This is a genomic window from Pseudoclavibacter sp. RFBB5, assembly GCF_002931555.1.
Classification (GTDB): Bacteria; Actinomycetota; Actinomycetes; order Actinomycetales; family Microbacteriaceae; genus Pseudoclavibacter.
In genome coordinates, this window is the sequence record NZ_PSTZ01000007.1 from 1,194,223 (window position 1) to 1,235,086 (window position 40,864).

Genomic DNA, 40,864 nt, shown 5'->3' on the forward strand with positions numbered 1-40,864 from the left:
CTGATCCTGCGGATCTCCGGTGTCGCGGTGATCTCGGCCAAGATCCTCCAGGCCTACGCCGCCCTCGCGACGCTCGGCATCCTGTTCCTGTTCGTCTTCGCGACGCTGCGTGTGGATGCGGCGAACGGCCAGTACCCGATCGCCTACGGAGCGTGGCTGGCGCTGGTGCCGAGTATCGCGACGCTGGTGCTCGCGACGCTGTGGTGGCGGCGTGAGAAGCTCCACTACCCGACTCGCAAGTGGCTCGGTTTCGGCCCGCAGCGTGCGAAGAAGCACGACGAGGCCGTGAGTGCCGCGATGTTCGATGACCTCGTCGAGCCGGATGACGACGAGGAGATCTCGCTCGGCTCGGAGACTGCGATCGACGAGTACACGAGCCCAGGCAAGCGACCTCGCGCATGAGTACCGGTGACTTCTTCGAGCACCTCGCGATCGGGGGTGACTCGTCGAAGGCGCCGGGCAGGCAGCTTCGTGATGCGATCATCCTTGCCGTCGAGCGCGGTGACCTCCAACCCGGCGAGCGGCTGCCCCCTGTGCGCTCCCTCGCCGAGACCCTCGGTGTTGCACCGGGCACCGTCGCGAAGTGCTACACGGCCCTCGAGGAACAGGGCGTCGTCGAGGGCCGTGGGCGCGCCGGCACCTTCGTGACGGCGAACAGCCGGAACGGGGATGTGCGGCTCACGGCAGCGGCGCGGGCGTTTGCCGTCGAGGCACGCGAGCTGGGGGTGGGCGACGACGAGGCCGTTGCTGCCGTCTTCGAGGCGCTGTCCGGGCAGACCGAACGCCACCAGGGGGCTTGAGGCGCCCGCGGGACCGCACCCCGATCCGTGGAGCGTCCGGGTCATGCGTCGCCACAGGCGGCGCTCAAGTTGGCCTGAGAGCATCCCCACATGGGAATCGACGATCGAATTGAGAACAAGTCAGAAGACCTCGGCGGACGCGCGAAGGAAGCCGCTGGAGCGGTCTCCGGCAACGAGGAGCTGAAGGCCGAAGGCCGGTCCGACCAGGCGAAGGCCGGGTTCAAGGACAAGGTCGAGGACGTCAAGGACGGCGCCAAGGAAGGCCTGGACAACCTCAAGCGCAAGATCGACTAAGCACAGCGCCGCAGTCAGCAGCACGCAGGATCAGGGCCCCGTTCGCGGGGCCCTTTCTGGTAGTTGACTGCGGTCAACCATCTATGTATGGTTGACCGTCGTCAACTATCAGGAGGCCCCGCGTCGATGTCGTCTAGCAAGAACCCCAGACCCAGCACCAAGCCAGCAGCAGCGCTCACCGAATCCGGCATGAGCCGCCGCCAGGTGCTCCAGGCCCTCTCCGGCCTGATGCTCGGCATGTTCGTGTCGATGCTCGCGTCGACCGTCGTGAGCACGTCCCTGCCGCTCATCATCAGCGACCTCAAGGGCGACCAGAGCGCGTTCACCTGGGTGGTGACCGCGACCCTCCTCGCGACGACCGTCTCAACCCCCATCTGGGGCAAGCTCGCCGACCTCACGAACCGCAAGCTGCTCCTGCAGATCTCGCTGGTCATCTTCGTCGTCAGCTCGGCGATCGCCGGCTTCGCGCAGGACACGTCCATGCTCATCACGATGCGCGTGTTCCAGGGCCTCGGCGCCGGTGGCCTCGGCGCGCTCAGCCAGATCGTCATGGCCGACATCCTCAGCCCCCGCGAGCGCGGCCGCTACGCCGGCTTCTTCGGTGCCGTCATGGCGCTCGCCACGGTCGGCGGCCCCCTGCTCGGCGGCGTCATCACCGACGCGTTCGGATGGCGCTGGAACTTCTTCGTGGGGCTCCCCTTCGCGGTCGTGGCGCTCATCCTGCTGCAGGTCACACTGCACCTGCCGAAGCCCAAGAAGCGCAAGGTCAGCATCGACTACTTCGGCATCGTGCTCATCTCGAGCGGCGTCTCGCTGCTGCTCATCTGGGTGACCCTCGCGGGTTCGCAGTTCGAGTGGAACTCGCTCCCCTCCTGGCTCATGGCCGGCGGCGGCGTGCTGCTGCTCGTCATCGCGGTCCTCGTCGAGCTGCGCGTCAAGGAGCCGCTCATCCCGCTCACGCTCTTCCGCGACCGCACCTTCACCCTCGCGGTGATCGCGAGCGTCTCGGTTGGCGTCGCCATGTTCGGCACCAGCGTCTTCCTCAGCCAGTACATGCAGCTCGCGCGAGGGGCGACCCCGACCGAGTCGGGCATCCTCACGATCCCGATGATGGCGGGCCTCCTCGTCGCCTCGACCATCGTGGGAAACCTCATCAGCCGTCGCGGGAAGTGGAAGGCGTTCGTCGTCACGGGCAGCGCGCTCATGGTCGTCGGCCTCTTCCTGCTGAGCCGCCTTCACTACGACACGCCGTACCTCTACGTTGGCCTCTCGATGTTCGCGCTCGGCGCCGGCGTCGGCATGGTCATGCAGAACCTCGTGCTCGTCGTGCAGAACAAGGCCGAGGTCAAGAACATGGGCGTCGCGACGAGCGCGGTCACGTTCTTCCGCAGCCTCGGCGGCACGATCGGCGTCTCCGTCATGGGGTCGATCCTCGGAACGGTCGTGGCGGACACGATCTCCACGAGCGTGCGGGCGCTGCCACCTGAGCAGCAGGCGGTTGCGGCGCAGTCGCTCGCGGGCGGCAGCATCCCGCAGCTCGCGACGCTCCCCGAGTGGCTGCGGATCCTCGTCGAGGACGCCTACGGCACCTCGGTCGGTGCGATCTTCCTCGCAGCACTGCCGCTCGCGATCGTGACCCTCGTCGCGGTCTCGTTCCTCCCGAACGCGCAGCTCGGCACGCAGAACGCGGTGCAGCGCGCGAAGGGTGAGGAGAACCCCAGCGGACACGCGGGTGCAGAGTCGGCATCGGAGGACCTCGTGGAGGTCGCCGAGGCCGTGGTCGGCATCCCCCGCACCGGCGCCATCCCGATCCTCGGCGACTCGGGGCGGCGGGCGGACCGCACCTAAGATGGCGACCATGCCAGAGTCCCCAGACGACGCCGACTTCGCGGAGGCGATCGCCTCGGTGGAGACGGAGCTCGGCACCTTCTACCGCCGTGTCCGCACCACGTGGAGCGAGTCGGCCGTCGCAGTGCACCCGTCACTGCAGCCGATCGGCTACAAGATCCTCTCCGCACTGGTGCAGCACGGAACGGCGCACGCCGGCATGCTCGGCGAGCAGCTCGCCGTCGACAAGAGCGTCATGAGTCGACAGGTGCGGATGCTCGAGGAGTTCGAGCTGCTGACGGTCGGGTCGGACCCGAACGACGGGCGGGCGCGCATTCTGACGCCGACGCCGTTCGCCGTCGAACGGGTCACGGAGGTGCGTGCCCGCAACCGCCACCGCCTGCACGCTGTGCTGCGGGACTGGACGCCAGAGGAGCTGCGTGTCTTCTCGGGTCTCCTCGGCCGCTTCGGTGCGGTCGCCGAGGCCGTCACCCCGGAGTCGTGACGCTCACGAACCGAGCCCGCTGACCGACGCAACCGCCACCCTCGATCGAGGGTGGCGGTTCGGTCGTTCGGCGGCCAGTGCTACTGGCGGTCGAAGCGGGCGCCCTCGGGGCGCGAGTCGCTGATCACGAACACGAGGATGACGATCGCGCCGATGAGCGGGATGAAGAGGAGCAGCCACCACCAGCCGGAGCGGTTCGTGTCGTGCAGGCGGCGGAAGAGCAGCGCGAGCCCCGGGATGAGCGTCGCGAGGCCCCAGAGCGACTGCACGACCGACACGGCCGTGTAGCCACCGCTGGCACCGGTGAACTGGCCGGAGGAATCCATGGTGCCCGGCCCGCCGGCGAGAGAGCCGATGAGGAAGAACACGGCGTTGACGATGACGCCGAAGAGAATCCACCACCAGTACTCGCTGCGGCTGGCCCGACCGGAGAAGACGGCGTACTTCTTGAAGAACCGCTTCACCGCCTGACCGAAGCTGGCTCCGTAGAGCGGTGGGTAGAGCGGGGCGTCGAGCTGAGGGGTAGACATCAGGGACTCCAATCAGGCACTGCCAAGGCGTGGGATTTGCACTGAGCGTAGCGTTACGGAGCCTCATTTCGCGTTTCCATTCGGGAAACAGATGCCGCCGCTTCATACAACGGTTCAGAAGGCAATACTCCAAACGCACCCAACTGGGCCTGCGAGACTCGGGGAATTCTGCACGCACGCGATCGTCTGGGGAAACGATGGACCAACTTCACTACGCAGGTGGCGTCTACTTCACGAGCACGAGGATCGCGAAAGAGCTGGTCGAGTATGCGGCGGCGCTTGCCGCTGTCCATCAGGCCGGAATCGTCGAGATCCCGGTACGCCACGCCGACGGCTCGGACAACATGCTCTCCGTGCTGGTCGGGCCGTCGAGCCAGATCGCGACCGAGACGGTCACTTCCGAGGTCCCGGAGTTCGACGACGGCGAGGCGCTCGCGACCTTCCAGAGACTCCGTGCCGAGCTCGCCGAAGAGCACGGGGCACCGGAGGCGCTCGTCGAAGAGGGGTCGTCGAACGACCCGCGCGTGCCGCATCCCGACTGGCTCGACGAGCTCTAGACGCCGAGCTGGCGAAACGTCAGCTCCGAGACAGTGATAATGGACGGCGCACACAATGCGCGACAGACCAGAAAGCAGGGTTCAGCGTGGGGAAGTTCATCTACAACTCCGAGGTCACAGTCGACTTCGAGGATCGCCTGCTTGCGCACCTCCAGCTCGCAATCGGCACGAAGCTGCGCCGCGGCGAGTCGTTCTTCTTCAGCTGGAAGGACAACAACGCAGGTGGCGACGGTCGCAGTACCGTCTGGATGCACCCGGCTGTCCCCATCCGCTTCAAATTCCTCGGCAGTCGGCAGGTGCACATCAACCGATCGTGGGTTGAGGCGCTGGTGCAGGGCGCCAATTCGCAGGCCGGCCTGGCCGTGATCGCTGAACCCGCAGAGAGGGCGTCATGAACGGACAGACCAGGATCGAGCTCCTCTACCAGGGGGAGACGTTCTCGAAGCTCGTGGACGACATCGGGACGTTCCAGGCCGAGATCCTTGCCCGCGTCGCGAGCGGAGAGTGGTTCTGGGTGCGCGGGGACCGCGGTGAAGGACGCCTCGAGCCGGCGAACCTGCTGGTCGGCCCTGGCATCGGCCTCGTCGTCGTGGAGCCGAACCCGGGCGACTGACCCGCCTCGCGCCTGGTTCCAGGGCCGGGCGGACGCATGCACGATGGTCGAGGACTGTCAAGAGCGCGACGCTCCTCTGTTGAAGCTGTTTAGGTGGAGGGGTGTCATCCCCCAGCAGCTCAGACGTCGTCGACGACCTCAGTCGAACCATTCGGATTGCGAGCGTTCCCGCGGGACACGTCTACGTCAGGCACCTCTCGGCCGTCACGCCAGATACCTCGCGCGCAGCGATCCTCCGACTCCCGGACCCTCACCCCGACGGCTCCGCTCGGGTTGCAGCCGAGCGCTGGTGGCCCCCCGTCATGCTCGAGCCGTCCTGGATCGAACAGCACGCCGACGAGTTCGACGTCTTCCATGTGCACTTCGGATTCGACGCACTCTCGCCGGACGTCCTCACGGAGCTCGTGGATGCGCTCCGCCGCGAGGGCAAGCCGCTCGTGTACACCGTGCACGACCTCACGAACCCACACCACGCGACGCCTGAGGCCCACCTCGCTCACCTCGACATCCTGATCCCCGCGGCGGATGAGCTCATCACCCTCACGGAGGGGGCCGCGGACGAGGTCGAACGACGGTGGGGCAGACGACCGGCCGTGATCCCGCACCCGCACATCGTCGAGCCTGCTGAAGTCGAGACCGCTCTGGCTGGGCGGGTGGACACACGTGGCGAGTTCCATGTGGGCGTGCACGCGAAGAGCCTGCGCGCGAGCATGGAGCCGCTGCCCGTGATCGAGGCGCTCGTCGAGCTGGCGCGTGTCGAGCCGTCGATCGTCGTCCACGTCAACGGGCACCGTGAGATCCTCGAGCCGGGTGGGGCCAAGTACGAAGAGGCGCTCGCCTCGCGCCTGCGGGAGCTCGCGGACGCGGGCCACATCGAGCTGCGCATCCACGATTACCTGAGCGACGAAGAGCTGTGGCGCTACCTGGCCTCGCTCGACGCGTCGGTGCTCCCCTATCGCTTCGGCACGCACTCGGGCTGGCTGGAGGCGTGCCTGGACCTCGGCACGGCCGTCGTCGCCCCCGATGTGGGCTTCTACGCCGATCAGGGGCCGGTGTTCACCTACCGGCGCGCGGCTGACGCACTCGACGCAGATTCTCTGCGTGATACGGTGCTCGCCGCATCACGCGCCGTCGCGCCCCGCCACGCCCCCGAGTTCCGGGCGTCGCAGCGAGATGAGATCGCCGCAGCGCACGCGGACATCTACGCGGCAGCACTGACCCGAGTGCGGGTGACCCAGTGAGGATCTGCGTCATCGGTCCCTCGCGCTTCCCCATCAGCGAGCCCTTCGCCGGCGGGCTCGAGGCACATACGCACGCGTTGATCACGGCGCTCAAGCGCCGCGGGCACCAGGTGACGCTGTTCGCGGCACCCGGTTCGGACCCCAGTCTCGGCGTGGAGTTCCTCGACGTCGCGGATTTCTCCATGAGCGAGACTGCGAGGCGCGACGTCGGAGCGATGCCGGCCGAGTGGATGCGCGAGCATCACGCGTACCTCTCGCTCATGGTCGGTCTCGCACGGAACTCGAGCGACCGATTTGACGCGGTCCTCAACGTGAGCATCCATCACCTCCCGGTTGCCATGTCGGGACTGCTCGATGTTCCCGTCGTCACCACGCTGCACACTCCCCCCGTCGGGTGGATCGAATCGGCGGTTCGGGTCGACGGGTCTGCCGGCACGTTCGTCGCGGTCAGCTCCCACATGCGGGAGGCGTGGTCGGACAGCATCGACTGCTCGGTGATCCTCAATGGCGTGGACACCGAGCGCCTTCGTCCGGGCGACGGAGGCGGGCCCGCATTCTGGTCGGGGCGCATCGTGCCGGAGAAGGGGCTCGAGTTCGCGATCGACGCCGCGAACCTCGCGGGCGTCCCGCTGGACATCGCGGGGCCCGCCTACGACAGCGACTACTTCGAGTCTGCGATCCGCCCACGTCTCGGCGAGAGCGTCCGCTACCTCGGGCACCTCGACCACGATGTTCTCTTCGAGCATCTCCGTCGGGCGAGCGTCACGCTCGTAACGCCACGCTGGGACGAACCGTACGGGCTCGTGGCCGCGGAGTCGCTGGCGGCGGGCACCCCCGTCGCCGCGTTCGATCGCGGCGCGCTGCGCGAGATCCTCGACGACCGCAGCGGACGGCTCGCCCCCGGCGACGACATCCACGCGCTCGCAGCTGCACTGCTGCAGGCGGCGAACCTGCCCCGAGCAGGCGCGCGGGAACGCGCGGAGACCTTCTGCTCGCTCGAGCGGATGGTGGACGAGTACGAAGCGCTGCTGCGCTCGGTGACAGAAGGGCGGGTAGCCGCATGACCATGTCGGGAGCGAACGGTCCGAACGCCGGTGATTCGGCGGTCACGGGCACCATCGGCTACTACGTCCACCATCAGGGCGGCGGGCACGCGCGCCGTGCGCTTGCCATCGCCCGCGAATGCTCGATGCCCGTCACCGGGCTCTCGACGCTCGCCAAGCCCGACGCCTGGCTCGGACCCTGGATTCGCCTCGAGCGCGACGACATGGCGCTCTCGCCCCTCGAGCCGACGGCGAACGGCGCGCTGCACTGGGCGCCCGTCGACGACGAGGGCATGCGGCGCCGCATGGCCCGCATCTCCACCTGGATCGCTGAGACCGCCCCCACCGTCTTCGTCTCCGACGTCTCCGTCGAAGTTGCCGCGCTGGCCAGACTCCACGGGGTTCCCGTCGTCTCGGTGGCACTCCCCGGAGTGCGCACCGACGCGCCGCACACGCTGGGCTTCGGCCTGTCCGACGCGATCCTCGCGGCCTGGCCCGTCGGCATCACCGGAATGCTGCCAGGCGTTCCCTCCCACATCGAAGCGCGCATCCATCAGGTCGGTGCGATCTCGGCTGCGGAGCGAGGCCACAGCGCCGGCCCTGGCCCCATCAGACGAGTGCTCGTGCTCGCCGGTTCTGGCGGCGGCGGCATGACGTCGGCGCAGATCCGCGAAGCGAAACGGCAGACGCCCGGGGTCGAGTGGGACGAGATCGGGACGACGCCCGGCAACCGCGTCGCCGACCCCGGCCCCCGCATCCGCGAGGCGTCGCTCGTCATCACGCACGCGGGCCAGGGCGCGATCGCGGACGTCGCCGCGGCGCAGGTCCCCGCGATCGTCGTACCCCAGCCCCGGCCCCACGACGAGCAGATCACCTCCGCGCGCGTGCTCGCGGCGACGCCGAACCTGCCGGTCATCGTGGCCGAGACGTTCGACCGCGACGACTGGGCGGGGCTCCTCGACGCCGCGTCCGAGCTCGACGGCAGGCAGTGGGCGACGTGGAACGACGGCGGTGGCGCGTTGCGAGCTGCCGCGCTGCTCGACCGGATGGCGAGCCGATGAAGACCGCGACGATCACGCTGGCGCACGGGCGCCATCGCCACCTGCTCGAGCAGCGACGGGGGCTCCTCCGGCAGTCGGTGCCCGCGGACGACGCCATCGTCGTCGCGATGGGCGACCTGCAGATCGCGGAGCTCATCTCCGACGGACTGCTGCCGGGAACAACCGTCGAGATGCCCGCGGACGCGAGCGGGCTCCCCCTCGCCGCCGCCCGCAACGAAGGGGCGCGGATCGCACTGGAGCGTGGTGCCGAGCTGCTCGTGTTCCTCGACGTCGACTGCATCCCCGGCCGTGGGCTCGTCGAGGCCTACCAGGACGCGGCGCAGGATCCGCGCTGGGCGTCGAGCCTGCTCAGCGGCCCGGTCACCTACCTCGAGCCCCCTGGGCCGAACGGCTACGACGCGGAACGCGTGGAGCTGAAGGACGCCCCGCATCCCGCTCGCCCCGCCCCGGCGGCTGGCGAGGTGCAGCTCGGTGAGGACCGCAACCTCTTCTGGTCGCTCTCCTTCGCCGTGACCGCCGACAACTGGCGTCGCATCGGCGGCTTCCACGAGGGCTACCGCGGGTACGGCGCCGAGGACACCGACTTCGCGCGAGTCGCGGGGAACCTGGGCGTGGGGCTCGCCTGGGTCGGTGGTGCCCGCGCCTACCACCAGTGGCACCCCACCTCGAATCCGCCGGTGCAGCACCTCCACGACATCGCGCGCAACGCGAACCTGTTCCGCGAGCGCTGGCGGGTGTGGCCGATGGTCGGCTGGCTGCAGGCGTTTCGCGAGCTCGGCCTCCTCGAGGGCGGCCTCGGCGACGAGCCATGCGTCGTCGTCCAGGAACCCGGCCAGCCGCGGAGTGCTGAGCTCGAGCACAGCGACAACTCCTAACCTGATGGCATGGCTCTGCGCTTCTGGGAGTTGACGAGCGTGCGGCGGACGATCGCCGTGGCGATGGCGGTCGCGACCGTCGTGCTGATGCTGTGCGGGTGCGGGATGAGGGTCCCGACCGACCCGGACGGGACCCTCGATCGGGTTCGTGGCGGTGAGCTCCGAGTCGGCGTCTCCCACAACCCGCCGTTCACGGGGATCGCTGAGGGCGCGGACCCGACGGGCGTCGAGGTCGAGCTCGTCGAGGGATTCGCCGACGAGCTCGGCGCCTCGATCACCTGGGTGGACGGTTCCGAGGCCGCCCTCGTCCAGGGCCTCGAGGACGGCACGCTCGACCTCGCGATCGCCGGCTTCCGCGACGACTCGCCCTACGTCGACGAGGCCGGTTCGACGCAGCCGTTCCTGGAGACCGAGGACGCCGCGGGCGGCAAGGTATCCCACGTGATGCTCACGCCCATGGGCGAGAACGCCTACCTCGTCGAGCTCGAGACGTACCTTGCGGAGGCCACCTCATGAGCGACTCCCACGACGAGGTCCGCAGGAAGGCGATCCGGCTCGAGTGGACCACCATCGGCTTCCTGGCCGTCACGGTCACCCTTGTCTACCTGGTGCTCGGCAACTCGCAGGCCATGAAGGCCGCCTGGCTCGAGGACCTGCTGTCGTTCATCCCGCCGTTCGCGTTCCTCATCGCCGCTCGCATCAGCCGGAGGGCTGCGACCGTCGAGCATCCCTACGGCTACCACCGGGCCGTCGGCATCGGGCACCTGGTGTCCGGCATCGCACTGACCTCGATGGCCGTGTTCCTGATCGTCGACTCGAGTTCCGGGCTGCTCGCACAGGAGCACCCCACGATCGGTTCAGTCGAGCTGTTCGGGCGGCAGATCTGGCTCGGCTGGCTGATGATCGGCGTCATGATCTTCATCGCGTGGCCGCCGGTCATCATCGGGCACCACAAGATGAAGCTCGCCGCGAAGCTGCACGACAAGGTGCTGTATGCGGACGCCGACATGAACAAGGCCGACTGGCAGACCGCGGTCGGGTCGGCCGTCGGGGTCGCGGGGATCGGCATCGGCCTCTGGTGGCTCGACTCCGTCGCGGCGCTCTTCATCTCGGCGAGCATCCTGTACGACGGTGTTCGGAACCTGCGCATCGCGGTGCTCGACCTCATGGATGAGCAGGCGCGCACCTACGACGGCGAGCGCCCGCACCCGCTGGCGGGGCAGCTCAACACGTTCGTGGAGGCACGAGACTGGGTGGCGCAGGTCGGGTGCCGGGTGCGAGACCAGGGGCATGAGCTGCAGGCGGAGGTCTTCATCGTGCCGCGCGACGGCGCCGCGCTCGAGTTGGCGGATCTGCATCGACTCACGGAGGATTGTCGTGGGCTCGACTGGAAGCTGCGGGATGTTGTCCTCGTTCCGGTCGCCGAGATCCCGCCGTTCGCGTACCGGGAGCTGAAGCCCGTCGATTCGTCCCCAGAACCTCAGGAGCACGCGTGAGCTACTTCGCCTTCCTCGCCATCGGCCTACTCGCGGGGGTGGTCGCGAAGCGCTTCCTCCCGACTCGCCGTCGGGACGACTGGATCGCGCCGCTCTTCGTGGGCGCGCTCGGCGCGCTCTTCGGGGGCTGGCTCGGCAGCGTGCTCTTCTGGAGCAGCACGAGCGACCCCTTCTCGTTGCCGAACTGGACGTCCGCGATCGTGGGTGCGATCGCCGCGCTCGCCGTCTTCCTCGTGGTCGTGAGGCTCACCGCGCCGCGCAACGACTGAGCCACGCTCAGCGGTTATGCCGGCGGCCCGCGGCGGACTTCTGGTCGTCATTCCGCGGTCTTAGGGACCGCAACTCAGCCCTGGGCGGGCGGGCGGCGCGGGCGCACGACGACGCGGACGATGAGGCCCGCGACCAGCGCCCAGAACGCAGCGCTGACCCCGCCGATGGCGATGCCGGATGCGGCGGTCGCGAACGTCACGACGGCGGGGACGAGCTCCCCGGTCTCTGCCAACGCTGCTTTGAGCGAGCTCGCGAGCGTGCCGACGAGCGCGAGCCCGGCGACGGCGGCGATGACACCAGCAGGGGCGAGCAGCACGAGCGCCCCGAACGCGGCGGAGGCGACGCCGAGCACGATGACGACGACCCCGTTGGTGACGCTCGCGATCCAGCGCCTCGAACGATCCTCCCCGGCCTCCGGACCGGCCGCGAGGGCGGCGCTGATGGCGGCCAGGTTGACGGCGTGCCCACCTGCCGGGGCTCCCGCGACCGTGCCGATGCCCGTCACGATGAGGGAGCGACGCCACGGGACGTCGTAGCCGAGCCCCTTCATGACGGCGACGCCTGGCACGTTCTGGGAGGCCATCGTCACGAGGTACAGGGGAAGCGCGATGCCGATCATCCCGGTGACGGAGAACTCGGGTGCCGTGAACTGGATGCGCGGCGCCAGGTCGGCGGCGTCGAGAGAAGCCCCGGAGGCCACGATGTGGACGCCGATGACGATCGCGGCGACGAGGAACGCGATGGGCGCGGCCCAGCGCGGCAGGAAGCGCAGCGCGAGCAGCCACGCGACGACGACCGGCGCGACGGCCAGCGGGTTCTCGGCCATGCCGGTGATCGGTCCGAGGCAGAGCTGGAACAGCACCCCTGCGAGCATCGCCTGGGCGACGGAGACGGGGATCCGCGCCACGAGTGCACCGAGCTGTGGGATGAGGCCGGTGACGATGATGAGGATGCCGGTGACGAGGAACGCGCCGACGGCCACTGGCCACCCGCCCTCGAGCGTGCCCGTCGCCGCGAGCAGCGCCGCTCCGGGCGTGGACCAGGCGACCGTGATGGGCAGGCGGGTCCAGCTCGCGAGGAGGATGCAGCCGAGGCCCATGGTGACGCTGACGGCGAGGAGCCCGCTCGACGCCTGGTCTGCACTGGCACCGACGGCGGTCAGCCCGGTCAGCACGACGATGAACGAGCTCGTGAACGCGACGAGCGCGGAGACGACGCCGGCCGGGATGGGGCGCAGGATGCCCGCGCGCGGCTCGACGGTGCTGCTCATCGTGGGGTCCTCGTCTCGTCCGCTCGCGCATCCCGCGATCTGCAGTTCAGCGTAGAGGCAGGGCGCGGGCGGACGAAACCGCGGGAAGCCGCGGTCGACGGGACCGGTTACGCCTGTGTGGCCAGCCAGTCGGTGAACCCCGGGCCGGCGATGATGGCGTTCTGGCCCGGCAAGCAGACCCCGTCGGCCATTCCCTCGCTGGCGCGGACCCCGATGACCTCGACTTCGACGCCGCGTGCCTCGGCGACGCGGCGCACGAAGTCGGTCAGCTCGCCGGACTCGGGGCCGGCAAGCTCGACCATGGCCTCTGGGACCCTGTCGTCGGCGAGACGGACGAGGAGGCGTGCGATCTCCGAGATCGCGACCGGCTGGGTCTTGAGCTCTGGGATGACCACCTTGTCACCGTCACGGTTCCAGTCGAGCATCTGACCTGGGAACTCGAGGAACTGGGCGGCTCGCAGGATGCGGGCGGCGGGTCCACGTTCGATGGCGGTCCGCTCTTGGGCGAGCTTCGCGACGTAGTAGCCGTAGTCGGGGACGTGGTCGATGCCGATGATCGAGAGCGTCACGCTGCGGGTGACCCCGGCTTCCCGAGCCGCGTCGCCCAGATTTCCGGCGACGGTCGTGAAGAACTGCGTTGATTCCGTCTCATCGAGGGTCGGGCTCTGGGTGACGTCGACGACGGCGTCGACGCCCTCGAGACGGCCCGGCAGACCGTCAGGGGACGTGAGGTCAACCCCGTTCTGACGTGACAGCTCGAGGACGTCGTGCCCTGCGGCGAGAGCTTCTCGGACGACGTGCCGCCCGACGAGACCTGTGGATCCGGCGATTGCGATGCGCATGGTGCTTCCTCCCATCTAACTCGGACAAATCTTGTCCGTGGTCACGAGCATACACAGACATTTCATATCCGAGTACCATGAGCTGCGTGAAGATGTCCGCGGGGGTCGAGTGGGGACTGCACTGCTGCGCCGTCCTCAGCGCCAGCGAGTCCCCGGTGCCCGTCGCGCAGCTCGCCGAGCTCCACGGCGTCTCGAAGAGCTACCTCGCCAAGCACATGCAGGCGCTGTCGAAGGCTGACATCATCGCGGCCGTCGAGGGGCGCGATGGCGGTTACCGACTCTCCCGAAGCCCCGAGGACATCTCCGTCTACGACGTCGTGCGAGCCATCGATGGACCGGAGCGGGCATTCCGATGCACGGAGATACGCCAACAGGGCCCCCTCGCCTCGCCACCCGAGGCGTGCACCACCCCCTGCGGCATCGCGAAGGTCATGGCGAAGGCCGAGATCGCCTGGCGTGACTCGCTTCGCGGCGTCTCGATCGCAGACCTCGCAGCAACGGTCGACGATGCCACACCCGGTGCGTGGGACGGCGTTCGCACCTGGCTGTCCGCGGGCTGAGACTCGCGAACCGAGGAGAACGAGCCCCGCCCGGGTCAGAAGAGCGTCGGCTGCACCAGCTCGACGGGCAGGAGCCCCGTGAGGGTCACGCTGGCCGACTCGATCTCGGTCGCCTTCGAGGCGACGAGCAGCCGCTCAGCCACGGGCATCCACACGTCGAACGAAGCGCTCGAGTCGATCCCCTGATACCTCTCGCGGATCGGGGCGAGACCGGTCGGGCGCAGCTCCAGCTTGATGCCGGTCGCGCTGAGGCCGGCGCGGGTGGCTCGATGGCAGACGCGTTCGACGCACCCCTCGACGACCTCGACGGGCGTGCGATCCGCGCGCGCATACCCGGACGTCGACGACTCGGAGGTGAGCGACGTGCGATGCCGGATGGGCGAGATCATGGCCTCGTCCGTGCCGGCGCGGATGCGCCACAGCCGCCTCGCCATCGCCGTGCCGCACACGCGGAGGAGCTCGTCGCGCGGGATGACGTCGACGTCGCCGATGCGCGCGACGCCCAGCTTGATGAGCCTCGCTTCGGTGCGGGCTCCGATGCCCCAGACGTCGCCGATGGGCAGCTCCGTGCGCAGCTCGAGTTCGCGCGCCGGGTCGATGACGTGCACACCGTCGGGCTTCGCGTTGCGTGACGCGAGCTTCGCCATGAGCTTTGTGCGGCCGATGCCGACGCTGACCGGGATGCGCAGTTCGGTGGCGGCACGCCGTCGCAGCTCGTGCGCGACCTCGAGCGCCCCCTCCGGCGTGGTGGCTCCGACGTCGAGGAACGCCTCCTCGATAGAACCGGGCTCGATACCCCTGGCGATCGAGTCGAAGAGCGCGAAGAGCGCATCCCCCACCGCTTCGACCTCCTGCCGGTAGGACTCGACGAGGAGGATGCGGGGGCACAGCTCTCGGGCTTCGGTCACGAGCATGCCCGCGTGGATGCCGTACTCGCGGGCCGGGTAGTTGGCGCTCGCGATGAAGAGGTGCGCCACTGCGGCGACGGGCTTGGCCGCGAGCTCCGGCCGATCCCGCAGCGCGACCGACGCGAAGAACGCATCGGCGTCGGCATGGAGCAGGTACGAGTTCATGACCACGCCATCGTACCTATGTTCTAGGCCACATTCGAGGGATGCGCGCGTCGCGTGTCACCATCCTCGCTCGTGGGCCAGACGAGGCGTAGTGTTATTGCAATTGCAATCGACGGGGAGGCATCATGCGCGAACGGTTCGCGACGATCGACTACCACACAGCCGGCGAGCCGTTCCGGATCGTCCCGGATCTCGGCATCGCGATCGACGGCGATGACGTCGCCAGCAAGCGCGTCTTCGCCGCAGCGTCCCCCGAGGTCGACCGCGCCCGTCGCCTCCTCTGCTTCGAGCCGCGAGGGCACGCCGATATGTACGGCGGCTTCATCGTCGAGCCGGACGACGCCGGCGCTCACCTCGGGGTGCTCTTCTGGCACAAGGACGGCTTCTCGACGGCCTGCGGGCACGGCACGATCGCGCTCGGCGTGTGGGCGATCGAGAGCGGGCTCGTGACTGCCGACGAGAGCGGGACGACGGACGTCGTCATCGACGTCCCCTCGGGAAGAGTGACGGCCCGGGTCCGCACGGACCAGGCTGGAACGGTCACCGGAGCCGACTTCATCAACGTGCCGGGGTACGTGCTTGCTCGACGTGTGCCCGTGCAGACATCCCGCGGTGAAGTGCTCGCCGACATCACCTTCGCCGGGGCCATCTACGCCCAGGTCGACGCGACCGCGGTCGGGCTGTCCATCGAGCCGGAGGACGTGAGCGAGGTCATCGCGTTCGGCCGCGAGGTGAAGTGGCTCCTGAACGACTCGGCGCACGCCGAGCATCCGAGCGACCGACGCCTGAACGGCATCTACGGCACGATCCTGTACTCGGACCACAGCGCGGACGGCGTCGTGCACCAGCGCAACGCGACGGTCTTCGCAGACGGAGAGCTCGACCGCTCTCCCTGCGGGTCCGGCACATGCGCGCGGGTCGCCACGCTGACCGAGGAAGGCATCCTGCCCGTCGGCGGAGAACTGGTGCACGACTCGATCGTCGGCTCGAGATTCCTGGCGCGGGTCGTGGCGGAAGGCGTCGAAGCCGGGCACCGGGCGACGACGACGCAGGTCTCCGGCATTGCCCACAAGACCGGGGAGCATGTGTTCGAGGTCGACCCTCGCGACGAGATGACCCCCGGGTTCGTGCTGCGATGAGCGCCGGCATCCCCTTCCTCGACGCGAGCGATGTCGAGGCCCTGCTCACGCCCACGGCGGCCGTGGATGCGCTGCGCCGCGCCCTCGCGGGCGGCTTCCGTCCCGAGACCGACCACGCGCGCATCTTCGAGCAGCTCGATGGCGGCGAGTTCCTGCTCATGCCCGCGGAGACGGCGACAAGCACCGGCATCAAGGTGCTCACGATCGCGCCGGACAATCCCGCGCGGGGCCTCGCGCGCATCCAGGGCCTCTACGTGCTGTTCGACTCGGCGACGCTCAGCCCTCGCGCGCTCATCGACGGTCCCGCGCTCACCGACATCCGCACCTCGGCCGTCTCGGTCGCGGCGATCAGGGATGCGCTCGAGCGCGACGCCGGAACGCTGAACATCGTCGTGTTCGGAGCGGGCCCGCAAGCCCGAGCCCACGTGCGGACGGTCCGCGCGGTGCTCGAGGGCACTCGACTCGTGGGCAGCGTCACCTCGGTGGTCCGCTCCCCCGCCCGCGTGACGACGGGTGCCGACTTCGATGCGGTCGTGGCGGCGGGCAGCGAGGAGGCCGTGGCCGCGACCCGTGCCGCGGGGCTCATCCTCTGCACGACTACCGCCTCGTCTCCGCTGTTCGAGGACGATGTCGTGCGCGACGACGCGGTCGTCGTCGCCGTGGGCTCGCACTCGCCGGATGCGCGCGAGCTGCCGGGGGCCCTGCTCGGCCGGTCGGACGTGATCGTGGAGGACATCGGCGCGGCGCTCCGCGAATGCGGCGACGTGGTGCTGGCGATCGACGAGGGGCACCTCGCTGCCGACGATCTCATCCCGATGGGCGACCTCGTGCGAGGCAGCCGCGGCCTTCGCGGCGGGCGGCCCGTCGTGTTCAAGAGCGCCGGCATGTCGTGGGAGGACCTCGTGCTCGCGCAGGCGATCGCCGACGCCGATGGGCGCCGAGGATGAGCCCGGCTCCAGCACGGCCGTCAGGCGCCGAGCCTCCCCCGGGGGCGGGGCGCCGGGATTCCGTTCGCCAGCGGGTGGCGGCCGAGCTGCGGGCGGCGCTCATCGGCGGCGACCTCGCGCCAGGCCAGGTCTACTCGGCGCCCACCCTCGCCGCGCGCTTTGACTCGTCGGCGACCCCCGTGCGCGAGGCGATGCTCGACCTGGCGCGCGACGGAATGGTCGAGGTCGTTCCGAACACAGGCTTCCGGGTGACGGAGGTCACGCGCGCGGAACTCGACAACCTCGCGGAGGTGCGCCTGCTGCTCGAGGTGCCTGTCATGGGCGACATCGCCGAGGTCCGCAGCGACGACGACGCCGCGCGCATCCGATCGCTTCGCCCTCTCGTGGAGGCGATGAAGCGGGCGGAGGAGGCCAACGACATGGTGGCGTACCTCACGGCCGACACCGAGTTCCACACCGCGTTCCTCGCCGTGCACGGCAACCCCGAGCTCGTGCAGATCGTGCGCCGCGCCCGCGAGCGCAGCCGCCTCCACAACCTGGTGCCCCTCGCCGAGGCTGGCCAGCTCACCGCATCCACCCTCGAGCACGAGCAGATGATCGAGGCGGCCCTCGACGGCGACCGCGAGCGGATGCAGGAGATCGTCGCGCGGCACATCGGGCACGTGCGGGGCGAGTGGGCGCAGGAGTGACGAGGCCGGCAGCATGCGCTGCCGGCCTCGCCTCGGACGTCAGTCGCGGCGCTTCTTGCCTGACACCTCGAAGTTCGTCTCGCGCGTGGTCTGGAACTCGACGTTCTTCGGCCGGTACGAGCGCACCCGTCCGACGATCGTGAAGGCGATGACGCCTGCCAGCACGATGTAGAGCGCGACGGCGATGGGACTCGAGAAGAAGACCGAGTAGTCGCCGCCTGAGCTGAGGAGCGCGTCCCGCACGTTCGTCTCCATGAGCGGCCCGAGCACCATCCCGATCATGAGTGGTGCGAGCGGGATGCCGAAGCGGCGCATGGCGAAGCCGAGCAGGGCCAGCAGCAGGAGCATCCAGAGGTCGAAGATCGAAGCGGACGTCGCGAAGATGCCCATCGCGCAGAACACCGCGATGCCCGGGTACAGGTACTGCTTCGGGATGTCGGCGAGCTTCGCCCAGAGCGGCGCGAGCGGCAGGTTGAGCAGCAGCAGCACGATCATGGCGATGAAGAAGCTCGCGAGCAGGCCCCAGACCAGGTCGGGTGCCCGCTCGAAGAGCAGTGGCCCAGGCTGGATGCCGTACTGCTGGAAGGCCGCGAGCATGATCGCCGCGGTCGAGGAGACCGGGAGGCCGAGGGCGAGCAGCGAGGCCATGGCGGTGCCCGTCGTCGCGTTGCCTGCCGCTTCCGGCGCGGCGAGACCGCGGATGGCGCCCTTGCCGAACTCGGGATCCTTCCGGCGGCTGTCGATCTTCTTCTCCAGGCTGTAGGCCATGAACGTCGGCACCTCAGAGCCGCCAACGGGGATGACGCCGAAGGGCAGGCCGATACCCGTCCCTCGGATCCACGCTGGGAGCGCATTGAAGAACTCGACGCGTGAGAGGCGCGGCGTGCGGCTCGACATCATCGAGACGTTCGCCGGCTCGCGGCGGGCTCGGGAGGCGACACGGAAGACCTCGCCGAGCGCGAGCACGGCGACCGTCACCGTGACCAGTGAGATGCCGTCGAACAGCTCGGGCACGCCAGCCGTGAAGCGCTCCGTGCCCGTGACCGAGTCGATGCCGATGACGGAGATGCCGAGCCCGAGCGTGAGGCTCGCCAGTCCTGCCACCACCGACTCGGCGACGATCGAGGACGTGGCGATGAACGCGAAGAGGGCGAGGGCGACGTACTCGGCTGGCCCGAAGTTCGACGAGAGCTCCGCGAGCGCCGGTGCGAGGAAGACGACCGCGATCGAGGAGACGAAGCCACCGATGAATGCCCCGATGGCCGCCGTGGCGAGTGCCTGTGGCGCCCGCCCGGCCTTCGCCATCGCGTGCCCCTCGAACGTCGAGGCGATCGCCGACGACGAGCCTGGCGTGTTCATGAGGATGGCCATCGTGGAGTCGCCGAAGAGGCCGCCGAAGTAGACGCCGGCGAAGAGAATGAACGCCCCGGTCGGGTCGAGCGCGAACGTCATCGGCAGCAGAAGCGCGACCGCCATGGATGAACCCAGGCCGGGGAGGACGCCGACGGCGGTGCCGAGGAGGCAGCCGATGAGCACCCACATGAGGTTGATCGGGGTCAGCGCCCCTTCGAAGCCGCCGAGGAGGCTGTTGATGATGTCCATGTCAGATCCCTCCGCCGAAGATCGATCCGGCTGGCAGGTTCACCGAGAGGAGTCCGGCGAACAGCAGATACAGCACTGATGAGAAGGTGAGCGAGACGAGGATGTCCCGCACGGGACTCGGCGACGCGAACGCTCGCGCCATGGTCCAGAACAGTAGGCCGGCCGCGATGATCCAGCCGAGCGGCTGCAGCAGCAGGATGAAGGCCACGAACCCGCCCACCGCCCACGCGACGCGGGACCAGTCGCTGTACCAGCGCGGACCGCCCTGGCCGAGCACGCTGATCTCCGCGGTGCGGAGGTCGCTGTGCACGTCCTCCGGCAGCTGCGGCTTGCGGATGATGCCGATGGCCAGCAGCACCGCGAACAGGTAGAGGAGCGCGATGATCGCGCCGGGGAAGAACCCGGGGCCGGGTGGGTCCGTGTCCGGTGCGACGTCCATGGTCACCTGGCCGTAGAGGAGGTAGCTCGCGAAGGCGGCCAGGATGCCGGGGAAGATGAGCCCGGATCGGCCGGTCCACCATCTCTGCTGGGCTCCCCCGGTGTCGAAGTCGTCGAGATGCGTCTCGGTGTGTGCGGTCACAGTCCCAGCTCCTCAAGCAGTGCCTCGGTTCGGGCCATGTCTTCGACAAGGAACGCGTCAAGCTCCGGTCCCGTCAGCCAGGAGTCCTCCCAGCTCAGACGAGTCAGCACTTCCTGCCACTCGTCGCTCTCCCTGAGCTCGCTGAAGATCTCGAGCTGCTGTTGGAAGGCCTCGTCGCTCACCCCCGGGGCCGCGAGGAGCCCGCGCCAGTTTGCGACCTCGACGTCGTACCCCTGCGACATGATCGTCGGGATGTCGACACCCTCCAGCTCCTCCGCCCCGCTGACCGCGAGCGCGCGCACTCGACCGGCCTCGATCTGGTCGGAGACATCGTTGTAGCCGGTGGCGACCGCGTCCACCGTTCCATTGAGCAGCGCCTGGATGGCCTCGCCACCGCCCGACTTCGGGATGTACGTCAGCTCCGCAGGCTGGATGCCAGCGGCCTGCGCGAGCTCGGCGATGAGGAGGTGGTCGATGGTGCCGGCGGAGCCGCCCGACCACGGGATGGACTTCGGGTCGGCAGCCCACGCACCCACGAGCTCCTCGAGGGTCGTGTACGGGGAGTCGGCCGGCACGATGATCACGTCGTAGTCCTCGGCGAACTTCGCGACCGGCCGGACGTCGTCGAAGCCGACCGGTGAGTCGTTGAGCGCGATGCCGCCGGTCATTCCCGACCCGGTCACGAGGAGGGTGTCGCTGCGGCCCGTCATCGTCGTGAACGTGCCGAGCCCGATCGTTCCGGCGGCACCCGGGATGTTGACGACCTGCACGTTGCCGACGAGGCCAGTCGCACGCAGCGCCTGCTGCTGCTCGCGGGCGAAGCCGTCCCAGCCGCCTCCAGGACCGGCTGGAGCGATGAGCGTGAGGTTCGCGCTGACGTCCTCCGCTGCCGATGAACGGCTGATGGAGAGCGCCGTGGCCGAGGCGACGATCGCGACGGCACAGACTCCGACGACGACGTTCACGACGCGTCGGAGCGGTGTTCTGGGTGTCTTTGACATGAAACTCCGTTGTTTCCTGTGGGGAGGGTGGCGTGGGCGGTTCAGCCCGTTGGTGTGGTGAGGACGACGACGCCGTCCTCATCGGCGGCGAGGAACTCCCCCGGTCGGAACACGACCGAGCCGAACTCGACCTCGACGTCCCGCTCACCGAGGCCGTTCTTCGTCGAGCGCCGCGGGTTCGTGCCGATCGCCTTGACGCCGATGGGTAGCGCGGCGAGTTCCTCGGTGTCCCGGACGACGCCGTTCACGACGAGCCCCGCCCAGCCGTTGGCCGCGGCCCTCGCGACCATGTTCCCGCCCGCCATCGCGGCGTGCAGCGACCCTCCGGCGTCGACGACCAGCACGCGGGCGTCGCCAGGCTCCTCGACGATGGCCTTCAGCTGGAGGTTGTCGACGGGAGAGCGGAACGTCGCGATGCGTCCGGAGAACCGAATAAGTCCACCGAGGTCGCGGAGCGGCACGTCGCACGACTGGATGCTGTCCTCGTGCTCGTCGACGAGATCGGTTGTGCTCACGTGGGTACTGTCTGCCATCTTCATTCGCCCTTCTCGGAGGTTGCCAGGTTCTGCTCGTGGCGCGAGGCCGCCCGCTCGAGCGCGTACGGCAGCACGCCGCCCGAACGGAGGTAGCGCTGCTCGAGCGACGTGTCGACGCGTGCGCGCACGGCAAACGAGGTGACCGCACTGGTCTCGGGATGCACCGCCACCACCTCGAGACGGTCGGGCACGTCGGCGTCGGCCGCGAGGCCGTGGATGCTGAAGCACTCGCTGCCGTCGAGCCCGAGCGTGTCGGCGTTCGTCCCGTCCTCGAACTGCAGCGGGAGCACGCCCATGCCGACCAGGTTGGAGCGGTGGATGCGCTCGAAGGACTGCGCGATCACGGCCCGGACCCCGAGCAGGCGGGTGACCTTCGCGGCCCAGTCGCGGGACGACCCGGTTCCGTACTCACGCCCGGCGAGCACGATGAGCGGCACCCCCGCGTCGGCCGCGGCGTCTGCGACCGCGTGGATCTCGCGGATCGGCGCCGTCGCCGCCGGCTCCCCCGCGAGGAAGTCGCGGGTGCTCCCGCCGTTGCCTGCTGGCACCAGGCGGTTGACGAGGCGGGTGTTCGTGAACCCGCCGAGCTTCATGACGCGCCAGTTGCCGCGCCGCGAGGCGTAGCTGCTCAGGTCGCGGGCCCCTACCCCGAGCTCGGTCAGGTGTCGGCCCGCCGCACTGGCCGCTGGGATGCGCCCGGCTGGGCAGATGTGGTCGGTCGTCACCGAGTCCTCGAGGAACATGAGCACTCTCGCACCCTCGATGTCGGCGCTGCCCGCGGCGTCGTCGAGCTCGAGGAACGGCGGCCGCTGCAGATAGGTCGAATCCTGATCCCAGTCGAAGCCGTCGCCGCCAGGAGCATCCAGCCCCTGCCAGTTCTCGTCGCCGTCGAAGATGGTCGAGTAGGCGTCGGTGTACATCTCGGGGTCGATGGAGCTCGAGACGGCCTGCTGGATCTCCTGGTCACTCGGCCAGATGTCGGCGAGGTAGACCGGGGCCCCTGCCGCTTCGTACCCGAGCGGGTCGCGCGTCAGGTCGACGTGCATCGTGCCGGCGAGCGCGTAGGCGACGACGAGCGGCGGCGAGGCCAGGAAGTTCATGCCGACGTCGTTGTTGATGCGGCCGTCGAAGTTGCGGTTGCCCGACAACACGGAGGCGACGACGATGCCGTCCTGCTCGATGCCGCTGAGCACCTCGGGAAGGAGATCGCCCGAGTTGCCGATGCAGGTCATGCAGCCGAACCCGACGAGTCCGAAGCCGAGTTCCTCGAGCGGCGACATGAGCCCCGCCTTCGCGAGGTAGTCGGTGACGACTCGAGACCCGGGGGCGAGGCTCGTCTTCACCCACGACTTCGACCGCAGCCCGCGCGCCCTGGCGTTTCGCGCGAGCAGCCCAGCCGCCATCATGACGGCCGGGTTCGACGTGTTGGTGCAGGAGGTGATGGATGCGATCGCGACGGCGCCGTCCGGAACGGCACGCTCACCCTCGTCGGAGGTGAGCGGCGCGACCTGGTGCGCCTCCGCGAGGGCACGCGCGGTCGCGCTGGGCGCACCTGCCAGCTCGATGCGGTCCTGCGGGCGCCGCGGGCCGGCCAGGCTCGGAGTGATGCCGTCGAGGTCGACGACGACCCGACGGTTGTACTCGGCAGGGTTGGCGGGGTCGCTCCAGAGCCCCTGTGCCCGAGCGTAGGTCTCCACGAGGCTCGCCTGCCGCTCGCTCCTCCCCGTCATGAGCAGGAACTCGATCGTCGCGTCGTCGATCGGGAAGATCGCCGACGTCGAGCCGAACTCCGGGCTCATGTTGGCGATCGTGCAGCGCGTCGCGAGCGAGACCTCGGCGACGCCCGGCCCGTGGAACTCGACGATGTTCCCGACGACGCCAAGGGCGCGCATCCGCTCAGTGAGCGTCAGCACCAGGTCCGTCGCCGTCACGCCTGGTCGGAGACGCCCGATGAGCTCGACGCCCACGACGGGCGGAATGAGCATCGTGACGGGCTCGCCGAGCATGGCGGCCTCCGCCTCGATGCCGCCGACACCCCACGCCAGCACCGAGAGTCCGTTGACCATCGTGGTGTGGGAGTCGGTGCCCGCGACGGTGTCGGGGAATGCCCGGCCATCGCGCACCGTGACGACGTCGGCGAGGTACTCGACGTTGACCTGGTGCATGATCCCGGCGCCCGGCGGCACGACCTCCAGCCCCGAGAAGGCCTCACGGCCCCACTTGATGAAGCGGTAGCGCTCGGCGTTGCGCTCGTACTCGCGGCGCACGTTGAGTGCCGGGGCATCCGGCCGTGCGAAGAAGTCGGTGACCACGGAGTGATCGACGGTCAGCTGCGCCGGAACCTCGGTGTCGAGCAGCGCTGGGTCCATGCCTCTGGCCGCGAAGGCGTCTCGCATCGCCGCCAGGTCGGTGAGCACGGGCACGCCGTTCGTGTCGTGCAGGAAGACGCGGGAGGGGTGGAAGGCGATGTCGTGGGTGCCAGCTCCCCCGGAGACGAGCGCGTCGATGTCGCCTCGCGTCACGACTTCGCCGTCCTGATGCCTGAGCAGATTCTCGAGGATGATCCGGTGCGCGAACGGCAGCCGCTCCGCCCCGGGGACCGCGGCGATGGGCCAGATCTCGAGGTCGCCGTATGCGGTGGCGAGAACCGTCGTCGTCTCGGTGTCCGTCAGCACGCTTCCTCCGTCTCATTCCACGTTGTAGGTTATAGGCTCGATGCTACATGATGCCGTGGGAGTTGCTACCATCGGCATATGCCCGCCCCTGCATCCCCGCTGCAGCCGCTGTTCCGAAGCAAGAGCGAACTCGCCTACGAGGAACTCCGCCGCCGCATCCTGACCGGCGTCATCGAACCGGGTGAGGTCATCGGGCAGACGAAGCTGGCCGCCGAACTCGGCCTGAGCACGACCCCGCTGCGGGAAGCCCTCAAACGCCTGTCCACCGAAGGACTCGTGGAGCTCGGCTCGCACCGGGACGCCCGGGTCGTCCCGCTCTCCCAGGCGGAGGCGCAGAACCTGTACGAAGTGCGCGCCGCCGCCGACCCCCTCGCGTGCGGTCTCGCAGCGGAACGAAGAGACGACGCGGACATCGCGCGCATTGATGCGGCACTCAGTGAGCTCGAACCACTCACCGGGGTCGCTTCCCCGGAAGCGCTTGACGCCCACCGCCGCTTCCACCTCGCCATCTACGAGGCCGCCGCCAACCCGACACTCCTCGGCATCCTCGAGGGACTCTGGGACAAGACCGACCTCTACCGACAGCGGGCGCTGCGCGCCTGGTCCCCGACGGCGGAGGACCGGGCACGGGTGCACCGGCAGCACACTGCCCTCCGAGACGCGATCGTCGCCGGCGATCCGGAGCTGGCCCGCGAGCGCTCCCGCAAGCACATCACGCACAGCCTCGGGCGTCGCGCGATCGGCACCCTCGAGCCGAGCGCTGCGCGCGACTCCGAGACCGCGGAGTGACGCGCGCGACGGAGGTGCGCTGAATGCCGGGCACACCCGGCTCGCGGTGGCCGTGGATCATCGTGCACGCCGTGCTCATCCAGGTGCTCACGTATGCGGTTCGCCCCGGGCTCTCGTTCGCCGTGCTCGAAGCGGGCGGCCAGGAGGCCGTCATCGGCCTGCTCGCGACGTCGTTCGCGCTCCCGGCTCTCCTCCTCGCCCTGCCCGCCGGCCGGCTCACGGATGGGCGCGGCGAACGCACCATCGCGGTGCTCGGCAGCGTCCTGCTCATCGCCGCGATCGGCATCGCGCTGGTGTCCCTGCAGAGCGTCGCAGGCCTCATGGTCGCGGCCCTCGTCCTCGGCGTCGGACATCTGCTCAGCATCATCAGCGAGCAGACCGCAGTCGCCAATCGCTCGAAGGCGGGGGCTCGGGAATCGGCGTTCGGGCTCTACACGCTCGCCGCATCCATCGGCCAGACGCTCGGCCCGCTGCTGCTGGCCATCCCGAACCCCGCCGGCCCTGGCCCAAACCTCTCGCTCGTGTTCTGGTGCGCCATGGGAGCCGCCGTCCTGCTCGGCGTCGCCAGCCTCTTCCTGGGGAGCGGGTCGCGAGGCGTCAGCACCGCGAAGCGGCCGGGGTCGTTCGCGTCGAGCCGGAAGATCCTGCGCGAGCCAGGCGCATTCCGGGCCGTCGTCGCGGGCGGGATCGCCATCGCCTCCGTCGACGTGACGCTCGCGTTCTGGCCCGCGCTCAGCACGCAGCCCGGCATCTCCGCGGCGCTCGTGAGCCTCATGCTGACGAGCCGCGCCCTCGCGACGCTCGCCTCCCGAGCGGCCCTCCCCGCGCTCAGTCGACGTCTCTCCCGGCGCATGCTGCTGCTGATCTCGCTGGGAGCGGCGGCGGTGACGCTCGCCCTCACGGGCCTCCCGATCGGCCCGATCTGGCTCGTGGTCGCGGCCGTGCTCTACGGGTTCGCGATCGGTGTCACGCAGCCCATCACGATGGCCTGGCTCACCGATGTGGCGCCGGAGGATCAGCGCGGCCTCGCTCTCTCGCTCCGACTCATCGGCAACAGGCTCGCGCAGTCGCTCATCCCGGCGGGGGCTGGGCTCCTCACCCCGCTCACCGGGGGCGGCGGGGTGCTCGTCGCCATCGGCGCCTCGCTCGCGGCCGCCGCCACGGTCGCCTACACGCAGAAGAAGCGGGACTAGCCGTCGGCCGGCGCCGCATCGTTCAACCGAAGAACCCCGGTGTCCACCTCGAGGGCGCATCCTCGAGGTGACCACCGGGGTCTCCGCTCTGTCGCCCCGCGCCGCCGACGACGTGGCGGCGCGGGAACTCTAGACGCCCGCGGGCTCGCGCTTCCCGAGGCGAACCTTCTTGACGGCGCGTTCCGTCTCGAGGTCGTTGTCGCTGTACCCGAAGAAGTAGGTGAGCGTGAACGAGACCACGAGTGCAGCCGTGGAGGCGATGAGGAATCCGAAGAAGCTGTGGTCGAGCCCTGCAGGGTTCACGAACGACGGGAAGCCGACGAACGCTCCCGTGAAGCCGTACATGTTCACATCCATGAGCCCCGTGAGGAAGCCACCGACCGCGCCACCGGCGGACGCGGTGATGAAGACCCGACCGTATTTGAGGTTCAAGCCGTACATCGCCGGTTCCGTGATGCCGCAGAACGCCGAGATGGTCGCGGGGCCCGCGAGGGTCTTGATCTTCTGGCTGCGCGTGCGGATCCAGATCGCCAGCGCGCCGCCACCCTGCGCCACCATGGTCGCCGAGATGATCGCGTTGAGCGGCGACGAGCCGTCGATCGCGATCTGCGAGGCGACGAGCGGGATGACCGCCCAATGCAGGCCGAAGATGACGAGGCACTGGTAGAGGGCGCCGATGATGAGGCCAGCGATCGCGTAGTTGACCTCGAGCACGCCGTTGATGCCGTTCGCGATGCCGCCCGAGATGGTCATGATGATGGGGCCGAAGACCACGAGCATGACGGTCGAGATGATGAAGACCTCGAGCAGCGGTGCGAAGATCATCCGCACGACCGCCGGAATGTACTTCTTGAGCTGCGGCTCGAGCAGCGACGCGAGGTAGGCGGCGACGATGATCGGGAAGATCGAGTACGCGTAGGCGTTGCCCTGCGGCAGCGCCACGGGGATGCCGAAGAAGTCGGCGTTGAAGATCGTGTTGCCGAGCTGGCTGACGACCGTGTAGCCGTCGGCCGCAGGGTCCGACATCGAGACGACCGAGGGGAACACGAGCACGCCGCCGATGATGGCGACGATGATGGGGTCGGAGCCGAACCTGCGTGCCGCCGTGAACCCGATGATGATGGGCAGGAAGTAGAACATCGACGACGACATCGCGTCGATGAGCGCGTAGGTCGAGCTGTCGCTCTCGACGACCCCGAACTGCGTCAGCAGGGCCAGGATGCCCTTCAGGATTCCGGATGCGGCGAGCAGCCCGATCACGGGGATCATCGAGCCGGTGATGACGCCGATGAGCGAGCTGAAGCCGAACTGGAACCACCCGACGATGGTCGTCGGCCGCTCGGCTGGCTCGTCGTCAGGCGACGCCTCCCCCGTGCCGCCGATGACACGGACCACGGCGTCGTAGACGTCTTCCACGGCCGGGCCGATGACGACCTGATACTGGCCGCCGGCCTTGATGACGTCGATGACGCCATCGAGGTTCTTGACGAGGTCGTCGTTGGCCGCTTCCGTGTCCTTCAGCGTGAAGCGAACGCGGGTGATGCAGTGGACGACGTTGCGGATGTTGTCCTTGCCGCCGATGCCCTCGACGATGTCGTAGGCGAGGGCGTCGAATCCGGTCGCGCCGGAGGGGTGCCCGGTGGCCACGGCGGTCTTCGCAGCCGCGGGCGAAGCCGCGCTCTGCGCTGACGCCTCCGTGGTTGCCGTTGCCGCTGGCGCCGCCGCTGGCGCATCCGCATCCTGCTCGGGGATGTCGAGGGTCGCAGCCCGCTCGCCGAGCCCGATGGGGCCGGTCGCGGCTTCGACGGAGCCCTTCTTCTGGGCCAGGTTGAGGAAGATCACCATGGTCATGGTGCTCTTGCCCGCGGCTTCGACGGCGGCGAGATCCATGCGCCCGAGCGGCTGCCCGGCCTCGACGCGGTCGTCGACGTCGACGTGCATCGCGAAGGGTGCGCCCTCGAGCTCGACCGTGTCGATGCCCATGTGCACAAGCACCTCGAGGCCGTCGTCGGTGCGGATGCCGAAGGCGTGCGCGGTCTTGGCGACCATGATGACGGTTCCGCTGCACGGCGCGACGACATCGTCTGCGTTCGGCGCGACGGCGAACCCGTCGCCCATGGCCTTCGAGGCGAACATGGGGTCTGGGACATCGGTGATGGCGACCATCGTGCCGGCGAGCGGCGCGACGATGCCTCCGCTGAGTTCGGTCTGGGACATTGCTGCTCCTAGCTTTCGGAAGGTTCGAGGAGGATCGCGAGCGCCTCGTACGGCGCGAGCTCGACGTCGGGCGAGCTCGGCGCGGCGGCGCGGTCGATGGTGGAGATGAGCACGCGACCCGAAGTGAACTCGGCCGGCACGTCGATGCGCGTGGGGCTGTCGAGGAAGTTCGCGAGGACGAGCAGGCGCGTCTCGCCGAGCGTGCGCTCGTAGGCGAAGACGTGCGGGTGCTCTGGCGAATACCCGGCTATCTCACCGTGGCTGATGACGGGGTGCGCCTTCCGCAGCTCGATGAGCCGGCGGTAGTAGGGCAGGATGCGCCCGTTCCGCTCCTCGGCAGCCACGTTGATGAGCTCGGCGTTCGTGGGCCGGAGCCACGGCGTGCCCGAGGTGAAGCCGGCGGTTGGGCCGGGCTCCCACTGCATGGGGGTGCGGGCGTTGTCTCTGGCCTTCGCGCGGACGATCTGCAGTGCGTCCTCGTCGGACAGGCCGGTGCCGACAAGCGCCGTGTGCGCGTTGATCGCCTCGACGTCGACGTAGTCGTCGATCGACGTGTACTCGGGGTCGGTCATGCCGATCTCCTCCCCCATGTACACGTACGGCGTGCCGCGGAACAGGTGCAGGAGCGTGGCGTGCATCATCGCCGACTCGACCCGGAACCGGCCCGCGTCACCGAAGCGGTTGAGCGCGCGAGGCTGGTCGTGGTTGTTCCAGAACAGCGCGTTCCAGCCGCCGCCAGCCTGCATCCCGTCGGCCCACTCCATGAGCACACGGCGCAGCTCGTCGAGCTCGAAGCGCCCGACCGACCACTTCTTGCCGTCGATGTAGTCGACCTTGAGGTGGTGGAAGTTGAACACCATGGAGAGGGCCCCGGATTCGGGATGCGAGTACTCGACGCACCGCTCGATCGAGGTCGAGGACATCTCGCCGACCGTGACGCATCCTGCATCCTTCCCGTAGGAGGCCTCCGCCAGCTCGCGCAGGAACGTCGTGACGAGCTCGCCGTCGGTGTACATGTACCGGTCGTCGGCACCCTCGGGCGCCGAGGGCAGGTCGACGGGCTTGGAGATGAGGTTGATGACGTCGAAGCGGAACCCGCGCACGCCCTTGAGCCGCCAGAACTCGACGATCTTGGCCATCTCGCTGCGCACTCGAGGGTTGTGCCAGTTGAGGTCCGCCTGCGTGCGGTCGAAGAGGTGCAGGTAGTACTCGTCGGTGTCGCCGAAGCGGTCCCACGCCGCTCCCCCGAACTTCGACACCCAGTTGTTCGGGGGGCCGCCGTCTTCGCCCGCGGGCCGCACGAAGTAGAAGTCGCGATATTCGTCCTCGCCCGCGAGCGCCCGCTGGAACCACTCGTGCTCGGTCGACGTGTGGTTGAGCACCATGTCGAGCATGACGTCGATGCCCTCTGCTCTGAGGCCGGCGACGAGCTCCTCGAAGTCCGCCATCGTGCCCATCTCGGGGTCGATGCGGTAGTAGTCGGAGATGTCGTAGCCGTTGTCAGCCTGCGGCGACGCGAAGAACGGGTTGAACCAGACCATGTCCACGCCGAGCGACGCGATGTACGGGATCTTCCGGATCACACCGCGGAGGTCGCCGACGCCGCTACCCGTGGAGTCGAGGAAGGACTTCGGGTAGATCTGGTAGACGGTGCTCTGCTGGAAGCCGCCGTTGGATTCAGTACGCATTGGCAGAAGCCTAGGACCGGGGCCGACGCGATTCGGGGCGCTTGCGTGACTGTTGCGTGCCTTTGCGCAACTGGCCGGAACCACCCGCAAGACCGCGAAGCGCGCGCTATCTCGCGGTCGGGTGCCCCGTCGATTCGCGGATGACGAGGCGCGTCTCGAGCGTGACCGCCTCGCTCGGCGGGTCACCCTGCAGGGCACGCAACGCCATCGATGCCGCGAGGTGTCCCTGCTGGCGTGCAGGCTGCGCGATCGTGGTGAGGTGCATGAGGCTCGCGATCGGACTGTCGTCGACGCCGATGATCGAGAGGTCCTCGGGGATGCGCACCCCGGCCTTGCGGAACGCGGACATCATGCCGGAGGCGAGGTCGTCGGACGACGCGAAGACCGCATCTGGCAGGCGCTCCCCGGCCAGCAGCTGCTCCGCGGCGACCTGGCCCGCCGTGGGGCCGAACGGCACCTGCACCTGCCAGCTCGGGTCGAGTCCAGCTCGCTGCATGCGGGACTCGAAGCCCTCGGCTCGGCGGCGGGAGGCGTTGCCTGGCGTGCCCTCGTGGTCGGTGCTCGACGCGTAGACGATGCTCGTGCATCCGCCGTTGATGAGGGAGTTCGTGGCCTGCTGGCCGACGACGACGTCGTCGATGCCGACGCTCGCGACGCCCTCGACGACGGATCCAGCCACGACGACGGGAACGCCGAGGCGCCGCACGTCAGGGACCGGCATGCGATGCGGCATCGGCACGAGCACCACGACATCGCTGCTGCGGGAGAGCGCGGTGGCTTCGAAGAGCTTGGCCCGTTCACGCCCGGAGAGCCCCTGGTAGACGGTGAGCGTCGCGCCCGTCGGGGTGAGCACGTCGTGGAGCCCGGCGAGGATGGAGCCGAAGACCCAGCGGTCGGGTTCCGGGATGACGGCCGTGATCCGCCCCGCCGTTCGGGCGTCCCGGTTCTGCTCTCGGCCGACGTCGTCGGCCAGATACCCCTGGGCCCGCGCGATCCTGCGGATCTCCGCGCGCTTCGCCGTGGAGACGCCGGGCACGCCGCTGAGCGCCCGCGAGACGGTGGAGACGGAGACGCCCGCGGCGGCGGCGATGCCGGCCATGCCAACGGGCGAGGTGTCTTCTGGCTCCATGATCGCGACTATAGCCGTTCGGATACGGGCAAGGACCTCGCCCGGGAGGCCCGCGTGAGCGCCACGACGGAAATCGGGCCGCCGGCTCCGAGAGGAGCAGACGGCCCGAGTTCACGGTGCCGACGTGACTAGTGCGCCGCCGCGGCGTCCTCCTCGTAGTCGGTCTTCGGCAGCAGCCACCCGCGGTCAGGCGCGATGCTGACGCGGACGCAGTCCATGGGCCGGAGGATGTCCTCGACGGACGGGTCGGACACCTGCGCGACGATGGTGCCGGTGTCCGTCTCGATCTCGTACTCGACGCTGTCGCCGTGGAAGATCGCGTTGAGCACGCGACCGATGTCCCCGTGCACGTCTGCCGCATCCACCCGCTCCGAGAGGCGAACCGACTCGGGCCTGATCATGAGCAGCACCTCCGTGTCGATCGTGACCCCGTCCTGGCAGTCGGTCTCGAACTCGCGCCCGAGCGCGACGACGCGAGCCCGGCCGTCGGTCGGCTCGGCGAGCAGGGTCGCGTCGAGGAAGGTGGCCCGGCCGATGAAGTCGGCGACGAAGACCGACTCTGGACGCCGGTAGACGGTGTCCGGCACATCCACCTGCTCGATCCGGCCCCGGTTCATCACGACGATCCGGTCGGAGAGGGTCATCGCCTCGTCCTGATCGTGGGTGACGAAGATGCTCGTGATGCCGAGGCGACGCTGGAGGCGCCGGATCTCGTTGCGCATGAGCACGCGCAGCTTCGCGTCGAGGTTCGACAGGGGCTCGTCGAAGAGCAGCACCTTCGGGCGCATGACGAGGGCCCTGGCGAGGGCGACACGCTGCTGCTGGCCGCCCGAGAGCTGGTGCGGGGCACGGTCGGCGAAGTTCATGAGGTTCATGATCGTGAGGACGGTGTCGACCTCCTCGCGCATCCGCGCCGCCGGCATCTTCTTGAGCTTGAGACCGTAGGACACGTTCTCGCGCACCGACAGATGCGGGAACAGCGCGTACGACTGGAACACCATCGACATGGGCCGCTGGTTGGGGGCGACGCGGATCATGTCCGCACCGTCGAGTTCCAGCTCGCCGGAGGTCGGCTCCTCGAAGCCGGCGATCATGCGCAGCGTCGAGGTCTTGCCGCAGCCGGACGGGCCGAGGAGGGTGATGAACTCGCCCGGCTCGATCTCCAGGTCGATGGAGTCGACCGCGAGCGGGTCGTCCGCTTTCGCACCGTACCGCTTCGTCAGCTTGCGGAGCGTGATGCGGCCGAGCGCGGCCTCTGGGTCGATGCCGACGGCCTCGGCGAGGCCTTCGACGGAGTCAACGACGGTGTGTGCGACCACGGAAGATCACCTTTCGGACGAGGAAGTTGATGATGAGGATGAGCGTCAGCACGATGAGGATCAGCACCGTGCAGTACGCGAACGCGTTCCCGAATCGGCCGGAGTCGACCTCGGCGAGGATCTGCGAGGTCATGATCTTGATGCCGGGCGTGGTCAGGAACACGATGGGCGACAGGGTTGTCATCGACCGCGCGAACGCGAACGTGAGGCCCGTGAGGAGCGCTGACTGGATGAGCGGCAGCGTGACCTTGCGGAAGGTCGTGCCAGAGCCCGCGCCGAGCGAGGTTGAGGCCTCCTCGATGGCGGGGTGGATCTGGTTCAGCGCTGCGATGCCCGAGCGCTGACCGGACGGCAGCGACCTCGTGATGTAGACCATGACGATCGCGATGCCGCCGGCGAAGGCGGCGCTGCCTCCCGCGAGCGCGGGCAGGATCTGCACGCCGAAGATGGTCGTGGGCGTGATGTAGCTGAGCGCGTAGCCGATGCCGAGCACCGTGCCAGGCACGGCGAGCCCGAGCATCCCGACGAAGTCGAGGATGCCGGCCGTACGCCGAAGCTTGCGCACCACGAGCCAGGCGATGAGCATCCCGAGCACACCCGCGATGGGTGCTGCGATGAGGGCCAGGGTGGCGGTGTCGGTCATCGCCTTCGAGCCGATGCCCGTGAGCACGAACTGGAAGTGCTCGAGGGTGAACTCGTTGTTGACGCCTGGCACCTTCATGAAACCGCCGGACAGCACGGTCAGGTAGATGGTGACGATGAGCGCGCTGATCGAGCCGACGAGCAGGAGGATGGGCACGCGGATGCTCGCGGCGGTGATCTGCTCGGATCGCCCGGTCGGCTTCCCGGTCACGGTCACGACGCTCCTCTTCGACACCCAGTAGCGCTGCACGAGGAACACGAGGAGGGCCGGGACGAGGATCGTGAGCGAGTAGGCGGCGCCGGCACTCGTGTTGTAGTCACCTGTGACGGCGAGGTACGCCCTGCTGGCGAGCACCGTGTAGTCGCCGCCGAGGACGAGCGGGTTGGCGAGGTCGGCGATCGACTCCACGAACAGCAGCAGGAAGGACCCGGCGAAGCCGGGGACCAGCATGGGGATGGTGACGGAGAAGAACACCTTGAGCTTGCTCGCGCCGAGACCGGCGGCGGCCTCGTCGAGGCTCGGGTCGAGCGACTCGAGCATGCCCCGGAAGTTCATGTAGGCGACGGGGAAGAAGGAGAGGGAGAGGACGATCACGAGGCCGGTGAGGCCGTAGATGTCGCCCTTGATGCCGAAGATGCCGTTGCTGATCGCGCCGTTGCGCCCGAAGAGCGTGATCACGGCGGTCGCGACCGCGAAAGGCGGTGCGACGATCGGGACCATCGCGAGCAGGTGCAGTGCGCGCTTCCCACGGAACGCGACCCGCACCTGGGCGAAGGCGAACAGGAAGCCGATGATCGTCCCGATCACACCGACGATCAGTCCGAGGGTGAGGGTGTTGAGGATGATGCGGTGGTTGACGGGGTCGGTGACGATGCTGCCGAGCACGGCGAGGCCGTCCGGGGCGAAGGCTGCGGAGAGGAGGCTCACCACCGGGTAGCCGATGAGCAGCAGGAGGACGAGGGCGACGGCGAGGCCGAGGATCACGACGCTGCGATCGGCGCGTGCTCGCGTTCGTGGAGCCGGGCGCTTGCCGCGCCTGGGGGCGGCCGGGGTCGCGGGCGGCGTGGCGCCGCCCGCGACTGCTTCGAGTGTGGAGGTCATTGTTCGTCTGCGCTTCTACTCCTTCGGAGCAGGCGCCACCTCCGCGTCGAACCGTCCCGTGAGCTCGTTGCGCGCCTTGCCTGCGGCGTCGATGTCGGCGTGCACGAGCTTGAGCGTGTCGAAGTCGACCATGTCCTCGGTGATCGTCGCGTCGGGGTTCGTCGGCACGCTGTAGCTGCCGACCGTCGCAGCGAGGTCCTGCGCCTCGGCCGTCAGGCTCCAGTCGATGAACGCCTTGGCGCCTTCCGGGTTCTTGGCGTTCTTGATGAGGGAGACGGCCCCGACCTCGTAGCCGGTTCCCTCTGACGGGAACGTCGTCTCGAGGTTCGTGAAGCCCTCGTTCACGAACTTCTGGCAGTCCTGGGCGAAGATCACGCCCGTGGCGACCTCGCCGCGGCCCGCCATCTGGCCGGGTGCGCTGCCGCTCTTCGAGTACTGGAGGATGTTCGAGTGGAGCTTCCCGAAGAAGTCGATCGCCGCATCCTGGTCGCCGTCGTTCAGCTCGACCTCGGTCCACAGCGCCTGGTACGCCGTGCCTGAGGTTCCGGGGTGCGCCATCGCGATGTTGCCCTTGAACTTGGGGTCGAGCAGGTCCTCCCACGAGGTGGGAGCCTCGGCGCCAATCTCCTCGAGCACGTCCGTGTTCGAGCAGAAGCTCAGTGCGCCGACGTAGACGCCGGTCCAGGTGCCGTCGGCGTCCTTGTACTCGTCGGGGATCTGCTCCGCGTTCGGGGAGGTGTACGGCTCGAGCAGGCCCGACTCGTCGGCCGCGAGGTGCCCTTCAGCGCCTCCGCCGAACCACGCGTCGAACTCAGGAGTCTCGCCGGTCGCGCTGAGGCGGGCGACCGCTTCGCCGCCGCTCAGGCGGACGTAGTTGGCGGGGATGCCGGACGCGGCCGTGAACTCGGCGGCGATGAGCTGGCACCAGTCCTCCTGCGGGCTGCAGATGAACGTGACGGGTTCACTCGAGCCGCCAGCTTCAGTGCCTGCACCCGCCGAGCAACCGGCGAGGAGAGCAGTGGCGGCGGTTGCCGCTGCTGCGAGAGGAAGCATTTTGCGTTGCATGCTGGAGAACTCCTTTGTTCTTGTTTCCGTGCTGTCGAGCATCAGGACGCTGTGCCTGACGATGCCAACGCTAGGAGCGGGGCGGGCATCCGTCCGTGACAGCTTGGTGATGCTCGGTGACAGCTTCGTCACCGAGCGGCTGCGGGACCCGGGCTCACCTGGGTTTGGCGGGCGTCGCCAGCCGTCAGCGGTCGGCGCGGAGCAGGTAGCCGGTGCCTCGCACGCTCTCGATGGCCGCGGCGCTGCCAGGCACGGCGGCTTCGAGCTTGTGGCGCATCCGGTAGATCGCCGCCTTGATCATCTCCCGGTCTCCGTGGCGGTCGTACTCACCCCAGCACATGAGCAGCAGCTGCGAGAAGTCGAGCGGCGAATTCGGATGCGAGATGAGGGCGGCCAGCAGCTTGTACTCGGTGTTGGTGAGCGACACGCGCTCGGTCCCGACGATCACGTCGTGGCTCGCGGGGTCGAGCTCAAGACGGACCCCCGCGGTGACGACGACGCGTGACGAGTCCGTGCGCCGCACCAGCCGCTGCGCTCGAAGGGCGAGCTCGCGGGGGTGGAACGGCTTCGCGACGTAGTCGTCGGCCTCCGCCTCCAGCCCGGCGATGCGGTCGGAGACCTCGCCCTTCGCTGTGACGAGCATGACCGGCACGTCCCAGCGCGACTTGATGCGCTGGCAGAGCGAGATGCCCGAGATGCCAGGCAGCATGATGTCGAGCACCACGAGGTCGGGGCGGGAGCGCTCGAGGGCGGACCAGGCTGCCTCGGCCGAACGGAACGACTCGGTGGTGAACCCCTGCGTCTCGAGCGCGAAGGTGACGATGTCGAGCATCGCGGGTTCATCGTCGACGACGAAGGCGAGGCTGTTCGGCGCGGTCATCGGCGCCGCCGTCGAAGCGACGGGTCGGCGAGCGGCAGCGTGAACATCATGGTCGTCCCTTTCCCGGAGATCGTGTCGACGTGGATGCGCCCGCCCTGCAGCTCCACGAACTGCTGCGAGATGAAGAGCCCGATCCCGGTTCCGTTGCCGAGCGGCCGGCCGCTCGAGAAGCGACTGAAGAGCCGCTCCCGCTGCGTCTCGCTCATCCCGGTTCCCCCGTCGCTGACGGAGATCATGACCTCGTCGTCTCCTGGAACGATACGCACCTCCACGCGCCCGCCGGTGGATTCGCTCCTCGCCGCGTTGTTGACGAGGTTCGTGATGACCTGACGGGTGAGCTGCGGGTCGACGAACGCGCTGACCGGGGCGCCCGGCGCATCCAGCACCACCGTGACGTCGGAGATCTCGGACAGCTCCTCGACGACTCCGCGGAACAGGACGCGGAGGTCCACCCACGTGCGTTCGATCGACACGAGGCCCGCCTCGAGTCGAGCGCGGGTGAGCAGCTGCTCCGAGAAGTTGTGCATGCGGACCGCGTTGTCGACGATGCGGTGCACGAACACCGCCTGCTTCTCGGTGAGCGGACCCGCGCGTTCCTCGGCGAGCAGCTCACCGGCCCCCTGGATGACGGCAAGCGGGGTGCGCAGCTCGTGGCTGAGCACCGACGCCTGGTCGGCGCGCCTCGTGCTGAGCTCCGTGACCTCCTCGAGCCGCTTCCGATCGCGCTCGTGGTCCTTCAGGACCAGCCAGACCGTCGCCCACGCCGCCGCGAGCGCGGTCAGTGTCGCCAGACCCATGGCCCAGTCGAGGCGGATGGTTGCGAGCACCGCGGCAAGAATTCCCGCGGCAACCGACACGAGGAGCGCACAGGCGGCCCACCTCGACATCATCATCACCGGATAAACCTAGACGATCACGCAAGAGGGACACAGCGCGGTATCCCCCGCCCTCTGTACAAGCCGGCAGATGCCGACAGGTCAGCCCACCAACGGGTACCAGTGACGGTCACGCAACTCGGAGTGCGATCCGAGGGCCAGCCAGGAGCCGTCGGCGACGGGGTCCGTCGGCGACGTCCACACCCGTGGGGCGTCTCGGGTTGTCGCAGCCCGGCCATGCTGTCATCCACTGAGCAAGTCCCTGCGGCGCAGCGCTGCCACCCCGAGGGCCAGTGCGGTGAGGACGGCAGCTGCCCAGACCGGGCCGGCGCCACCCGCTCCGGTCTCGAGGGCGAAGATTCCCAGGACCGGGCCGGCGAAGGCACCGAGGTTGAGCGCCGCGGTCGCGTACGAGCCGCGACCTCCGCGACCGGAACGTCCGCAGCGACGAGGGGGGCGGAGTTATTGAGTTGGCTCTCGCTGATCTTTAGCGGGCGCCTGCCCAGGTCGGAACCAGCGGCTCGTCGTCTGCTGATCGCCTCGAGGACGCCTGCAAACTGGACGGCTTGCAACAATTCGGTGCGGCTCAGTGTTTCCTCGTGAGCGCTGACATGAGTCGTGGTGCGGCCAGGCCGTGGAATAGGACACTGCTGAATACGACGATGACGGTGATGTAGAGCGCCGTGTTGGCGTCGTCTTCGCGCAGTGAATTGAAGGCGAGTAGGCCGAAAACAACTGAGGCTGTACCGCGGGGTCCGGCAATCCCTACAGCTGTTCGCTCTCGCCATGTTGTTGCGCTGCCGAGAAGGGCAACGTAGACGGGAAGCATTCGAAGGACTGTGAGCGCGAGCACACCTAGGAAGATCATCTCCCATGACGCCCCACCTTCTGCAGCGAGCACGACAACGGCTCCGAATACGAACCAGATGCCGAGTGACGAGATGAGACCGACGTCGTCTACGGATGACATTTCAGCGTGGTCCAGGTCTGCTGGAGTGCTGGCGCGGGGGCTGCGAGCAGCACGGAATGCGATGCCTGCGACGAAGGCGGCGACAAACCCGTTGCCGCCCAATGTGACTGCCACCGCGTACACGAGCAGAGGCACAATGACGATACCGAGACGAAGGGCTTGACTCGTCGCCCACTCTCTTCGCACGACGTTCTTGACTGCGAGTCCAGCACCGCCGCCCAGCACTGCACCGACGAGGAGGGCCACTCCTGAGGCCACGAGGGCGCCTTCCACTGCTGGCCCAAAACGCTCGGCGTCGTTCCCCTCTGCGACAGCGAGGGCGAAGATGAAGAGAGGAGAAACGATTCCGTCGTTGTAGCCGCTCTCTACGTTGAGGCTGTTTCTGATTTTGCTCGGGATTCTCTTGTCTCGAATTATTTCGGCTGACGCAGCGAAGTCCGTGGGGGTGACGATGCAGGCGATAACAAGGAGAAGAGCCCATTGTGCGTCTGGGAGTAGAATTGCGGCAGCTAGCACGGTGGCTACGAGTGACATGGGCAGTGCGATCGCGAGAAGTCGAGCAACGATTCGGCCCTCTCCACCGAGGAATCCTCGTCGCACTTCCGTGGCGTCCACGAAGAGGAGCACGGCGAGCACTATCTCGACGATTTTCTCGGCGACGACGGTGTTCAGATGTTCGCCGAGGTCTTGTCCGTACGCCAGGCCGGCGACGGCTCCGAGGGCTATGACAGTCAAGGGGGCGGAGACGCCGAGTCGCCCCAGCTGTCGGCTCAGCAAGGACCAGACGGCGATGGCAATCAGACCACTCACGATTAGGGCATGCACAGTGACTAATTCTATCCGGGCAGTGTCGACTGTCGGGCGGTACGCGATATCCGGCTCTTCTTCCGTGGGCCTCCGAGGTAGGGGCCGCGTAGATGGGTGATGTGGTTGTTGCGTTCGAGCGCGTAGAGAAGTCTCGAGCAGTCGGCTTCGAACAGCTCACGCGCAAGCGGATGGGGTTGCGGAGGTCTTCGACGTTGCCATCGGTGGCCTCGGGGCAGCCGACGCACGCGAAGACATCGACCAGTCGCTGGTTCATCTCGGGTCACTTCAGCCGATGCTCGTGACAGCTGGATAGCTCCCGCATGCGGTACGAGACCTCGCGGGTTCGTGCGAGAGCCAGGGTCTTCTCGTGGTGGGCCTACTGGTTTTGTTGTGTTTCGTGCCACGCGATCTTCGCTGCGGCGTCGTTCAGTCCGAGGCTGCTCTGCCCGGTTGCGAGGAGGTCACCGCCGTCGGTCGACAGGGTGATGCTGTAAGTCGGGGAAGGGCCCGGTTTGGTTCGTGTTTCCAGGCGGACGTTTTGTTCGCCAAGCATGCCGTAGACCCTCAGGTGGTGTGGGTTGCTGTTTACGTTGGGTTCGAACCAAGGCTTGGACAATCCGAAGAAATGGGTGTTGATGAGATCAACTGCGCTGCCTTGCGCCACGGTGTGCCCTCTTTCTGACCTCGCCTGGCGAGTATCTGCACAGATTCTACCGAGTGACCGGCCACCGCGGTTGCTTGACTGACGAGAAGCGTATGCACGACCACCCCTGGTGTCCGGCGTGAAAGGGAACAAGCGACGTGTACGGAGCGCGCGGGGCAATCGCAACGACTGGAATTTCTGTGCAAAGTTATTGAAGTGTCAGGCCGGTCGTGGGGTTGAAACGTGGTTTTGAGAGGGTCTGAGCGTTTTGATCGTCGCGGTTTTCAGCGAGGTCTGAGAGGTCGGGGTGTCCGCTGCGCCTACTTGCGTGCTCGGTACCCCTAGATTGAGTGCATCGCGACCCCGTTTCCCGGGAGGGATCGCCCCCCCTAGGAGAGAAGAACGAGCGTGCAAAGACCATCGGAACAAGGTTCGCCCGCACGCCGCACGGTTGTCGCCGGTTTGGCGATGGGCGTGATGTCGGCGCTTGCCGCGTGCACCACGGCACCGGCTCGCCAGGCCACGCCGCCCGGCTCTGCCACCCCAACCCCAACACTCACACCGACCTCAACGCCAACCCCCACCCCCACTCCAGTGGTGGCCCTGCCCGCCCGGATCGCGCTCCCAGGCGGCACACTGACCGGCTTGCCTGGTGAGGGAAACCTGCTCGCGCTGACCGTGGACGACGGTGCGGACAGTGAGGTGGTTGCGGGGTACGCGGAGTTCATGCAGCGGACTGGTTTCCGCGCAACATTCTTCCTCAATGGCATCTATGACTCTTGGACGGAGCAGGCCGGCGTGCTTCGGCCCCTCGTCGAATCCGGTGTTGCCCAGCTCGCGAACCACACCTTTTCGCACCCCGATCTCACCGAGCTCACGGACAGTGAAGTGGTTGAGGAGCTGCAGAGCAACGAGAACTTCATTCGCACCACGTATGGGGTGAGCGGTGCACCGTACTTCCGTCCCCCGTTCGGCTATCACGATGATCGGGTGGACGCGGCCGCCGCCAGTGTCGGATATACGCAGCCGGTGCTTTGGTACGGCTCGTTGTCGGACTCCGGGCTCATCACCGCAGACCAGCTGCGAGGTTTCGCCGACCAGTACCTGCTTGCGCAGCACATCGTGATCGGCCACGCCAACTTCCCGCCGGTGCTCGAGTGTCTCGATTACATTCAGCAGCTGGTCGTCTCGCGGGCTCTGCGAACCGTCACGCTTGATGACGTGTTCGAGGTCGAGAACCGCCCCCAGCGACCCTGACGATCCTTCTCGGGTTCGGACGACGCCGCGCGGCCCCTTTCATGCGGGGGTCGCGCGGCGTGATCTGAAGGGACGGTGTCAGCTGGGGAGGCCGGCGGTGCCGAGTTTCGTCGCGCCGCGCGAGCGAGCGCGCTGCTCCTCCAGGGCCGCGAGGAACTCGCTTTCCCAGGCGGGGTCGACCTCGATGCCCTGGCGCTTCGCCTCCTCGACGCTCAGCTCGCGGGGGAACCCGTGGGTGTCGGAGAGCAGGAACACATCAGCA

Annotated in this window: 42 protein-coding genes (1 of these 42 cut by a window edge); 22 read left to right on the forward strand and 20 right to left on the reverse strand. The window is 68.4% G+C overall.

Going from position 1 to position 40,864, the window contains the following annotated elements:
* From C5B97_RS13565 to C5B97_RS13585, 5 genes are all read left to right on the forward strand, one after another.
* Positions 1–402, forward strand: partial view of a hypothetical protein gene (locus C5B97_RS13565; RefSeq protein WP_104312500.1) — the 3' portion only. Its footprint begins 306 nt before the window's first position; only the last 402 of its 708 coding nucleotides appear in the window; the start codon falls outside the window, past its left edge; it ends in the stop codon at positions 400–402.
* Positions 399–800, forward strand: coding sequence for a GntR family transcriptional regulator (locus C5B97_RS13570; RefSeq protein ID WP_104312501.1), 402 nt, complete (start codon positions 399–401; stop codon positions 798–800). The genes C5B97_RS13565 and C5B97_RS13570 overlap by 4 nt, the downstream gene beginning before the upstream one ends.
* A 90-nt stretch (positions 801–890) precedes the next feature.
* Positions 891–1,094 (forward strand): CsbD family protein, encoded by a 204-nt coding sequence (locus tag C5B97_RS13575; protein WP_104312502.1) that lies wholly within the window; start codon positions 891–893, stop codon positions 1,092–1,094.
* Between the two features lie 189 nt (positions 1,095–1,283).
* The gene (locus tag C5B97_RS13580) at positions 1,284–2,942 is read left to right on the forward strand and encodes an MDR family MFS transporter (protein ID WP_104312503.1); all 1,659 of its coding nucleotides are present in this window, start codon (positions 1,284–1,286) and stop codon (positions 2,940–2,942) included.
* Between the two features lie 10 nt (positions 2,943–2,952).
* On the forward strand, positions 2,953–3,426 hold the full coding sequence (locus C5B97_RS13585) for a MarR family winged helix-turn-helix transcriptional regulator (protein ID WP_181027011.1): 474 nt from the start codon (positions 2,953–2,955) through the stop codon (positions 3,424–3,426).
* 80 nt (positions 3,427–3,506) lie between these two features.
* On the opposite strand, the gene C5B97_RS13590 is transcribed toward C5B97_RS13585, so the two are convergent.
* On the reverse strand, positions 3,507–3,956 hold the full coding sequence (locus C5B97_RS13590) for a DUF805 domain-containing protein (RefSeq protein WP_104312505.1): 450 nt from the start codon (positions 3,954–3,956) through the stop codon (positions 3,507–3,509).
* 197 nt (positions 3,957–4,153) lie between these two features.
* On the opposite strand from C5B97_RS13590, the gene C5B97_RS13595 reads away from it, so the two are divergent.
* From C5B97_RS13595 to C5B97_RS13640, 10 genes are all read left to right on the forward strand, one after another.
* A complete protein-coding gene (locus C5B97_RS13595; protein WP_104312506.1) occupies positions 4,154–4,513 on the forward strand; it encodes a hypothetical protein in 360 nt (119 codons plus the stop codon).
* Between the two features lie 86 nt (positions 4,514–4,599).
* Positions 4,600–4,908 (forward strand): ATP-dependent DNA ligase, encoded by a 309-nt coding sequence (locus C5B97_RS13600; protein ID WP_104253917.1) that lies wholly within the window; start codon positions 4,600–4,602, stop codon positions 4,906–4,908.
* Positions 4,905–5,126 (forward strand): hypothetical protein, encoded by a 222-nt coding sequence (locus C5B97_RS13605; protein ID WP_104312507.1) that lies wholly within the window; start codon positions 4,905–4,907, stop codon positions 5,124–5,126. The genes C5B97_RS13600 and C5B97_RS13605 overlap by 4 nt, the downstream gene beginning before the upstream one ends.
* A 101-nt stretch (positions 5,127–5,227) precedes the next feature.
* On the forward strand, positions 5,228–6,367 hold the full coding sequence (locus C5B97_RS13610; RefSeq protein WP_181027012.1) for a glycosyltransferase: 1,140 nt from the start codon (positions 5,228–5,230) through the stop codon (positions 6,365–6,367).
* Positions 6,364–7,431, forward strand: a complete 1,068-nt coding sequence (locus C5B97_RS13615) for a glycosyltransferase (RefSeq protein ID WP_104312508.1) — start codon at positions 6,364–6,366, stop codon at positions 7,429–7,431. The genes C5B97_RS13610 and C5B97_RS13615 overlap by 4 nt, the downstream gene beginning before the upstream one ends.
* A gap of 2 nt (positions 7,432–7,433) precedes the next feature.
* Complete coding sequence (locus tag C5B97_RS13620; protein WP_181027013.1) at positions 7,434–8,471, forward strand: glycosyltransferase; 1,038 nt, start codon at positions 7,434–7,436, stop codon at positions 8,469–8,471.
* On the forward strand, positions 8,468–9,346 hold the full coding sequence (locus tag C5B97_RS13625; RefSeq protein WP_146080819.1) for a glycosyltransferase family 2 protein: 879 nt from the start codon (positions 8,468–8,470) through the stop codon (positions 9,344–9,346). Before C5B97_RS13620 ends, C5B97_RS13625 begins: the two co-directional genes overlap by 4 nt.
* Before the next feature lie 9 nt (positions 9,347–9,355).
* Positions 9,356–9,862 carry a transporter substrate-binding domain-containing protein gene (locus C5B97_RS13630; protein ID WP_258068250.1) on the forward strand — a complete coding sequence of 169 codons (507 nt, stop codon included), beginning with the start codon at positions 9,356–9,358 and terminating at the stop codon, positions 9,860–9,862.
* Positions 9,859–10,842 (forward strand): cation diffusion facilitator family transporter, encoded by a 984-nt coding sequence (locus C5B97_RS13635; protein ID WP_104312510.1) that lies wholly within the window; start codon positions 9,859–9,861, stop codon positions 10,840–10,842. The genes C5B97_RS13630 and C5B97_RS13635 overlap by 4 nt, the downstream gene beginning before the upstream one ends.
* Complete coding sequence (locus C5B97_RS13640) at positions 10,839–11,111, forward strand: GlsB/YeaQ/YmgE family stress response membrane protein (protein ID WP_104312511.1); 273 nt, start codon at positions 10,839–10,841, stop codon at positions 11,109–11,111. The genes C5B97_RS13635 and C5B97_RS13640 overlap by 4 nt, the downstream gene beginning before the upstream one ends.
* Positions 11,112–11,185: 74 nt before the next feature.
* Here C5B97_RS13640 and C5B97_RS13645 read toward each other — a convergent pair whose 3' ends face one another.
* Positions 11,186–12,382 (reverse strand): benzoate/H(+) symporter BenE family transporter, encoded by a 1,197-nt coding sequence (locus C5B97_RS13645; RefSeq protein WP_104312512.1) that lies wholly within the window; start codon positions 12,380–12,382, stop codon positions 11,186–11,188.
* Positions 12,383–12,489: 107 nt separating this feature from the next.
* Complete coding sequence (locus tag C5B97_RS13650) at positions 12,490–13,224, reverse strand: SDR family oxidoreductase (protein ID WP_104312513.1); 735 nt, start codon at positions 13,222–13,224, stop codon at positions 12,490–12,492.
* 92 nt (positions 13,225–13,316) lie between these two features.
* Here C5B97_RS13650 and C5B97_RS13655 point away from each other — a divergent pair, with 92 nt between their 5' ends.
* Positions 13,317–13,784: an Rrf2 family transcriptional regulator gene (locus C5B97_RS13655; RefSeq protein ID WP_249312076.1), complete on the forward strand. Its 468-nt coding sequence runs from the start codon at positions 13,317–13,319 to the stop codon at positions 13,782–13,784.
* 35 nt (positions 13,785–13,819) lie between these two features.
* Here the strand turns inward: C5B97_RS13655 and C5B97_RS13660 are convergent, their stop codons facing one another.
* On the reverse strand, positions 13,820–14,857 hold the full coding sequence (locus tag C5B97_RS13660; RefSeq protein ID WP_104312515.1) for a DNA polymerase IV: 1,038 nt from the start codon (positions 14,855–14,857) through the stop codon (positions 13,820–13,822).
* Positions 14,858–14,982: 125 nt separating this feature from the next.
* Here C5B97_RS13660 and C5B97_RS13665 point away from each other — a divergent pair, with 125 nt between their 5' ends.
* Genes C5B97_RS13665 through C5B97_RS13675 form a run of 3 tightly spaced genes read left to right on the forward strand, consistent with a single transcriptional unit; the run spans position 14,983 to position 17,632 of the window.
* Positions 14,983–15,996 carry a proline racemase family protein gene (locus C5B97_RS13665; RefSeq protein WP_104312516.1) on the forward strand — a complete coding sequence of 338 codons (1,014 nt, stop codon included), beginning with the start codon at positions 14,983–14,985 and terminating at the stop codon, positions 15,994–15,996.
* Positions 15,993–16,943 (forward strand): ornithine cyclodeaminase family protein, encoded by a 951-nt coding sequence (locus C5B97_RS13670; protein WP_104312517.1) that lies wholly within the window; start codon positions 15,993–15,995, stop codon positions 16,941–16,943. Before C5B97_RS13665 ends, C5B97_RS13670 begins: the two co-directional genes overlap by 4 nt.
* A complete protein-coding gene (locus tag C5B97_RS13675; RefSeq protein WP_104312518.1) occupies positions 16,940–17,632 on the forward strand; it encodes a GntR family transcriptional regulator in 693 nt (230 codons plus the stop codon). The genes C5B97_RS13670 and C5B97_RS13675 overlap by 4 nt, the downstream gene beginning before the upstream one ends.
* A gap of 39 nt (positions 17,633–17,671) precedes the next feature.
* On the opposite strand, the gene C5B97_RS13680 is transcribed toward C5B97_RS13675, so the two are convergent.
* The 5 genes from C5B97_RS13680 to acnA are packed head-to-tail and all read right to left on the reverse strand — an operon-like array spanning position 17,672 to position 24,026.
* Positions 17,672–19,234 carry a tripartite tricarboxylate transporter permease gene (locus tag C5B97_RS13680; RefSeq protein ID WP_104312519.1) on the reverse strand — a complete coding sequence of 521 codons (1,563 nt, stop codon included), beginning with the start codon at positions 19,232–19,234 and terminating at the stop codon, positions 17,672–17,674.
* A gap of 1 nt (position 19,235) precedes the next feature.
* A complete protein-coding gene (locus C5B97_RS13685; RefSeq protein ID WP_104312520.1) occupies positions 19,236–19,814 on the reverse strand; it encodes a tripartite tricarboxylate transporter TctB family protein in 579 nt (192 codons plus the stop codon).
* A complete protein-coding gene (locus tag C5B97_RS13690) occupies positions 19,811–20,815 on the reverse strand; it encodes a tripartite tricarboxylate transporter substrate binding protein (RefSeq protein ID WP_104312521.1) in 1,005 nt (334 codons plus the stop codon). Before C5B97_RS13690 ends, C5B97_RS13685 begins: the two co-directional genes overlap by 4 nt.
* Positions 20,816–20,856: 41 nt before the next feature.
* The gene (gene rraA / locus C5B97_RS13695; RefSeq protein ID WP_258068253.1) at positions 20,857–21,330 is read right to left on the reverse strand and encodes a ribonuclease E activity regulator RraA; all 474 of its coding nucleotides are present in this window, start codon (positions 21,328–21,330) and stop codon (positions 20,857–20,859) included.
* A gap of 20 nt (positions 21,331–21,350) precedes the next feature.
* Complete coding sequence (gene acnA / locus C5B97_RS13700; RefSeq protein WP_104312523.1) at positions 21,351–24,026, reverse strand: aconitate hydratase AcnA; 2,676 nt, start codon at positions 24,024–24,026, stop codon at positions 21,351–21,353.
* 78 nt (positions 24,027–24,104) lie between these two features.
* Between acnA and C5B97_RS13705 the strand changes: the two genes are divergently transcribed.
* Complete coding sequence (locus tag C5B97_RS13705) at positions 24,105–24,815, forward strand: GntR family transcriptional regulator (protein ID WP_104312524.1); 711 nt, start codon at positions 24,105–24,107, stop codon at positions 24,813–24,815.
* A gap of 23 nt (positions 24,816–24,838) precedes the next feature.
* On the forward strand, positions 24,839–26,008 hold the full coding sequence (locus C5B97_RS13710; RefSeq protein ID WP_104312525.1) for an MFS transporter: 1,170 nt from the start codon (positions 24,839–24,841) through the stop codon (positions 26,006–26,008).
* Positions 26,009–26,137: 129 nt separating this feature from the next.
* Here C5B97_RS13710 and C5B97_RS13715 read toward each other — a convergent pair whose 3' ends face one another.
* The 10 genes from C5B97_RS13715 to C5B97_RS17765 form a co-directional block, all read right to left on the reverse strand.
* The gene (locus C5B97_RS13715; protein ID WP_104312526.1) at positions 26,138–28,225 is read right to left on the reverse strand and encodes a PTS glucose transporter subunit IIABC; all 2,088 of its coding nucleotides are present in this window, start codon (positions 28,223–28,225) and stop codon (positions 26,138–26,140) included.
* Positions 28,226–28,233: 8 nt separating this feature from the next.
* Positions 28,234–29,913 carry an alpha,alpha-phosphotrehalase gene (locus C5B97_RS13720; RefSeq protein WP_104312527.1) on the reverse strand — a complete coding sequence of 560 codons (1,680 nt, stop codon included), beginning with the start codon at positions 29,911–29,913 and terminating at the stop codon, positions 28,234–28,236.
* 106 nt (positions 29,914–30,019) lie between these two features.
* On the reverse strand, positions 30,020–31,042 hold the full coding sequence (locus C5B97_RS13725; RefSeq protein ID WP_104312528.1) for a LacI family DNA-binding transcriptional regulator: 1,023 nt from the start codon (positions 31,040–31,042) through the stop codon (positions 30,020–30,022).
* A gap of 128 nt (positions 31,043–31,170) precedes the next feature.
* Entirely contained in the window at positions 31,171–32,361 is a 1,191-nt protein-coding gene (locus C5B97_RS13730) for an ABC transporter ATP-binding protein (protein WP_258068256.1), read from the reverse strand.
* Positions 32,339–34,105, reverse strand: coding sequence for an iron ABC transporter permease (locus C5B97_RS13735; protein WP_104312529.1), 1,767 nt, complete (start codon positions 34,103–34,105; stop codon positions 32,339–32,341). The genes C5B97_RS13730 and C5B97_RS13735 overlap by 23 nt, the downstream gene beginning before the upstream one ends.
* Positions 34,106–34,120: 15 nt before the next feature.
* Positions 34,121–35,170: an ABC transporter substrate-binding protein gene (locus tag C5B97_RS13740; RefSeq protein WP_219819802.1), complete on the reverse strand. Its 1,050-nt coding sequence runs from the start codon at positions 35,168–35,170 to the stop codon at positions 34,121–34,123.
* A gap of 184 nt (positions 35,171–35,354) precedes the next feature.
* Complete coding sequence (locus tag C5B97_RS13745) at positions 35,355–36,050, reverse strand: response regulator transcription factor (protein ID WP_104312531.1); 696 nt, start codon at positions 36,048–36,050, stop codon at positions 35,355–35,357.
* Positions 36,047–36,877: a sensor histidine kinase KdpD gene (locus tag C5B97_RS13750; RefSeq protein ID WP_179556290.1), complete on the reverse strand. Its 831-nt coding sequence runs from the start codon at positions 36,875–36,877 to the stop codon at positions 36,047–36,049. The genes C5B97_RS13745 and C5B97_RS13750 overlap by 4 nt, the downstream gene beginning before the upstream one ends.
* 634 nt (positions 36,878–37,511) lie before the next feature.
* Positions 37,512–38,720, reverse strand: a complete 1,209-nt coding sequence (locus C5B97_RS13760; RefSeq protein ID WP_219819803.1) for a sodium:proton antiporter — start codon at positions 38,718–38,720, stop codon at positions 37,512–37,514.
* A gap of 358 nt (positions 38,721–39,078) precedes the next feature.
* Positions 39,079–39,366 carry a hypothetical protein gene (locus C5B97_RS17765; RefSeq protein ID WP_146080821.1) on the reverse strand — a complete coding sequence of 96 codons (288 nt, stop codon included), beginning with the start codon at positions 39,364–39,366 and terminating at the stop codon, positions 39,079–39,081.
* 387 nt (positions 39,367–39,753) lie between these two features.
* On the opposite strand from C5B97_RS17765, the gene C5B97_RS13765 reads away from it, so the two are divergent.
* Entirely contained in the window at positions 39,754–40,602 is an 849-nt protein-coding gene (locus C5B97_RS13765; RefSeq protein WP_219819804.1) for a polysaccharide deacetylase family protein, read from the forward strand.
* 78 nt (positions 40,603–40,680) lie between these two features.
* Here the strand turns inward: C5B97_RS13765 and C5B97_RS17770 are convergent.
* On the reverse strand, positions 40,681–40,864 hold a 184-nt coding region (locus C5B97_RS17770), incomplete at its 5' end, for a hypothetical protein (protein ID WP_219819805.1).

What these genes read in the sequence shown, in the direction of transcription:
- C5B97_RS13570 (WP_104312501.1), top strand. Translation starts at nt 399, where the DNA reads ATGAGTACCGGTGACTTCTTCGAGCACCTCGCGATCGGGGGTGACTCG.
- C5B97_RS13575 (WP_104312502.1), top strand. Translation starts at nt 891, where the DNA reads ATGGGAATCGACGATCGAATTGAGAACAAGTCAGAAGACCTCGGCGGA.
- C5B97_RS13580 (WP_104312503.1), top strand. Translation starts at nt 1,284, where the DNA reads ATGAGCCGCCGCCAGGTGCTCCAGGCCCTCTCCGGCCTGATGCTCGGC.
- C5B97_RS13585 (WP_181027011.1), top strand. Translation starts at nt 2,953, where the DNA reads ATGCCAGAGTCCCCAGACGACGCCGACTTCGCGGAGGCGATCGCCTCG.
- C5B97_RS13590 (WP_104312505.1), bottom strand. Translation starts at nt 3,956, where the DNA reads ATGTCTACCCCTCAGCTCGACGCCCCGCTCTACCCACCGCTCTACGGA.
- C5B97_RS13595 (WP_104312506.1), top strand. Translation starts at nt 4,154, where the DNA reads ATGGACCAACTTCACTACGCAGGTGGCGTCTACTTCACGAGCACGAGG.
- C5B97_RS13605 (WP_104312507.1), top strand. Translation starts at nt 4,905, where the DNA reads ATGAACGGACAGACCAGGATCGAGCTCCTCTACCAGGGGGAGACGTTC.
- C5B97_RS13620 (WP_181027013.1), top strand. Translation starts at nt 7,434, where the DNA reads ATGTCGGGAGCGAACGGTCCGAACGCCGGTGATTCGGCGGTCACGGGC.
- C5B97_RS13625 (WP_146080819.1), top strand. Translation starts at nt 8,468, where the DNA reads ATGAAGACCGCGACGATCACGCTGGCGCACGGGCGCCATCGCCACCTG.
- C5B97_RS13630 (WP_258068250.1), top strand. Translation starts at nt 9,356, where the DNA reads ATGGCTCTGCGCTTCTGGGAGTTGACGAGCGTGCGGCGGACGATCGCC.
- C5B97_RS13635 (WP_104312510.1), top strand. Translation starts at nt 9,859, where the DNA reads ATGAGCGACTCCCACGACGAGGTCCGCAGGAAGGCGATCCGGCTCGAG.
- C5B97_RS13645 (WP_104312512.1), bottom strand. Translation starts at nt 12,382, where the DNA reads ATGAGCAGCACCGTCGAGCCGCGCGCGGGCATCCTGCGCCCCATCCCG.
- C5B97_RS13650 (WP_104312513.1), bottom strand. Translation starts at nt 13,224, where the DNA reads ATGCGCATCGCAATCGCCGGATCCACAGGTCTCGTCGGGCGGCACGTC.
- C5B97_RS13655 (WP_249312076.1), top strand. Translation starts at nt 13,317, where the DNA reads ATGTCCGCGGGGGTCGAGTGGGGACTGCACTGCTGCGCCGTCCTCAGC.
- C5B97_RS13660 (WP_104312515.1), bottom strand. Translation starts at nt 14,857, where the DNA reads ATGAACTCGTACCTGCTCCATGCCGACGCCGATGCGTTCTTCGCGTCG.
- C5B97_RS13665 (WP_104312516.1), top strand. Translation starts at nt 14,983, where the DNA reads ATGCGCGAACGGTTCGCGACGATCGACTACCACACAGCCGGCGAGCCG.
- C5B97_RS13670 (WP_104312517.1), top strand. Translation starts at nt 15,993, where the DNA reads ATGAGCGCCGGCATCCCCTTCCTCGACGCGAGCGATGTCGAGGCCCTG.
- C5B97_RS13675 (WP_104312518.1), top strand. Translation starts at nt 16,940, where the DNA reads ATGAGCCCGGCTCCAGCACGGCCGTCAGGCGCCGAGCCTCCCCCGGGG.
- C5B97_RS13680 (WP_104312519.1), bottom strand. Translation starts at nt 19,234, where the DNA reads ATGGACATCATCAACAGCCTCCTCGGCGGCTTCGAAGGGGCGCTGACC.
- C5B97_RS13690 (WP_104312521.1), bottom strand. Translation starts at nt 20,815, where the DNA reads ATGTCAAAGACACCCAGAACACCGCTCCGACGCGTCGTGAACGTCGTC.
- C5B97_RS13705 (WP_104312524.1), top strand. Translation starts at nt 24,105, where the DNA reads ATGCCCGCCCCTGCATCCCCGCTGCAGCCGCTGTTCCGAAGCAAGAGC.
- C5B97_RS13710 (WP_104312525.1), top strand. Translation starts at nt 24,839, where the DNA reads ATGCCGGGCACACCCGGCTCGCGGTGGCCGTGGATCATCGTGCACGCC.
- C5B97_RS13715 (WP_104312526.1), bottom strand. Translation starts at nt 28,225, where the DNA reads ATGTCCCAGACCGAACTCAGCGGAGGCATCGTCGCGCCGCTCGCCGGC.
- C5B97_RS13720 (WP_104312527.1), bottom strand. Translation starts at nt 29,913, where the DNA reads ATGCGTACTGAATCCAACGGCGGCTTCCAGCAGAGCACCGTCTACCAG.
- C5B97_RS13725 (WP_104312528.1), bottom strand. Translation starts at nt 31,042, where the DNA reads ATGGAGCCAGAAGACACCTCGCCCGTTGGCATGGCCGGCATCGCCGCC.
- C5B97_RS13735 (WP_104312529.1), bottom strand. Translation starts at nt 34,105, where the DNA reads ATGACCTCCACACTCGAAGCAGTCGCGGGCGGCGCCACGCCGCCCGCG.
- C5B97_RS13740 (WP_219819802.1), bottom strand. Translation starts at nt 35,170, where the DNA reads ATGCAACGCAAAATGCTTCCTCTCGCAGCAGCGGCAACCGCCGCCACT.
- C5B97_RS13745 (WP_104312531.1), bottom strand. Translation starts at nt 36,050, where the DNA reads ATGACCGCGCCGAACAGCCTCGCCTTCGTCGTCGACGATGAACCCGCG.